This window comes from uncultured Maricaulis sp. (assembly GCF_963976135.1).
In the GTDB taxonomy this organism is placed as follows: Bacteria; Pseudomonadota; Alphaproteobacteria; order Caulobacterales; family Maricaulaceae; genus Maricaulis.
This window is the reverse complement of sequence record NZ_CAXBKN010000004.1, coordinates 1-49,415: the sequence shown is the minus strand read 5'-3', so window position 1 is coordinate 49,415 and position 49,415 is coordinate 1. Positions and strand designations below refer to the sequence as shown.

Annotated in this window: 49 protein-coding genes and 1 tRNA gene; 28 read left to right on the top strand and 22 right to left on the bottom strand. The window is 62.8% G+C overall.

All coding sequences use genetic code 11. The annotated features are described in order from the left end of the window. Both trmD and rplS read left to right on the top strand, forming a co-directional pair. Nucleotides 1–660 (top strand): tRNA (guanosine(37)-N1)-methyltransferase TrmD (trmD, locus tag AAC023_RS01165; protein ID WP_339737254.1); only part of this gene is annotated, 660 nt, incomplete at its 5' end. Beyond that, nucleotides 657–1,055 carry a 50S ribosomal protein L19 gene (gene rplS / locus AAC023_RS01160; protein ID WP_339737252.1) on the top strand — a complete coding sequence of 133 codons (399 nt, stop codon included), beginning with the start codon at nucleotides 657–659 and terminating at the stop codon, nucleotides 1,053–1,055. The genes trmD and rplS, both read left to right, overlap by 4 nt. 164 nt (nucleotides 1,056–1,219) lie before the next feature. Here the strand turns inward: rplS and AAC023_RS01155 are convergent, their stop codons facing one another. Further along, the gene (locus tag AAC023_RS01155) at nucleotides 1,220–1,627 is read right to left on the bottom strand and encodes a metallopeptidase family protein (protein WP_339737250.1); all 408 of its coding nucleotides are present in this window, start codon (nucleotides 1,625–1,627) and stop codon (nucleotides 1,220–1,222) included. 124 nt (nucleotides 1,628–1,751) lie between these two features. Between AAC023_RS01155 and AAC023_RS01150 the strand changes: the two genes are divergently transcribed. Further along, nucleotides 1,752–2,234: an MmcB family DNA repair protein gene (locus tag AAC023_RS01150; RefSeq protein WP_339737248.1), complete on the top strand. Its 483-nt coding sequence runs from the start codon at nucleotides 1,752–1,754 to the stop codon at nucleotides 2,232–2,234. A 12-nt stretch (nucleotides 2,235–2,246) separates the two neighbouring features. Here the strand turns inward: AAC023_RS01150 and AAC023_RS01145 are convergent, their stop codons facing one another. Genes AAC023_RS01145 through AAC023_RS01125 form a run of 5 tightly spaced genes read right to left on the bottom strand, consistent with a single transcriptional unit; the run spans nucleotide 2,247 to nucleotide 6,978 of the window. Next, nucleotides 2,247–2,627, bottom strand: a complete 381-nt coding sequence (locus tag AAC023_RS01145; RefSeq protein ID WP_339737246.1) for a VOC family protein — start codon at nucleotides 2,625–2,627, stop codon at nucleotides 2,247–2,249. Next, a complete protein-coding gene (locus tag AAC023_RS01140; protein ID WP_339737244.1) occupies nucleotides 2,593–3,663 on the bottom strand; it encodes a hypothetical protein in 1,071 nt (356 codons plus the stop codon). The genes AAC023_RS01145 and AAC023_RS01140 overlap by 35 nt, the downstream gene beginning before the upstream one ends. Further along, a complete protein-coding gene (locus tag AAC023_RS01135) occupies nucleotides 3,660–5,504 on the bottom strand; it encodes a GldG family protein (protein WP_339737242.1) in 1,845 nt (614 codons plus the stop codon). Before AAC023_RS01135 ends, AAC023_RS01140 begins: the two co-directional genes overlap by 4 nt. Beyond that, entirely contained in the window at nucleotides 5,501–6,241 is a 741-nt protein-coding gene (locus tag AAC023_RS01130; RefSeq protein ID WP_339737258.1) for an ABC transporter permease, read from the bottom strand. Before AAC023_RS01130 ends, AAC023_RS01135 begins: the two co-directional genes overlap by 4 nt. Next, the gene (locus AAC023_RS01125) at nucleotides 6,241–6,978 is read right to left on the bottom strand and encodes an ABC transporter ATP-binding protein (RefSeq protein WP_339737240.1); all 738 of its coding nucleotides are present in this window, start codon (nucleotides 6,976–6,978) and stop codon (nucleotides 6,241–6,243) included. The genes AAC023_RS01130 and AAC023_RS01125 overlap by 1 nt, the downstream gene beginning before the upstream one ends. Nucleotides 6,979–7,290: 312 nt before the next feature. On the opposite strand from AAC023_RS01125, the gene AAC023_RS01120 reads away from it, so the two are divergent. Next, nucleotides 7,291–7,623 carry a DUF2794 domain-containing protein gene (locus tag AAC023_RS01120; protein ID WP_339737238.1) on the top strand — a complete coding sequence of 111 codons (333 nt, stop codon included), beginning with the start codon at nucleotides 7,291–7,293 and terminating at the stop codon, nucleotides 7,621–7,623. Between the two features lie 82 nt (nucleotides 7,624–7,705). Here the strand turns inward: AAC023_RS01120 and AAC023_RS01115 are convergent, their stop codons facing one another. The 3 genes from AAC023_RS01115 to AAC023_RS01105 form a co-directional block, all read right to left on the bottom strand. Next, a complete protein-coding gene (locus tag AAC023_RS01115; RefSeq protein ID WP_339737236.1) occupies nucleotides 7,706–8,455 on the bottom strand; it encodes a Bax inhibitor-1/YccA family protein in 750 nt (249 codons plus the stop codon). 117 nt (nucleotides 8,456–8,572) lie between these two features. Further along, entirely contained in the window at nucleotides 8,573–11,104 is a 2,532-nt protein-coding gene (locus AAC023_RS01110; RefSeq protein WP_339737235.1) for an FtsX-like permease family protein, read from the bottom strand. Further along, nucleotides 11,101–11,784 (bottom strand): ABC transporter ATP-binding protein, encoded by a 684-nt coding sequence (locus AAC023_RS01105; RefSeq protein WP_339737233.1) that lies wholly within the window; start codon nucleotides 11,782–11,784, stop codon nucleotides 11,101–11,103. Before AAC023_RS01105 ends, AAC023_RS01110 begins: the two co-directional genes overlap by 4 nt. 86 nt (nucleotides 11,785–11,870) lie before the next feature. Between AAC023_RS01105 and AAC023_RS01100 the strand changes: the two genes are divergently transcribed. After that, nucleotides 11,871–12,515, top strand: coding sequence for an arylesterase (locus AAC023_RS01100; protein ID WP_339737231.1), 645 nt, complete (start codon nucleotides 11,871–11,873; stop codon nucleotides 12,513–12,515). Further along, nucleotides 12,512–13,051 carry an RNA 2',3'-cyclic phosphodiesterase gene (thpR, locus tag AAC023_RS01095; RefSeq protein WP_339737229.1) on the top strand — a complete coding sequence of 180 codons (540 nt, stop codon included), beginning with the start codon at nucleotides 12,512–12,514 and terminating at the stop codon, nucleotides 13,049–13,051. Before AAC023_RS01100 ends, thpR begins: the two co-directional genes overlap by 4 nt. 6 nt (nucleotides 13,052–13,057) lie before the next feature. On the opposite strand, the gene AAC023_RS01090 is transcribed toward thpR, so the two are convergent. From AAC023_RS01090 to AAC023_RS01080, 3 genes are all read right to left on the bottom strand, one after another. Then, nucleotides 13,058–13,705: a histidine phosphatase family protein gene (locus AAC023_RS01090; RefSeq protein WP_339737227.1), complete on the bottom strand. Its 648-nt coding sequence runs from the start codon at nucleotides 13,703–13,705 to the stop codon at nucleotides 13,058–13,060. Between the two features lie 77 nt (nucleotides 13,706–13,782). Then, entirely contained in the window at nucleotides 13,783–14,907 is a 1,125-nt protein-coding gene (locus AAC023_RS01085) for a histidine kinase dimerization/phospho-acceptor domain-containing protein (protein ID WP_339737225.1), read from the bottom strand. Between the two features lie 187 nt (nucleotides 14,908–15,094). Continuing rightward, the gene (locus AAC023_RS01080) at nucleotides 15,095–16,327 is read right to left on the bottom strand and encodes an argininosuccinate synthase (RefSeq protein ID WP_339737223.1); all 1,233 of its coding nucleotides are present in this window, start codon (nucleotides 16,325–16,327) and stop codon (nucleotides 15,095–15,097) included. 147 nt (nucleotides 16,328–16,474) lie between these two features. Between AAC023_RS01080 and glsA the strand changes: the two genes are divergently transcribed. The 4 genes from glsA to pyrF all read left to right on the top strand — a co-directional run bounded on the left by glsA (nucleotide 16,475) and on the right by pyrF (nucleotide 20,012). Further along, complete coding sequence (glsA, locus tag AAC023_RS01075) at nucleotides 16,475–17,749, top strand: glutaminase A (protein ID WP_339737221.1); 1,275 nt, start codon at nucleotides 16,475–16,477, stop codon at nucleotides 17,747–17,749. A gap of 77 nt (nucleotides 17,750–17,826) precedes the next feature. Continuing rightward, the gene (locus AAC023_RS01070) at nucleotides 17,827–18,657 is read left to right on the top strand and encodes an SDR family oxidoreductase (protein ID WP_339737219.1); all 831 of its coding nucleotides are present in this window, start codon (nucleotides 17,827–17,829) and stop codon (nucleotides 18,655–18,657) included. A 3-nt stretch (nucleotides 18,658–18,660) separates the two neighbouring features. Then, the gene (locus AAC023_RS01065; protein WP_339737217.1) at nucleotides 18,661–19,287 is read left to right on the top strand and encodes a LysE family translocator; all 627 of its coding nucleotides are present in this window, start codon (nucleotides 18,661–18,663) and stop codon (nucleotides 19,285–19,287) included. A gap of 11 nt (nucleotides 19,288–19,298) precedes the next feature. Then, on the top strand, nucleotides 19,299–20,012 hold the full coding sequence (pyrF, locus tag AAC023_RS01060) for an orotidine-5'-phosphate decarboxylase (RefSeq protein WP_339737215.1): 714 nt from the start codon (nucleotides 19,299–19,301) through the stop codon (nucleotides 20,010–20,012). Between the two features lie 21 nt (nucleotides 20,013–20,033). Here pyrF and AAC023_RS01055 read toward each other — a convergent pair whose 3' ends face one another. Both AAC023_RS01055 and AAC023_RS01050 read right to left on the bottom strand, forming a co-directional pair. Next, nucleotides 20,034–20,819, bottom strand: coding sequence for a hypothetical protein (locus AAC023_RS01055; protein WP_339737213.1), 786 nt, complete (start codon nucleotides 20,817–20,819; stop codon nucleotides 20,034–20,036). Between the two features lie 140 nt (nucleotides 20,820–20,959). Next, the gene (locus AAC023_RS01050; RefSeq protein ID WP_339737211.1) at nucleotides 20,960–21,169 is read right to left on the bottom strand and encodes a DUF1674 domain-containing protein; all 210 of its coding nucleotides are present in this window, start codon (nucleotides 21,167–21,169) and stop codon (nucleotides 20,960–20,962) included. A 108-nt stretch (nucleotides 21,170–21,277) separates the two neighbouring features. Here AAC023_RS01050 and AAC023_RS01045 point away from each other — a divergent pair, with 108 nt between their 5' ends. The 6 genes from AAC023_RS01045 (at nucleotide 21,278) to AAC023_RS01020 (ending at nucleotide 29,599) form a co-directional block, all read left to right on the top strand. Then, entirely contained in the window at nucleotides 21,278–22,573 is a 1,296-nt protein-coding gene (locus AAC023_RS01045; RefSeq protein WP_339737209.1) for a transcription antitermination factor NusB, read from the top strand. Between the two features lie 71 nt (nucleotides 22,574–22,644). Continuing rightward, nucleotides 22,645–23,304 carry a ribulose-phosphate 3-epimerase gene (rpe, locus tag AAC023_RS01040; RefSeq protein WP_339737207.1) on the top strand — a complete coding sequence of 220 codons (660 nt, stop codon included), beginning with the start codon at nucleotides 22,645–22,647 and terminating at the stop codon, nucleotides 23,302–23,304. A 5-nt stretch (nucleotides 23,305–23,309) separates the two neighbouring features. Next, nucleotides 23,310–25,085 (top strand): heparinase II/III family protein, encoded by a 1,776-nt coding sequence (locus AAC023_RS01035; RefSeq protein ID WP_339737206.1) that lies wholly within the window; start codon nucleotides 23,310–23,312, stop codon nucleotides 25,083–25,085. After that, on the top strand, nucleotides 25,082–26,980 hold the full coding sequence (locus AAC023_RS01030) for an SDR family NAD(P)-dependent oxidoreductase (RefSeq protein WP_339737204.1): 1,899 nt from the start codon (nucleotides 25,082–25,084) through the stop codon (nucleotides 26,978–26,980). Before AAC023_RS01035 ends, AAC023_RS01030 begins: the two co-directional genes overlap by 4 nt. A 70-nt stretch (nucleotides 26,981–27,050) precedes the next feature. Then, nucleotides 27,051–28,646 carry a bifunctional phosphoribosylaminoimidazolecarboxamide formyltransferase/IMP cyclohydrolase gene (purH, locus tag AAC023_RS01025; RefSeq protein ID WP_339737202.1) on the top strand — a complete coding sequence of 532 codons (1,596 nt, stop codon included), beginning with the start codon at nucleotides 27,051–27,053 and terminating at the stop codon, nucleotides 28,644–28,646. Nucleotides 28,647–28,717: 71 nt separating this feature from the next. Next, the gene (locus tag AAC023_RS01020) at nucleotides 28,718–29,599 is read left to right on the top strand and encodes a prolyl oligopeptidase family serine peptidase (RefSeq protein ID WP_339737200.1); all 882 of its coding nucleotides are present in this window, start codon (nucleotides 28,718–28,720) and stop codon (nucleotides 29,597–29,599) included. Nucleotides 29,600–29,665: 66 nt separating this feature from the next. On the opposite strand, the gene AAC023_RS01015 is transcribed toward AAC023_RS01020, so the two are convergent. The 5 genes from AAC023_RS01015 to AAC023_RS00995 all read right to left on the bottom strand — a co-directional run bounded on the left by AAC023_RS01015 (nucleotide 29,666) and on the right by AAC023_RS00995 (nucleotide 36,888). Next, complete coding sequence (locus AAC023_RS01015; protein ID WP_339737256.1) at nucleotides 29,666–34,543, bottom strand: NAD-glutamate dehydrogenase; 4,878 nt, start codon at nucleotides 34,541–34,543, stop codon at nucleotides 29,666–29,668. A 413-nt stretch (nucleotides 34,544–34,956) separates the two neighbouring features. Then, a complete protein-coding gene (locus AAC023_RS01010; RefSeq protein ID WP_339737198.1) occupies nucleotides 34,957–35,208 on the bottom strand; it encodes a hypothetical protein in 252 nt (83 codons plus the stop codon). Continuing rightward, complete coding sequence (locus tag AAC023_RS01005) at nucleotides 35,205–35,792, bottom strand: isochorismatase family protein (RefSeq protein WP_339737197.1); 588 nt, start codon at nucleotides 35,790–35,792, stop codon at nucleotides 35,205–35,207. The genes AAC023_RS01010 and AAC023_RS01005 overlap by 4 nt, the downstream gene beginning before the upstream one ends. Then, nucleotides 35,789–36,385: a GNAT family N-acetyltransferase gene (locus AAC023_RS01000; protein WP_339737195.1), complete on the bottom strand. Its 597-nt coding sequence runs from the start codon at nucleotides 36,383–36,385 to the stop codon at nucleotides 35,789–35,791. Before AAC023_RS01000 ends, AAC023_RS01005 begins: the two co-directional genes overlap by 4 nt. Next, on the bottom strand, nucleotides 36,382–36,888 hold the full coding sequence (locus AAC023_RS00995; protein ID WP_339737193.1) for a hypothetical protein: 507 nt from the start codon (nucleotides 36,886–36,888) through the stop codon (nucleotides 36,382–36,384). Before AAC023_RS00995 ends, AAC023_RS01000 begins: the two co-directional genes overlap by 4 nt. A gap of 208 nt (nucleotides 36,889–37,096) precedes the next feature. On the opposite strand from AAC023_RS00995, the gene AAC023_RS00990 reads away from it, so the two are divergent. Then, nucleotides 37,097–38,077 (top strand): LysR family transcriptional regulator, encoded by a 981-nt coding sequence (locus tag AAC023_RS00990; protein WP_339737191.1) that lies wholly within the window; start codon nucleotides 37,097–37,099, stop codon nucleotides 38,075–38,077. A 7-nt stretch (nucleotides 38,078–38,084) separates the two neighbouring features. Next, on the top strand, nucleotides 38,085–38,471 hold the full coding sequence (locus AAC023_RS00985; protein ID WP_091768793.1) for a helix-turn-helix transcriptional regulator: 387 nt from the start codon (nucleotides 38,085–38,087) through the stop codon (nucleotides 38,469–38,471). Between the two features lie 459 nt (nucleotides 38,472–38,930). On the opposite strand, the gene AAC023_RS00980 is transcribed toward AAC023_RS00985, so the two are convergent. Further along, nucleotides 38,931–39,005: transfer RNA gene (locus AAC023_RS00980), tRNA-Gly, on the bottom strand. A 133-nt stretch (nucleotides 39,006–39,138) separates the two neighbouring features. On the opposite strand from AAC023_RS00980, the gene AAC023_RS00975 reads away from it, so the two are divergent. From AAC023_RS00975 to AAC023_RS00955, 5 genes are all read left to right on the top strand, one after another. Then, the gene (locus tag AAC023_RS00975; RefSeq protein WP_339737186.1) at nucleotides 39,139–39,660 is read left to right on the top strand and encodes a prolyl-tRNA synthetase associated domain-containing protein; all 522 of its coding nucleotides are present in this window, start codon (nucleotides 39,139–39,141) and stop codon (nucleotides 39,658–39,660) included. A 62-nt stretch (nucleotides 39,661–39,722) separates the two neighbouring features. Next, nucleotides 39,723–40,637 (top strand): thioredoxin, encoded by a 915-nt coding sequence (gene trxA / locus AAC023_RS00970; protein ID WP_339737184.1) that lies wholly within the window; start codon nucleotides 39,723–39,725, stop codon nucleotides 40,635–40,637. Nucleotides 40,638–40,647: 10 nt separating this feature from the next. Beyond that, on the top strand, nucleotides 40,648–40,854 hold the full coding sequence (locus AAC023_RS00965) for a Trm112 family protein (RefSeq protein WP_339737183.1): 207 nt from the start codon (nucleotides 40,648–40,650) through the stop codon (nucleotides 40,852–40,854). Continuing rightward, nucleotides 40,854–41,162 carry a DUF971 domain-containing protein gene (locus AAC023_RS00960; RefSeq protein ID WP_339737182.1) on the top strand — a complete coding sequence of 103 codons (309 nt, stop codon included), beginning with the start codon at nucleotides 40,854–40,856 and terminating at the stop codon, nucleotides 41,160–41,162. The genes AAC023_RS00965 and AAC023_RS00960 overlap by 1 nt, the downstream gene beginning before the upstream one ends. A gap of 65 nt (nucleotides 41,163–41,227) precedes the next feature. After that, nucleotides 41,228–41,767, top strand: coding sequence for a DsrE family protein (locus tag AAC023_RS00955; RefSeq protein ID WP_339737180.1), 540 nt, complete (start codon nucleotides 41,228–41,230; stop codon nucleotides 41,765–41,767). Between the two features lie 4 nt (nucleotides 41,768–41,771). Here the strand turns inward: AAC023_RS00955 and AAC023_RS00950 are convergent, their stop codons facing one another. After that, a complete protein-coding gene (locus AAC023_RS00950; protein ID WP_339737178.1) occupies nucleotides 41,772–43,049 on the bottom strand; it encodes a UbiH/UbiF/VisC/COQ6 family ubiquinone biosynthesis hydroxylase in 1,278 nt (425 codons plus the stop codon). A 106-nt stretch (nucleotides 43,050–43,155) separates the two neighbouring features. On the opposite strand from AAC023_RS00950, the gene AAC023_RS00945 reads away from it, so the two are divergent. The 4 genes from AAC023_RS00945 (at nucleotide 43,156) to xth (ending at nucleotide 48,037) form a co-directional block, all read left to right on the top strand. Beyond that, nucleotides 43,156–45,573 carry a DNA translocase FtsK 4TM domain-containing protein gene (locus tag AAC023_RS00945; protein WP_339737177.1) on the top strand — a complete coding sequence of 806 codons (2,418 nt, stop codon included), beginning with the start codon at nucleotides 43,156–43,158 and terminating at the stop codon, nucleotides 45,571–45,573. A gap of 57 nt (nucleotides 45,574–45,630) precedes the next feature. Next, entirely contained in the window at nucleotides 45,631–46,290 is a 660-nt protein-coding gene (locus tag AAC023_RS00940; RefSeq protein WP_339737175.1) for an outer membrane lipoprotein carrier protein LolA, read from the top strand. Between the two features lie 301 nt (nucleotides 46,291–46,591). Next, nucleotides 46,592–47,200 (top strand): hypothetical protein, encoded by a 609-nt coding sequence (locus AAC023_RS00935; protein ID WP_339737173.1) that lies wholly within the window; start codon nucleotides 46,592–46,594, stop codon nucleotides 47,198–47,200. 24 nt (nucleotides 47,201–47,224) lie between these two features. Further along, a complete protein-coding gene (xth, locus tag AAC023_RS00930; protein ID WP_339737171.1) occupies nucleotides 47,225–48,037 on the top strand; it encodes an exodeoxyribonuclease III in 813 nt (270 codons plus the stop codon). A gap of 34 nt (nucleotides 48,038–48,071) precedes the next feature. On the opposite strand, the gene AAC023_RS00925 is transcribed toward xth, so the two are convergent. Continuing rightward, entirely contained in the window at nucleotides 48,072–48,758 is a 687-nt protein-coding gene (locus AAC023_RS00925) for a response regulator transcription factor (protein ID WP_339737169.1), read from the bottom strand. Nucleotides 48,759–49,017: 259 nt separating this feature from the next. Here AAC023_RS00925 and AAC023_RS00920 point away from each other — a divergent pair. Then, the coding region (locus AAC023_RS00920) for a L,D-transpeptidase family protein (RefSeq protein ID WP_339737167.1) at nucleotides 49,018–49,415 on the top strand (398 nt) is incomplete at its 3' end.

Sequence of the window (49,415 nt, the reverse complement as noted above, 5' to 3'; positions counted from 1 at the left end):
GGGGTGTCGCTGATCGGGGCCGCTGCGAATCGTGGGCTTTGGGCGCTTGAAGCTGTGGACATCCGCGAGTTTTCCCGTCATAAGCACCGCTCCGTTGACGATACTCCGTCTGGCGGGGGTGCTGGTATGGTGCTCCGGCCTGATGTGGCGGCAGCGGCGATCGATGCGGTGCAGTCTCGCTGGAGTGGTGAGAAACGGCCGTTGATCTATTTGACACCCCGGGGACGGCCTCTTTCTCAAGCGCGAGTGCGGGAATGGGCGGCTGGTCCCGGTATTGCCGTGTTTTGCGGACGCTTCGAAGGCCTCGATCAAAGGGTCATTGAAGCACGCGACATGGAAGAGGTCAGTGTCGGCGATGCCGTGCTGGCCGGGGGCGAAGTCGCCGCACAGCTTCTCATCGAAGCCTGCGTGCGATTGCTACCCGGCGTGCTGGGTGACCCGGCCTCGGCCGAAGATGAGAGTTTCGAGGGCGACCTCCTTGAATATCCTCACTATACGCGACCGCGCGTTTGGGAGGACAGGGAGATCCCCGAAGTCCTGTTGTCGGGGCATCACGGCCAGATCGAGGCCTGGCGCCGGCAGCAAGCGGAAGAGATAACGAAGAAGCGCCGACCGGACCTTTGGTCCCGGTTCCTGGGGCGCAAGGAGAATGCGCGATGAACACGATCCAGCAGATCGAACAAGAAGAAGCGACCCGCGTCCTCGGCGACAAGGTCCTGCCTGATTTCGCCGCTGGCGATACGCTGCGCGTTCACGTGCGCATCAAGGAAGGCGAACGCGAACGCGTCCAGGCCTATGAAGGCGTCTGCATCGCGCGCAATGGCGGCGGGCTCAATGAGAGCTACACCGTCCGCAAGATTTCCTTCGGTGAAGGTGTCGAACGCGTCTTCCCGATGTATTCGCCGAACGTCGAAAAGATCGAGATTGTCCGCAAGGGCAAGGTTCGCCGCGCCAAGCTGTATTATCTGCGCGATCGTCGCGGCAAGTCGGCCCGGATCACCGAGCGCACCACTGGTCGCGGCATCGTCAAGCGCGAGCCAAAGAAGAAGGGCTAAACCCTCTCTTCCTTACCGAACAGGAAACGCCCGCTGGTCAACCAGCGGGCGTTTTTTTACGTCTCGTTAACACATGCTGTCCGGATTTGCGGCCCGAGTCCGGATTTGCAGGTTCCCGGCCAAACGGTTACGGCCAAACCCACCTTTCAGGACTCGAAGGCCGCCTAGCCCTCTGAGTCCTCAATTTTATGCATGTCCTCATCGGACAATCCGAAATGATGCCCGATTTCATGCACCAGGACATGGCTGACCAATTCACCAAGGGTGACCGTCTCGCGCTCGGCCCATTCATCCAGAATCGGCCGCCGGAACAGGAAGACACGCGAGGCTTCCGGTGCCGGGTCGAGACTGGATTGCTGGGTCAGATCCACGCCCATATAGAGACCGCTCAGCTCGAAGGGGTCCTCCAGCCCGACCGCCTCGAGCATTTCTGCGTCGGCGAAATCGGCAACGAAGAGCTCGACATGACCGCACAGGGCCCGATAGGCCTCGGGCAGGCCTTCCCAGGCGCTCCGGGCAAGGATTTCAAAGTCCGACAGGGTCGGCGGCATCAGATTGGCGATTGTGGTCATGAGGCAATATCCGATTTTGCTGAGACGCCTCTAGCCGGGATTGCCCCCCAGTGCACGCTCCAATGCCGCCGCGAAGTGGGGCCGGCAACTTGTCAGGCGAACAAAAAACGAACAAACTGACAGTATGGACCTTTCCGACGTCGCCTCCGACCGCAATCCGCAGATCGATGATGCCCAGGCGCTGATGCGCGGCGCGGCACGCCTGCTGTGGCAGATGGGGTTTTCCGCGATCCCGGAATTCTCCCTGCCCGATGGCCGCCGCGCCGATCTCGCCGCCATCGGCCGCAAGGGCGAGATCACCATTATCGAGGTGAAATCAGGCATTGCCGATTTCCGCGCCGACAATAAATGGAATGATTACACCGGCTATTGCGAGCGGATCTATTTCGCCGTTTCGCAGCGCTTTCCCCACGAGGTCATCCCCGAGCATGCCGGCCTGATCATCGCCGATGGCTTTGGCGGCGCCATCATCCGCGAAAGCCCCGTGCTCGCCCTCGCCCCGGCCCGGCGCAAGGCCCTGACCCTGCGCTTTGCCCGCGCCGCCGCCGACCGGCTGATGCGCGTCGGGGAAGGCCAACAGGCGGGCTATAGCGTCGACGAAAGCTGACGCCGCGCGCGATCAGGACTCCGGCTTGACCCGCCAGGGCGGATCGATCCGGTTGACGCCGGCATGGTAGAGCTTGATCAAATGCCCGTCGGGATCGCGCAGGCTGGCCTCGCGCCACAGCCAGCTCGTGTCTACCGGCCCGGTCTCAAACTCGAAACCCTCGGCCTGCAACGCCGCGACCTCATCATCAAGCGCATCGCATTCCAGATAGACCACGGCGCCCGGCACCACCGGATCCGGCGTCACATGCAGCGAGAAGGTCGTATCGCCTTCCGGGGCGAGGAAGCGTGAATAATGCGGCGAATCGACCAGCAGCCGAAAGCCGAGCCGCTGGTAGAAATCCTTCGACCGCGGAATATCACTGACCGGTATCGTCAGCTGGTTCAGACGCATCACTCGCTCCCGTGTAATCGGCAATCTCGTCGAGCGGGCGCAGGAGCCGGTCGAGGCTGAGATCGCTAAGAAGATAGGCCCATCCCGCCGTGCGGGCATTGATCGCATCGGCTGCCGGGCGGCCGCCATCTGTCAGGGCAACCGCATTGATCACGGCCCAGCGCGTCTCGCCCAGAGCCAGGATTTCAAGGCTGACGCGCAAGCCGGAGAAGGTCTCTTCGACATGGCGGCCGACGGGTTCACCGCGCAGCCGATCGGCCCGGCGCACATCCCGAAACCGGATCCGTGACAGGGCGGCGGACGGGCCATTGCCGGCACCGGCAGTGATCGGCCGCCAGCCACCCGGTTCACGCAGCGAGAAATTGCGCGCCGAACGGCCGGCCCGCTCGAACACATAGGCGGGACCACGTTCGGGCGTGATCAGGGTTCGGGCAATATCGGCCGGGTCCAGGGCGAGGAAATCAAGATCGATCCAGCCATCGGCCAAGGCGATAGACGGGACCGCCGCGACCCCGCCGGAAAGCTCGGCCGCAAAACTTCGCGGCCGGCCGGGAAAGCGCAGATAGACCCGTCCATTGCGGGCGGCGCCGATCATGATATCGGTCAGGACCGCGCCATCATCACCGCGCACGGTCAGCCGCGTCCCGGCACCCGGCTGCCCGGCCTCGGCCAGCTCCAGCCGCGCATGCTTGGCCGGATCGGCTGTACGCGCCCCGACATAGCTCAAATCGGCAAGAAAGGCGTCCAGTTCGGCCAGGCGTTCCGAAATGACCGGATGATCATCGCGGCTCGGCATCACCCAGCCCGATGCGCTGCGCGTCAGGGTGAAGTGATCCTCCGGGCCGGCAATCTCGATCTCCCGGGCATTGGCCACACTCGCCGACCAGTCCGGCAGCACCGGGCCACTGACATCGGGGCGCCAGTCGCGCTGGATCTGTAGCGCGATGGAACCGGCGCCGGCGGCCAGCAGCAGGATGGCGGCGCCGCCGGTAATCAGCAATTGGCGCAGTCTCTGACGATCCATCGGCCGGCTCATTTGGCGCTCCTGCGGCGGCGGGTCAGCGCCCCGGCCAGGCCCAACAGGACCACCAGAGCCGGCGGTACGCCGATTGTCCAGAATTGCAGGTTGGAATTGAGGGCATCGATATCATGGCGAAACTCGCGCTCGACCTCGCGCAAATGCGCCCTTGTGCCCAGGATTTGCTGGCGCAGCGCCATCGCCTCGTCACGGCCGGCGCGGGCGCCCGGATCGGCCAGACCCGAGGCCTGGCCGGAGCCGAGCAATTCCTGCAAACGGCTCTCGGCCGCGTCAATTTCCGCCTCGAGCCGGTCCTGGATCTCGACATAGCGCGCCTCAGCCTCGGCCCGCAGGGCATCAACCCGCGTCATGGGCCGCGCCGAGGGTGCACGCGAGCGCAGTCCAATCAGGGCCGGGTCGCCGGCGGCGATATCGACCAGATTCATCGCCAGGGCGAGATTGTCGGCGACAATCATGTCGCCAGCCGCCGGGTCGCTGCGCAGGTAGAAACTGTCGTCAAGCCAGTCGATATCAGCCACCACGGTCAAGTCGAGTGCCGTCGCCGAGCGATTGAGATGGTCAGAGGGGCTGAACATGGTGTCGGCGGCAGGCGGGCCGTCGGGAAAGGCCGAACCGGTTTCGCCTCGCAGGCGCGCCCCCAGAACGACCGGCTCGCGGCCAGCCTGATAATCGCGCAGCAAATCATCCGGGCTGGGAGCGCTCGCTGCGATATCGGCATCGACGAGAGTGCCGTCCGGGCTGGTGGCCATCAGGACAGTCACGTCGAGCCCGCTATCGGGCAGGAAATTGAGAGCGCCCGGCGATCCGAAATTAATGCCGCGATCGAGCGTTGCGGTTGCCAGGTCTTCGCTGTTGATCTGAGCGCTGCCGATGGAAAACCAGAGGGGATAGGCACGGCGGCGAGCGCGGCCATCGGTATCGATAATCTCGACAGGCAGGCCGAGCGTGCGGTCCATCGCCACGCTTTCGCTGTCCCAGGCGACACCCCAATTGGCCAGCAGCATGGGCAGGTCCGAAGCCCGCTGGGCATCAACCGGCGGCAGACCATCGAGCCCGGGCCGCAGGGCCATATGGGCCATCGGGTCGATAAACAGCAGCACGCGACCCTGGCGCAGGGCGAATTGGTCAATCAGGTAGAGCTGACCCTCGTCAAGCCGACCGGGATGGATGATCATCAGCGCGGCGGCATCCGGTATGCGGTCAAAATCGCGCTCTAGCCATTGCAGATCATAGGCGTCATCGAGATCGGCGATAAAACGGTTGGGCGCGCCGCTGTTCGGGTCGAGCGGCAAGCCGGTCAGGATCGCCATACGCGGGCGTTCGGGCCGGTCGATATCGGAGATGAGCCGCGTCAGATCATATTCCAGACGCGCTTCATCGGTCTGGTCGAACAGGTCGATCACCGCCTGGTCATCCACCGAATTGCGGGCGACCAGACCAAAGAATATCTGCTCGCCGGTATCGGTCGGCAGGGCGGCAAGGCCAGCCGCAAGGGCTTCATCTTCGGCCTGGGAGAAGGGTGCCGGGTCAATCTCGATCAGGCGGATCCGGCCGCCGGACTGCTTTTCATAGGCGCGCAGCAATTCGCGCACCCGAGTCGCATAGCTGCGGATCGCGGGATATTGCGCCGCTTCGGCCCGCGAATGATAGAAACGCCATTCGACCGGTTCATTGAGACGGTCGATCACGGCCAGTGTGCCAGGCGAGAGCCGGTAGAGGCCATTCTGGGTCAGATCAACCCGCACGCCGGACAAGACCTGTCCGGAAAGGAATGTGCCGGCGAGGAAAATCGCGACAATGCTGGCCAGCATCAGCGGTAGATAGAGCGCCTTTTTCATCGCCCGCCCCCACGCTGTTCGGCAATCATCACGCCGGCCGCCGCCAGTGAAGCGAGAATCAGGCCGGCGAAATAGAGCAGATCGGTCAGATCAATCACGCCATTGCGAAACGCATCATAATGTTCGAGCGCACTCAGCCCGGCGATGAATTCCGACAGGGCGGCCGGCGCATTCTCGCCCAGCACCGACAGGACCAGCGGCAGGCCAGCCATGGTCAGCAGGAAGCAGGCTCCAGCGCCCAGCACGAAGGCGACGACCTGGTTGGCCGTTGTCGCCGACAGGGCCTGGCCGATCGCCAGATAACCACCCGCCAGGAGCAGCGCGCCGAGATAGGCGGTCGCGATCGCCATATTGTCCGGCTCACCGAGATAATTGACGGCGATCCACATTGGCGCCGTCAGGGCGATCGCCGCGGCGGCCACTGTCCAGGCGGCGAGAAACTTGCCGCTCGTGGAAGCCCAGAGCGGGATGGGCAGCGACATCAGGAATTCCAGCGTCCCGCGATCCCTCTCTTCGGCCCAGGCGCGCATCGCCAGTGCCGGCATCAGGATCACCAGCAGCCAGGGGAGATAATCGAACAGGGGCGCGAGATCGGCACGATTGGTGTCGAAAAAGCGGCCGATATGAAAGGCAAAGGCTGGCGCGGCAAAGGCGAAAACGGCCAGGAAGACATAGGCCAGCGGAGTCTGGAAATAGGCGGTCAGTTCGCGGCGATACACGGCAATCAGCGAGCCCATCACGCCGCCTCGCCGATGGCCCGCGGACCTGCGGTCAAATGCCGGAAGGCCGCTTCAATGGTATTTTCCGGGGCCAGGCGTTCCAGCGCGTGCGGCGGACCGTCAAACAGGAGCCGGCCCTGGGCGATGATGATCGCCCGGCTGCACACGGCCGGGACTTCGTCGAGAATATGGGTCGAAATGATGATGGCCTTTTCCGGCGCCATTTCACGAATCAGATCGCGCACCCCATCCTTCTGATTGGGGTCGAGGCCATCGGTCGGCTCGTCGAGGATCAGCACGGCGGGGTCGTGGGCGATCGCCGCCGCGAGGGCCGCACGACGCTTATACCCCTTGGACAACGTCCCGATCGGCTGCGAGGCGGCAGCACCCAGCCGGGCGCGATCCAGCGCCAGTTCGGTCGCCCGCTTGAGGGCATCGCCGGAGAAACCGCGCACTTGCAGGCCGAACGCGACGAAGGCGCGCGGCGTCATCGCCGGATAGGCTGGCGCACCCTCGGGGAGATAGCCGAGGCGTGATTGCGCCTCGATCCGGTCCTGGACGCAATTATGGCCGGCAATGAGGGCCGAACCGAAATCGGGCTCGAGACAGCCCGCCAGCATGCGCATGGTCGTGGTCTTTCCCGCGCCATTGGGGCCGAGAAAGCCGAGCACCTCTCCGCGCTCAAGGCTGAAGCTGACATCATCGACGGCCCGCAGGCCTCCGAATTCCTTCACCAAATGGTCGGCAACCAGCATGGGTAGCGCTCACAAATTGCAGACCCTAGCGTTAGCGCGGTGCAGGCCGCTTGGCCAGCGCGAAGGCCGGTCACAAAATTACAAATTCCTGGAAAGGTGTCGACCGGCTCGCTGCTCTTGATCCGGGGGGCTGGGGGGGCTGTTTAAAACCAAGACCCAGAGCGTTGATGCGGCCGATCGACAGGCAAACCGTGGCCGTGCGGTGCGGCGCGAACGGGCCGAAAATATGGCAACTTTGCGGCGCAGGGTGAAATGTTTGTAAGCTGGTGCCCACGACTCGCCAGCGATTCAACCGGCAGGAGAAAACAAGTGGTGGCAGGACCCCAAACCGCGAAACGCGCCCCCGCCCTGGTGATGTGGAATCGGCGCGAACTCTCCGACATCCTCAGCGTCTATGGGCGCTTTGTCGCCATGGGCGAGTGGAAGGATTATGCCATTGATGGCCTGGCGACCAATGCCGTGTTCTCGATCTTCCGCCGCGCCAGCGAAGTACCGATGTTCGCCGTCATCAAGACTCCCGCCGACGCCCAGCGCCAGGGCATGTACAAGGTCGTCGCCGTTGACGGCCAGGTCCTCAAGCGCGGCCATGAACTGCCCCAGGTTCTGCGGGTGTTCGACAAGAAACGCTTTTCGGTCGTGTCCTGAACACGCATCCCTGAGCGTCAGGCAAGGAAAAACCCCCGAAGCCAGGCTCCGGGGGTTGATATTCAGGACGGTACCTTCCCGATCAGTTGCGATTGCCCATGAAGCGCAGCAGGAAGAGGAACATGTTGATGAAGTCGAGATAGAGCGAGAGCGCTCCGTGGACCTTCATCTTGGCCGCCAGTTCCGGCGTGCCGCCATATTCGTAATAGCTGATCTTCAGGCGCTGGGTGTCATAGGCGGTCAAACCGGCAAAGATCAGCACACCGACTGCCGAGATCACAAATTCCATCGCGCTCGACGCCAGGAAAATATTGACGATCGAGGCCAGGATGAGCCCGAACAGGCCCATCATCAGGAAGGAACCCATGCCGGTCAGATTGCGCTTGGTGGTGTAGCCATAGAGGCTCAGCGCGCCGAAGGCCGCCGCCGTCACAAAGAAGGTGTTGGCGATCGAACCGGCCGTGTAGACCGCGATGATCGAGGACAGGGAAATACCCATCACACCGGCGAAGACGTAAAACAGCGTCCGCGCCATGCCCGAGCTGAGCTTGTTCAGCCGGAAGGAAATCAGCATCACCATGCCGAGCGGGGCGAGCATCACGACCCATTTCAGCGGGGTATTGAAGACAGTGGCGCCCAGCGGCGTCACACCAAAGCTTTCGGTACCGATGCCAACAAAAAAGAGCTGTGCTGACAGGATGGCCGCGCCCGCTGTCACAAGCAGGCCGATCGTCATCAGATTGTAGATGCCAAGCATATAGCTGCGCAGCCCCGCATCGACGGACATGTCCATCGAGGGCGCGCCAGCATGTGTGCGGGAAAAATCATTCATTGTTGCGGTCTCTCATTCTTCCATACGCCCGGTCAGGCGCTTTGCAGACAATATCGGCTCGCCATGGGGCGATTGCAAGCCGGGACGCGCAAGCCTCGCGTCCCCCCCACAGGGAAATCAGGCCTGAGCCGAGTTGAGCGCCCGCGCTGCAGGCACAGACAGAGCGGCCCGGGCCACCAGAGCGCCCCCGGCGGCCGCGGAAAGGATGGCGATTACGCTGACGCGGCCGACCGCAATCCAGTCTGGTGCCCACACCGCCTCCACCAGCTGCGTCATCACATACCAGGCCGGCGGAATCGCCAGAATCAGCGCCATGACGGTCGCCATCACACCGACCAGTCCGAATTCGAGCGCGAAGATCGCCAGCACACCGGCGGGTGTCACGCCGAAGGTCTTGAGCAGGGCCGCATCAGTGACCCGCCGCCTCGCCGCCGCCGCGAAAGCGCCCAGCATCACCAGCGCTCCGGCCAGCGCGACAACCCCGGCAACCGCATTGATCGCCACCGTTGTCTGCGCGAACACTTCGGCGGCGGCCTGCAGGCGCTCGCGAACACGATAGATCACGGCCTCGGGAAAGGCATCGCCGATGGCGGTCGCAATCGCGTCCTCGAATTCCGGCTGCGCCCGCAGCAGCACAGTCTGAGCCGGATTGGCGGCCTCCAGCGTTCCCGGCGCGAAAATAATGGCGACATTGACCCCGAATCCACCCCAGTCGATGGTGCGCAGATTGGCGATTTCGGCGATGATTTCACGGCCCAGTATGCGCAAGGTCACACTGTCGCCGACCCCGACACCAAGCCCGCGCGCCGCATCGCCCTCGATGGAGATCAGCGGTGGTCCGGCGTAGTCCTCCGGCCACCATTCGCCGGCTTCGAGCACAGCCTCTGGCGGCATCTCGGCCAGATAGGTCAGGCGCGTCTCGCCATCGACCAGCCAGCGCTCGGATGGCGCAACAGCCTCCAGGTCGAGCGGCGCGCCCTTGAGACCGGTGATCCGGCCCAACAGGGCCGGCGCCCGACGATAGCGCGCCGGGTCGGTGATCTCGGCGCCGGCCTCGGCCGCGATTCGGTCGAATGCTTCACCACGCTCGGACGGGATCTGGGCAATCACCAGGCTGGGCAGATTGGCCGGAGCAGTCTCGCGGATCTGCGTCACAAGATTATGCTGTACCAGGGTCACGACAGCGAGCAGCGCCAGACCGAGCCCCAATGCCGGTGCCGCAACCGGCGCGACGGAGCCGGGCCCGCCCAGTTGGGTCAGGGCCAGGCGCAAGCCGCCGCGGGCCCGGTGCGCCAGCCATCCGGACAGGCGCCGCAGGCCATATGCGGCGCCCCAGAGCAGGGCGAAGACCAGCACGGCAAAGCCAAGCATCACGCCCGCCACCATGGGTGACGGGCTGAACAGCACAGCCAGGGCTATGAAAACCAGCGCCGTCAACAAGGCCGCGATCCGCTCGCTCCAGGGCGTTTCGCCCTGTCCGCGCGCTTCGCCGCCGAGCAGGGCCGCAGGCGGTGTTGCCCGGGCCCGCCCAACCGCCGGCAAGGCAAAGGCCAGCGCCGAGAGCAGGCCGAACAGCACAGCCAGCCCCAGCGGTTCGGGATAAATCCCCGCCTCAACCGGGATCGGCAAGACATCACCCAAACCCTGGAGCAAGGCTATCGGTGCCAGTGCACCGAGCGCGGCACCGAGCAGCGAGCCGGCCAGCGCCAAAGCCAGGATTTGCAACAGATAGGCCAGCCGGATGGTGGCCCCGTCGGCACCCAGCGCCTTGAGCGCCGCGATGGACCCGGTCCGTGTCGACAGAAAGGTGGAGACAGCCTGGGCCACGCCCAGCCCGCCGGCCAGCAAGGCGGCCAGACCGGCCACGGCCAGGAAAACACTGAGATTATCGAGCAAATCGTCAAACTGGTCGCCAAGATCATCACGCGTGGTGATATCGACGCCCTGTTCGCGCAAACGCGGTGCCCATTGCGCGGCCAGGGCCGCCAGGTCGGCGTCCTCATCATCGAACAATACGCGCAAACCGGAGCGGTAGATCGAGCCTTCGCTCATCAGCCCCGCACCCTCGACAATGTCCAGCGCGACCAGAAGGCGCGGCGCGAAGTCGAAACCGAGATCGAGCCGGTCAGGCTCGCTGACCAGTTCGGCGCGCAGTTCGAACATCCGGCCGGCCAGCTCAATCCGGTCACCGATCCCGGCGTTGAAGACACGGAAAATATCCGGGTCCGCGGCGGCGCCGGCCACGCCATCATGCGGTGCCAGTAATTCAGAGAGCGGACGATCAGGCAGGGTCGCGACCGTCCCGAGCAGCGGATAGGCCGAATCAACCCCGCGCAACCGGATCAGGCGGCGGGTATCATTGAAACTCGCCATCACATTGATGTCGGCGATGTTGGAAACCCGTCCGGCCGCCTGCATCTCCGCGACCAGATCCTCGGGCAGGGCGGCGCGCTGGACCGAAAGGGACAGGTCGCCGCCAAGGATCCGGCTCAGCTCGCCGGCCACGCCCTGGCGAAACATCGCGCTTGCCGAACCGGCTGCGGCGATCGCGGCAACCCCAAGCGTCAGGCAAGCAAGGAAAACCATGAAACCGCGCGTCCCGGCACGCAATTCCCGTCCGGCAATCCGCAGGGCGAGTCCCACATTCATGACTGGATCGCCCCGTCACGCATTTCGACAATCCGGTCGGCCCGGCTGGCGAGTTCGCGGTCATGGGTGACCAAGACCAGGGCCGCACCGTGCTGACGCGAGGCCTCGAACAGGAAATCGGCAATCATGCCGCCGGCAGCGCTGTCGAGATTTCCGGTGGGCTCATCGGCGAAAATAATCTCCGGCCCGACGGCGAGCGCCCGCGCGACGGCGACGCGTTGTTTCTCGCCGCCCGAAAGCTGACCGGGATAATGAGTCAACCTGTGCTCGAGCCCGACCAGGGACAGGGCTTCGACCGCGCGCTGACGCACCCGGTCCTGGCGCGCAATCTCGAGCGGCGCCATGACATTCTCCAGCGCTGTCATCGTCGGCATCAGATGGAAAGACTGGAAGACAAAGCCGACACGGCCACGGCGCAGCCGAGCCAGCTCACCTTCATTGCGGCCCGTCACAGGATTGCCGAGCAGGATAATTTCGCCGGATGTCGCCCGCTCAAGCCCGGCGGAGACCGCCATCAGCGACGATTTGCCCGATCCGGACGGACCGACGATTGCCACGCTTTCGCCGGGACTCACATCGAGGCTGACATGGTCGAGAATGTGCACCGGTCCGGATGCGGCCATCAGCGTCAATTCGACATCGCGCAGCGACAGGACGGGGGGCAGGCTGGTATCTGTCATCACGGATCCGGGATTTGCGTTGATATCGAATTTCGATATATGTCATAGGACGTCATTCGGCAAAGGCCTTATTTAAGATGCGTCACATGCTTCACCTTGTCGTGATCGGCCTGCTGGCCTTCACTGCGCCCGCCCTCGCGGCAAGTGACGAGCCGGCCTACCGGCTCGTCATCCTCGGTGACAGTTTGAGCGCGGGTTTCGGGCTCAGTGATAGTGAAGCCCTGCCGGCAATGCTCGATCAGGCACTCGCCGCGCGCGGACTGGACCAGATCATCGTGCTCAATGCCGGCGTGTCCGGCGACACCACGGCAGGCGGTCTGGCCCGCTTCGATTTCTCGGTCGGCCCCGATGCCGACGGCGTCATCATTGCACTCGGCGCCAATGACGCCCTGCAAGGTCAGCCGCCGGAGCAGACACGGGCCAATCTGGCGGCGATGATCGACCGGGCGCAGGCCCGCAATCTCGATATTGTGCTCGCGGGCATGCTCGCCCCGGTCAATATGGGGGTGGAGTATCGCGCCCGGTTTGACGCGATCTATCCCGACCTGTCGGAAGCCGAGGATGTCGCGCTTTACCCCTTCTTGCTTGCACCGGTTGCGCTGCAACCCGGTTTCCTGCAGCGCGATGGCTTGCATCCGACCGCAGCCGGCGTCGCGCTGATGGCCGAACCTCTGGCAGACTTTGTCGCCGCATCCCTGTTCGGCCTGCCCCAGCGGGCGGCAACACCATGAGCCAGCGCCTGTTTTCCGCCATCGGTCTGCCGGATTCTGCGTGTGAACCGCTCATGGCACTACAATCGGGCCTGCCGGGCGCCAGTTGGCGGCCGCGAGAAAACCTGCATCTGACGCTACGCTTTTTCGGCGATGTCGACGAGCGCAAGGCCGAGGACCTCGAATTCGAGCTGGCGAAGATCACGGCACCGGCCTTCGAACTGACGCTCCAGGGCGCTGGCTGGTTTGGCCGGCTGGAACCGCATGCGCTGTGGATTGGCACCGAGCCCAACGCCGCCCTGCTGGCCCTTCAGGCCCAATGCGAGCGTGCCGCCCGGCGTGCCGGCCTCGCCCCCGAGACACGCAATTTCGTTCCGCACGTGACGCTGGCCTATCTCCGGAAAACGCCCGTCGAGGCGCTTGCACGCTTCACGCAAGCGCTGGGCACATTCCGGTGCGAGCCAGTGACAATCTCCTACTTCAGCCTTTATGCCAGCTGGCTGACACGCGGCGAGGCCAATATTTATGTGCCGGTGGCGCGCTATCCATTGGGCTAGACGGGTCTAGGCTTGTGCATCAACCTCGAAGGCCGACGGCAAAATCGTCAACTGCCAGGCGCCATTGAGCCGGTAGAGCCAGAAAATATCGCCATAGGCCTGATCGGGCAGACGCCCATCGCGACAGCCCACCAGTTCAGAGGCGGGCAGCCCGGCAATCTGTGCCAACCACAGGCAACTGGTGTTGGAATGCTCTCCAACCAGGGTCCAGCGCGCATCCGAGCCTTCCGCGTCGGCGAAGGCTTCAGCGCGGCTGCGGGTAATGACCTCGCCGGCCATACACCCCGTTTCCAGGCCATCGCCAGCCTGGTGCACGGTCACGGCATGACCGCCCGCTTCAGCGGTACGCAGGGTGCGGCACGCCGCACTTGAGAAGGCCTGGTCAATGGCGGGGGCGCCAATCAGCTCGGCCAGACGTGCCACCATGGCTTCGCCTTGTGGGCTGAGCGGACAATCGAGGGCATTGCAATCGGATGAGATCTTGCGGGCATGTCGGACGACCAGGATATGCCGGTCAGCGCCGCGGATATCGGCGGCCTGGCTTGCCGGCGCCAGTTCCAGCAAGGCCGGGCGGTCAAACTCAGGTACAGTTTCTGGGCCGGCACAGGCGACGAGCAGTAATGCCAGGAAGACGGTCGGGAAAAACAATCTCATAGGGGCCTCGTTTCCGGTTTTGCCGGAGCATAGTGCGCGAGCCCCGAGGCATCCAGCCCAAACCGGCCGGCTTTGCGCTAGACCTCGCAGCGGACCGGCAGGCGCACCGTCACAACGGTGCCCGCTTCGGCAGTACTGTCGAGATCCAGCGTCCCGTCCATCACCGAGGCAAGCTGCAAGCAAATCGCCAGGCCGATACCGCCATCACCGCGCAAACTGCCCATCTCGGCGCGGACCTGATTAATGGTGTCCGCAGGAAATCGCAGTTCGGTCGCTCGACATGTGAATTCTACCCAGGCGACATCGTTTACCGCCGGCTCGAGATCAACAATGATTCCGACCGTCCCGGCAGAGCTGTATTTGATGGCGATCGACGCCAGGGTCGACAGCAATTGCTTGGTCAGCCGGAAATCGCCAATGACTTGCGCCGAGGCAGCCTCGGTCGCCTGACTCGACAGGGTGATCCCTTTCTTGCTGGCCGTCGGGAGAAACAAGGCTTCAACCGACTTGACCAGTTCGGCCGGCGAAAACACTTGCTGGCGGATCTCGACCTTTTCCGTTCGCAGCCGCGACAGATCGATCACTGCGGCGACGCGAGCCAACATGGTTTGCGCCGATTCCTCTAGCGTGCCGAGCAATTTGCGTTGGGCCGGGTCGAGCTTGGTATTACCAAGCAGACTGCCCAGGCCGATAATTCCGTTCAGCGGCGTCCGCAATTCATGGCTCAAACCCAGCAGGAATTCAGACTCCTGCAGACTGGAGGTTCGCTGTGTGGTCGCAGCGGTCTTGAGTTCGCTTTCGAGCGATGTGCGCGCATTGTGCTCATTCTCATAGGCCGACCTGGACTCTTCCAGGGCCTGCATCAAGCGGCCAAATCGCCAGGTGAGCTGAACAACCCCCAACAGGAAAAGGATCGTCGCCAGCGACTCGCAAGCCCAGCGGACCCAGGTCTGCATCACGCCGCTCACCTGAAGCAGTTGCGCGTCTCCAAGCCAGAGCGGGCCCATCAAAAGAAACAGCAGATGGACGAGATGAAAACCGCCCCATATCGCCATCCCGGCTGCGATCAGACCCAGTTGACGCGAGACACCGACATAGCTGATCGCCCGCAGATTCCGCGCCATCACGACCAGCGTCAAAGCCAGCATGAGGATTACGAACACATCTTGGACAGCCGTGGACAGCATGAAGTTCTCACTCATGCGCAGCTCGTCAGGTGAGCCACGTGGCAGTCGATCACCCGTCCAAGGGCGTCACTCATGGACATCCCGGTCAAACCGGCGGCGCAAACTCACTCGTATCGTGCTGTCTGTAAAGCGTTAACTGGCCCAATGAATTAAAGATGCACGCAGTTGACTCATCTGAGAGATGTAGAATGGAAGACCATCCTCAGTCATTGCGCCCCAGCCGGCGCTTGCGCCGCGCCAGCAGCTGGAGCCGAAGCGCATTGAGGCGGATGAAGCCGGCAGCATCCTTCTGATCATAGACCTCGTCCTCTTCGAAAGTGACGTGTGCCTGCGAGTAGAGCGAGTGATCGGAGCTGCGTCCGACGACATTGACCGAGCCCTTATAGAGCTTGAGCCGGACATCACCGGTGACGTATTCCTGGCTGGAATCGATCGCCGCCTGCAGCATTTCGCGCTCCGGCGAGAACCAGAAGCCCTCATAGAGCAGCTTGGCATAGCGCGGCATCAGCTCGTCCTTGAGATGGGCCGCACCACGATCAAGCGTGATCTGCTCGATACCGCGATGGGCTGCCATCAGGATAGTCCCGCCCGGAGTCTCGTATACGCCGCGCGATTTCATGCCGACGAAACGGTTCTCGACCAGGTCGAGCCGGCCAATACCGTGCTTGCCACCAAGCTCATTGAGCCGGGTCAGCAGCGTGGCCGGGCTCAGCGCCTTGCCGTCAATGCCGCAGGCATCGCCACGCTTGAAGGAAATGGTGACATATTCCGGCGCATCGGGCGCATCTTCCGGCCGCACGGTGCGCTGATAGACCAGTTCGGAGGCTTCCTCGGCCGGATCCTCGAGCATTTTGCCTTCCGAGGAGGTGTGCCAGAGATTGGCGTCGACCGAAAAGGGCGCCTCGCCGCGCTTGTCCTTGGCGACCTCAATCCCGTGCTCTTCGGCATAGGCGATCAGCTTGGTGCGCGAATTGAGATCCCATTCGCGCCAGGGCGCAATAACCCGCAGATCCGGGTCGAGGGCGTAGACGCCGAGCTCGAAGCGGACCTGGTCATTGCCCTTGCCGGTGGCGCCATGGGCGACCGCATCGGCGCCGGTTTCATGCGCGATCTCGACCAGACGCTTGGAGATCAGCGGCCGCGCGATCGAGGTGCCCAGCAGGTATAGGCCTTCATAGACCGCATTGGCGCGCACCATCGGGAAAACGAAATCGCGGACAAATTCCTCGCGCAGATCGTCGATGAAGATTTCCGAGACGCCGGCGGCCTTGGCCTTGCGCCGCGCCGGCTCGAGCTCCTCGCCCTGGCCGAGATCGGCGGTGAAGGTGACGACTTCAGCATCATACTCATCCTGGAGCCATTTCAGGATCACGGATGTGTCGAGTCCGCCGGAATAGGCAAGAACGATCTTCTTCACTTTGGCTGGAGTCTTCATGGCCGCTTATCCCTTCGCAATGTGTGCAGCCCGCGTAGCGCCCCCGTCCTTTGGGCGCAAGTGGTCCGGCCGGATATTTCGACTTGCAGCAGCAGATGACGGGTAATCACCACTGGACAGACAGCTGACGCACAGCAATCTACCGGCATGGTTACACGCCCCATATCAGCCTTTTCCGGTTTTGCCGGCCGCCGCGCCCGTTTCGAACACGACCGGCCGGACGCTGCGACGGCACGTGAGTTGTTGGCGCGCCTGCTGCGCCGCGCCCGGGAAGAGGGCCTCGCCACCGCCACAGACCTCCGGCAGCGCCTGCGGCGCACCGGCATCGATATCGACATGCCGAGGCTGGCCGATGCCCGCCGTTTTCTTGATAGCGCAGTGGCGCTCGACGCAAGGGCGATTGAAGCCGGGCTGACCCCGGATATCAGCCGCTTCCTGTTACAGATTCTCGATGGCGATCTGGCGATCGAGAATTTTCCTGTGTTTGAAAATCGTATCGCCAATATCTACGCCCATGCCGAGGCCGCCACGGGCGGCGAGGTCGCCCACTATATTCCCGAGCTGGCGAAGCAGAATCCGGACAGTTTCGGCCTCGCCGTTTGCAGTATTGATGGCCAGCGCATGGCCCTGGGTGAGGCCGACACGCCCTTCTGCCTGCAATCCGTGGTCAAACCGCTCAATTATGCCCTGGCCCTCGCCCTGAACGGCGAACGTTTTGTCCATCATCACGTCGGCCGCGAGCCATCCGGCCTGGGCTTCAACGAGTTGACGCTCAACCACGACAATCGCCCCCACAATCCGATGATCAATTCCGGTGCCATCATGTGCAGCGCCATGATCCGCCCAGGCCGTCCGGTTGCCGAGCGTTTCGACATGCTGATGCGCTTCTGGAATTCGGCCATTGGCGGTCAGGCCTGCAGTTTTGACGAGGCCGTCTACAATTCGGAAAAGGGTACGGCGGAGCGCAATTTCGCGCTGGCGCGGTTGATGGACAGCCATGGTGTCTTCCCCGAAGGCAGCATCGTTGATCGCGCGCTTGATCTCTATTTTCGCAGCTGCGCCATCTCGCTCGACTGCCGCGCCCTCTCGGTTGCGGCCGCCACCCTGGCCAATGGCGGCGTCTGCCCCCTGACCGGCCACCGCATCGCTGAGCCGGTCACGGTACGCAATACGCTGTCCCTGATGCTGACTTGCGGCATGTATGATTTTTCAGGCGAGTTCGCCTTTGTTGTCGGCCTTCCGGCGAAGTCCGGGGTCTCGGGTGGCCTGATGCTGGTTGTGCCCGGCGTTTGCGGTATCGGCCTTTGGAGCCCGCCCCTCGACCGGCTCGGCAATACGGTGCGCGGGCTCGAATTTTCCCGCCGCCTCGTCGAGGCCTTCCCGTTTCACATTTTCGCCGGGACGACGGGCGGGCCGCAATAGCTTGCTGGACTTTCCGCGTCTCACTTCCCACCTTGTGCCCGGTCACCTGCCCCTTCCTGCCTCCCGGAGTATTGCCCATGCGACGTCACCTTGTACTGATCACCGGCGCCTCTTCGGGCATTGGCAAGGCGCTGGCGCGCGAATTTGCCGCCAATGGCTGGGATCTCGCCCTGACAGCGCGGCGCAAGGACCGGCTCGAAGCCCTGGCCGAGGAAATCAAGGCCCAGTATGGCGTCGACAGCCTGGTCATCGCGGCCGACCTGTCCAAGGCCAGCGCCCCGAAGAAGATCATTGACGCCGTTGAGGCCGAGGGCCGCCAGATTGACGGTCTGGTCAATAATGCCGGTTTCGGCCTTCCCGGCACCTATACCCAGACCAGCTGGAAGCAGCAGGCCGACTTCCTGCAGCTGATGCTGGGCAGTTATGCCGAGCTCGTGCACCGGGTGATGCCGGGCATGCAGGAACGTGGTTATGGCCGCATCCTCAATGTCGCCTCCGTCGCCGGCCTGATGCCCGGATCGAAGGGCCACACGCTTTACGCCGCCGTGAAGTCGGCGCTGATCAAATTCAGCCAGTCACTCCACTTCGAGGGCAAGGAATACGGCATCCACGCCACAGCCCTTTGCCCGGGCTTCACCTATTCCGAATTCCACGACGTCAATGAAACGCGCGACCTGGTGTCGAAAATGCCGTCCTACTGGTGGCTGACGGCCGATCAGGTCGCCGAGGCCGGCTATAATGCCGTCCAGCGCAATCAGCCGATCAGCGTGCCAGGCCTCTGGTATAAATTCCTCACCGGCCTCAACCAGATCCTGCCGACCCCGGCCTCGATGTGGATGATGGAGCGCAGCAGCGGCAGTGTCCGGCGCGGCGAGATGGACCCGGCAAGCCGGGCCACCGGGGACTGATCCGTGCTCGACCTCACCCTGTTGCCGCTGTTTCTCGCTGGCGGTCTGGCGCTCGCGCTGACGCCGGGACCGGACATGGCCTTTACCCTCGCGACCACCGCCTCCCGCGGTCTGCGCGCCGGGCTGGGTGCGGTGGCCGGCATCATCACCGGCGGCGCAATCTGGACCGTGGCGGCGGCGATCGGGCTGGCGGCCCTGCTGACAGCCTCCGAACATGCGCTCGCGGTGGTCCGCTATGGCGGCGCCATTTATCTGCTGTGGCTGGCCTGGCAAACGATCCGCACGCTTGACGCCGCACCGCATGCCCGCGCATCGGCCTCGGCTTCGCAGGCCTTCCTGCGCGGCCTGATGACCAATCTGCTCAATCCCAAGGTCGGGCTGTTCTTCCTCGCCTTCCTGCCGCAATTCACCAATGCCGAACTGGGGCCCGTCTGGATCCAGATGCTGATGCTCGGCGGGATGTTCTTCGCGATGGGAACCATGGTCCTGGTCGCGGTCGCGCTGGCGGCCGGCGCGGCGCAGGCCCGCCTGGCCCGTTCACTGACCCTGCGCCGGGTGCTGAACGGTCTGGCCGCCACAGCTTTCGGGGGGCTCGGTTTGCGCTTGATCTTCAGCAGCAATACCGACTAGACCTACAGCTTATGTTACAAGCTGATCCCCGCCTGATCGTCGCGCTCGATAAGCCGACTGTCTCCGACGCATGGGCGCTTATCGAAGCGCTCGGCGATACCGTCAATTTCTACAAGATCGGGCTTCAACTCATCCCGATCGGCGGCATGGAGCTCTCGACCCGCCTGAAACAGGCCGGCAAGCAGGTTTTCCTTGACTACAAGCTGCACGACATCCCGGCGACGGTCGAAAAAGCAACACGCAGCCTCGCCGATACCGGTGCGGACCTGCTCACCGTGCACGCCGAACCGGCCGTGATGCGCGCCGCCGTCGCCGGCCGCGGCGAGCGTCATCTGAAAATTCTCGGCGTCACTGTGATGACTTGCTATGACGACGAAATGCTGACGGAAATGGGCTATGCCTTCGGCGCGCGCGATCTGGTGATGCGCCGGGTCGAGCAGAGCCTGGAGGCCGGCGTCGATGGCATCGTCGCCAGCGCCCATGAGGCTGCAGAGATCCGTCAGAAATTTGGCGGCGATTTCCTCATTGTCACGCCGGGGATTCGGCCGGCGGGCGCCGCGGCCGATGATCAGAAACGCGTCGCCACGCCGGGATCGGCCCTGCACGATGGCTCGACCCATCTGGTGGTCGGGCGGCCAATCAATGCCGCGACCGACCCGTCCGCCGCAGCGCGCGCCATCATTGCCGAAATGGCTGCAGCATCGCCGAAGCCCGTGACGGTCTAGGAGCCGGTCAGCTCTTGAGGCTCAGGGGTGTGCACGGCGGTGGCCGACACGCGACACAGGTACCGTGCGGTGATCGAGCGCCTGTACTTGCCAGACCCTCTGCCCGGGACCGGTATGGCCGGTTCGGACCTGGCCGTCAGCCGCGATCAAAATCATGCCGCGATAGCTGTAAACCGGTGCGTAGGGCCGCTCGACACCGCCCACCAGAGAGCCACTGAAGAATTCATCACTCAGACGAATAGTGTCGCCATGGCGATCTTCAACCTCGCCGTGACGGGTTTCTGGTCGGTGTGATGGGCGGGCGGCTGCCGGGGCATCCTGTTGCGGCGGCCATTGCCGGCCCACTGTCTGCGCCCGCTCCGCCCCATGCGACCGCACGCTCAAGCCCTGCTGCGAATCGATAAAGGCATTGCCCCGGCGGCTTTGCGAAACCACCACAGGCTGGGCGGCCGGAATATGCTCTCTGTAACTGACCGGCCGAACCTGTTCGGGCCGGGCAAGAAGGGGCGGGCTGTGATACGCCGGCTGCGGCGAGATGGAGTGCGTGGCAGAACCAGCCGGCACGAGGGCCGGTCCGGCCGCAGCCTGCTGCGGAACCGGCCGTCGAGGCGCCGCGTCCAGCCCGGCGGGCATTTCCGTGAAGCGGCAGGGCGAACCGGTATAGCTTCCGGCCAGCGCCTGGCGGATCTCGTCGGCGCTACAGATACGCTCGGGCCCCCCGGCGAGGCGGGGTTCCGTTAGCGGCTGGGCGAAGGCAACCGGTCCGGCCACCGCGACTGCCAGCACCGAGGCGAGCAAACGTTTCATTCCGGCACATTAACCCGGTCAGGGCAGCGCTCAAAGCGAACGCACCCGGCAGGCGAATCTGCCGATTTGATGGCGGCTTTCTGGGGTAGATGGTTGTTTGGGAACAGAGTGTCTCCGAACAGGGCGCCTCGCAGCCTGGCTCAGAAATCGCTGGCCATGCCCTTGCGCTCCCAATCACCAAACCGGGTCGGCTCAAGGCCTTTCGGGCCACCGGTTTCGGCCGGGCCATTCGCCGCTTCATCAATCGCGGCCTGTCTTGCCTTCGCTTCAGCCAGGGCGCGCTGCGCCGCAGGTGTCAGCAGTTTGTCAGGGGCCGGGGCGGTGGCGGGATTTTCCGGGGTCTCTTGCATGCCTACTCCGTTACAGCGCCCGGGCGGCCGCGCCAAGCACGGAACTGCAAGCGAGCCGTGCCGCCGGGATTATTAGACGCAGCCCGGCCGCCGTGCTAGCTGGCGCGCATGAGTGATGGACTAGATCCCCGCCGGGTGGCTGCCCGGGCCTATTCGCTTGTGCTCAAACAGCACAAAACGATTGAATCCGCCCTGGATCGCGATCCCGGCTTTGCGGCGATGAGCGATCGTGACCGCGGTTTTGCCCGGGCTATTGTCTCGACGACCTTCCGCCGCCTCGGTCAGACCCGGCTGGTCCTGAACAAATTCCTCGCCAGGCCGATCGAGGAAAATGCCGCTCCGATCCAGGCCATATTGCTGACCGGTGCCGCGCAATTGCTGTGGATGGGCGTACCGCCGCACGCTGCCGTCTCCTCGGCCGTCTCGCTGGCCGACGAGGATGACAAATCGCGCCGCCTCAAGGGCCTCGTCAATGCCGTCCTGCGCAAGGTCGACCGCGAAGGCGCCGCGATCGCCGGCGCAAGCGCGCCGCAGGAAAACCTGCCGGAATGGCTGGTCCAGAGCTGGCGCACCGCCTACGGGCCAGGCCAGCTCAGCAAGATCGCCAATGCCCTGCTGGAAACCCCGCCGCTCGATCTGACGGTCAAGATTCCATCCGAGCGCGAACACTGGGCTGCCGAACTGGGTGCCACCATTCTGCCCAATGGCACACTGCGCCGCGCCAGCATCACCGATCTGACCACCCTGCCGGGCTTCGCGACAGGAGCCTGGTGGGCCCAGGATGCCGCCGCCTCGCTTCCCGCCCAGCTGCTGCGGGTCAAGCCGGGCGAAACCATTGTCGATCTCTGCGCCGCCCCCGGTGGCAAGACGATGCAGCTGGCCGCCATGGGTGCCAAGGTCATCGCCGTCGACGTGTCCGAGCAACGCATGAAGCGGGTCAGCGAAAACCTGCAGCGCACCGGCCTGGAAGCCGAACTCGTGGTCGATGATGGCCGCAGCTGGCGTCCCGATAATCGCGTCGATGCTGTCCTGCTCGATGCGCCCTGCACCGCGACCGGCACCCTGCGCCGCCATCCGGAAGGTGCCTGGATCAAGCGTCCCGAGGACGTGGCCAAGCTGCAATCGCTCCAGTTCGAGCTGATCAAGTCGGCGATCCGGATGATCAAGCCGGGCGGGCGCCTGATCGTCTGCACCTGTTCGCTTCAGCCCCAGGAGGGCGAGGCGCTGGCCAATACGATCTCCAATTATGAAAGCCTGGCGCCGTTCGCCATCACCCGGACCGAGCTGACCGACCTGGCCGAATCGGTCACCAAGGGCGGATTTATGCGGGTGACGCCAGCGGTCTGGCGCAGCCATGGCGGCATGGATGGTTTCTTCATCGCCCGCTTCTCGAAACGCGCCTGATCGACCACTGTTTCAGCGGGATCGGCGGGCGTGTCTTGCACGTGTGCTACAGCACTGTTATCCGATCTGTCATGGGCGCTCCGGTTTACATTTCACCATCCATCCTGTCGGCGGATTTCGCCCGGCTCGGCGACGAGGTTCGCGCGATCGACGCGGCCGGCGCCGACTGGATCCATATTGATGTGATGGACGGGCATTTCGTGCCCAATCTGACGATCGGGCCCGGCGTCATCAAGGCGCTGCGGCCGCATAGCGACAAGCCTTTTGACGTCCATTTGATGATCACGCCCGTCGACCCCTATATCGACGCCTTCATTGAAGCCGGCGCCAATATCATCACGGCACACCCAGAAGCCGGTCCGCATTTTCACCGCACCGTGCAGGCGATCAAGGCGCGCGGTGCCAGGGCCGGTGCGGCGCTCAACCCGTCTTCCTCGCCCGACATGATCGATTATGTGCTCGACGAGCTCGATCTCGTGCTGGTGATGAGCGTCAATCCGGGTTTTGGTGGCCAGAGCTTCATCGACAGCCAATTGCGCAAGATCGAAACCCTGCGCGAACTGATCGAGCAGCGAGGCCTGGCGACAATCATCGAAGTGGATGGCGGTGTGACACCGGCCAATGCCGGCGCCTGCATCAATGCCGGGGCCAGTGCCCTGGTCGCCGGCTCTGCTGTCTTCAAGGGCGGTCCGGACCTGTATCAGCACAATATCAACGCGTTGCGTGGGTAGCGGCAATGGCTGGCGCGGTCCGTCTGTCTGACTATCCGATATCCGCCGTCCAGGCGCTGAGACGCGAAGCCTCCTCGACAGTCAACGCGATCGGCCTGCTGCGCTCCATGCGTGCGCTCGGCCCGATTCCCGAGAGACTCACAAGCTTCCCCACCGATTTCTACCCGGGCGATGCCGCGCGCGGAGCAGAGATTCTCCAAGGCCGCTTCCAGCTCGCCGGGGACCAGCTCAATGCCGCATCCGGAAAGATTGGCATCTGGTCGCGCTCGACGCCATCACGGGCCTTCGCGCGCGGGCTGCACAGTTTCAGCTGGCTGCGCGATTGTGCCGCTGCCGATGCGGCCGGCGATGAAGCACGCCGGCTGGTCGATACCTGGATTCAGGGTTTTGGCCGCTGGAACAGCTTTTCCTGGTCACAGGACGTGTTGTCATCGCGGCTGATGAACTGGCTGCGCTGCGGCGAGTTGCTGTTCGCTGCCCCGGCCGATGATGACAGGGAGGCGCAGCGGCTCCACGCCGCCCGGATGCGCTGCCTGGTGCGCCAGACACGCTATCTGCAACGCGCCCTGCCACTGGCACCCGATGGCACGATCCGCTTGCGCTGCGCGGCTGCCCTGACTCTCGCCGCCCTTTGCCTGCCCGGCGAGTCGGCCATGCTCAGGGCCGCGATCTCGACCTATAATCATGAGATTGACCGCCAGATCCTGCCCGATGGCGGGCATTTGTCCCGCGCACCCCGGGCCGTGGCCGAGGCCTTGATCGACCTGGTTACCGTGCGTGATGTGGCCGCTGAACTCGAGACCGAACTCCCGTCCTCGCTGCTACGGGTTATTGACCGGCTGGCGCCAATGGCGCGCTTTTTTCAGTGTATCGATGGCGGGTTGGCAAGTTTTCACGGTGGCGGCGAAGGCGACCGGAACGCGCTGGCAGCCATACTTGAGCGCGGCGACATCAAATCACGCTCATTCGGATTTGCACCGCATTCCGGCTATCAACGCGCCCATGCCGGCGGCGCAACGGTCCTGCTTGATGTCGGCGAGCCCCCGCGCGGCGAGCTCAGCGTCGAAGCTCACGCCTCCGCGCTCGCCTTCGAACTCTGCACCGCCAGTGGCCGCCTCGTCGTCAATTGCGGCTGGGGCGATGATCAGCCCGCCAATTGGCGCGAAGCGGTCCGCGCCACCGCGGCCCATTCAACCTTGACCCTGGAAGAAACCTCCTCGGCGCGCCTGCTCGCGCCCGGCTGGCGCCGCGCCCTGCTGGGCCCCCGGCTCGCAAGTTCGCCCGGACCGGTGACGGCACGGCGCAATGAGGAAGAAATGGGCGTCTGGCTGGAAGGCGGGCATGAAGGTTATCGCGAAGAATACGGGCTTTCGCACCGGCGCCGGATTTTCCTGGCGGCCGATGGCGGCGACGTCCGCGGCGAGGACGCACTCTTCCGTCCGATTGATGATGGCGCGCCGGAGGATGTCGATGTGCGCTGGCGCTTTGCCATCCGCTTCCATCTGCATCCCGGTGTCCGGGCCTCCCTGGCCCGCGACTCGATGAGCGTACTGCTTGTGCAGCCCAGCGGTGCGGGCTGGCGTTTCCGCTGCGATGGCGAACCAATCCGGCTGGAGCGCTCCGTCTATCTCGCCGCCGGTGCTCCGCCCCAGCGCGCCACCCAGATTGTCGTCCAGGGTGAGGCTGAGCCGTTCGGGGCAGGCGACCGGCCGCCAAATCGTGTACGCTGGGCGTTTCAGCGACTGGGCCGTATTGGCGGCGCTGCGGGGGAATATCAATGAGTACACCACGCCCCGATGCGCCGGCGCCAATCTCTGCAGGCAGCAAGTCGACGATGATCTGGGTCGCCCTGTTTGATCTCGGGGCTGGCGCGGCCTCGATGTGGGCTGCCATCCATATCCGATATCTGTTCGAAGGAACGCCGCCACCCGATTCCATCATGCTGCAATCGGTGGCCGTATTCGCGCTGACCTGTGCGGTGGTTTTCCCACTCCACGGCCTGCACCGCGGACTCTGGCGCTACACCGCGCTGAATGATGCCGCCCGCATATTAATGGCAATCATCATCGCCAATCTGGTTTTCTTGCCCATCCTTTTCCTGATCAACCGGCTCGATGGTTTCCCGCGGACCAGCCAGTTGATTGAAATTCCGATCCTGATCGGCCTGATGCTCGGCTCGCGGCTGATCGTCGCCTCCTGGCGCACACGCGGCCTGCAATCGGTGCTGCAATTCGAGGATCGCAGCAAACCAGCCGCCATTCTGGTCGGCTCAGAGGAAGAACTCGACACCGCCCTGCGCGACCTGGCCCGGCGCAATGGCGCCGCTCCTTTCCGGCCAAAAGGGTTGATCGAACCCAATCTTGCCCTCGCTGGCCGTGCCATTCACGGGCTTCCGGTACTGGGCGGTCTCGATGTCCTGCCCGCAGCGCTCAAACGCCTGTCGGAAGCCGAGAAACTGCCGCCGCGCCTGGTGCTGGCCGGCACCCGGACCGACGTGGAACTGGTCAATGCGCTGGTGCGGATTGCCGCACGCTCGGGCGCCAAACTCTCCCGTGCGCGCCCCGCGGAGGGGCCTGGCGCCTTCTCACCTGTCGAAGCGGCCGATCTTCTGAACCGTCCGCCCCGGGCGCCGGATCTGGAACCGGCGCGCCCGCTGATCGAGGGCAAGCGGGTCCTGGTCACCGGCGCCGGCGGCACAATCGGATCGGAACTCGCCCGGCTGGCTGCAAAGCTCGGCCCCGAAAAACTGATCCTGTTCGATTCATCAGAGGCCAATCTCTACGAAATCGATCTGGAATTCGCGGCCCGTTCGCCCCAGGTCGAATGGCGCGCCGTGCTCGGCGATGTGCGCGATGCGGTCCGCCTGGAACAGGTTTTCTCGGAAGAAAAGCCCGATGTCGTCCTGCACGCTGCGGCGCTGAAACATGTCCCGATGAGCGAACGCAATCCTAGCGAAGCTGTGCGCACAAATGTTCTGGGAACTATCCAGACCATCCACGCTGCAGTCCTGCACGGCGCCCAGGTCGTGGCGCTGATCTCGACCGACAAGGCGGTGGAGCCGACGAATATCATGGGGGCGACCAAGCGCGCAGCCGAACTGTTTGCACAATCAGCGGCTATCCCCGGCAGCCCGACGCGGGTTTGCGTTGTCCGGTTCGGCAATGTCCTGGGGTCGACGGGCTCGGTCGTACCGCTTTTTGAGCGCCAGATCGAACTGGGCCATGCCATCACGGTCACTGATCCTGAAGCCACGCGCTATTTCATGACCGTCGAGGAGGCCTCGGGCCTGGTCTTGTCGGCCGCGGCCCAGACCGCTGCCGATGCCTCACTCAACGGTGCGCTCTATGTTTTCGATATGGGCGAGCCGGTCTCGATCCTGCGCCTGGCCCGCCAACTCCTGCGTCTGCGCGGCCGCGACCCCGACGCGCCCGGCACGCTTTCCGTCGTGGGTCTCAGGCCCGGTGAAAAACGGCATGAAAGCCTGGTCTATCCCTTTGAACACACCCAGGATACGAGCATCCCCGGGGTATGGCTGGTGGATGGCCCCAGCACTGATCCACAAGAAATCGAGGCCCGGCTCGCCACCCTGCTCGCGGCCGCCGATGGCCCGGATATCGAAGCGGTAAAACTGGCCCTGAAACAGGTGTGCGGGCTCAGCCCCGCCGCGCCGATCTGATTGACATGTCCGCCCGTCATGCTACCTCCGCGCCCAACCCAGAGAATTCTGAATGAATGGAGCCCTGCCCATGCCCGATCTGGACCTAGTTCCGCTTCGACGCGCCCTGATATCCGTTTCGGACAAGACCGGCCTGATTGAGCGGGCCCAACGCCTGGCAGCGGCGAATGTCGAGATACTCTCGACCGGGGGGACGTTGAAAGCACTGCAGGCCGCCGGCCTCACCGCGCTGGATGTTGCAGATGTCACGGCCTTTCCCGAAATGATGGATGGCCGCCTCAAGACCCTGCACCCGCGTGTGCATGGCGGATTGCTGGGCCGGCGCGACAACGACCAGGATATTGCGGACATGGCACAACACGCCATCCCGGCCATCGATCTGCTCTACGTCAATCTCTACCCGTTCGAGGACACTGTCGCGAAAGGGGCCGAATACGCCAGCTGTGTCGAGAATATCGATATTGGCGGGCCAGCCATGATCCGTGCCGCGGCCAAAAATCACGCCTGGGTAGCGGTTTGCGTCGATGGAGAGGATCTCGACGCGGTGCTCGACGCGTTGGATTCGAATGACGGCGCGACCCCGCTGGTATTGCGCAAACAGCTGGCGGCGAAATCCTATGGCCGGACGGCGGCTTATGACGCGGCCATCTCCAACTGGTTTGCTGACTCACTCGACATCCCGACGCCGAGCTACCGCGCCTTTGGCGGCCACCTGCTGCAGCCCCTTCGTTATGGGGAGAACCCACACCAGGCCGCCGCCCTCTACCGCACGTCGGAAATCAGGCCCGGAATCACAACGGCCCGTCAGATGCAGGGCAAGGCACTGAGCTTCAATAATCTCGCTGACGCCGATGCCGCATTTGAGCTGGCGGCGGAGTTTGACCCTGAGGCCACGGCCGCAGTCGTAATCGTCAAACACGCCAATCCCTGCGGTGTTGCGCTGCACGAGAAGCTCACGACCGCCTATGAGAACGCGCTGTTGGCCGACCCTGTGTCGGCTTTTGGCGGGATCGTGGCGATGAATCGCACCCTCGACGCCGAAACCGCCAATGAATTGGTGCGGATTTTCACTGAAGTCGTTGTCGCACCGGATGCCGATGAAGATGCGCTGGCGATCCTGTCTGCCAAGCCGAATTTGCGCGTACTGCTGACCGGCGCGCTGCCGAATCCCGATCAGACTGGCTGGTTGGTCAAAACGGTCGCAGGCGGTCTTCTTGTCCAGGAGCGCGATACCGGCCGTGTATTGGTGAGCGAGTTGAAGACTGTCACCCAGCGGGCACCGACCGAGCAGGAAATGACCGATCTTCTCTTCGCCTGGAAAGTGGTCAAACACGTCAAATCCAATGCCATTGTCTATGCACGCGACGGCGCCACGGCGGGCATTGGCATGGGCCAGACCAGCCGGCTCGAGGCCGCACGCCTGGCGCTCAGCAAGGCTGAGGCAACGGCGGGCGAAAACAAATGGGACACACCACACACCCAAGGCTCGGTCTGCGCCTCGGATGCCTTCTTCCCCTTTGCAGACGGGCTGAAGGCCGCAATCGAGGCCGGCGCTACCGCGATCATCCAGCCGGGCGGCTCGATCCGCGATGATGAAGTCATCGCCGCCGCCGACGAGGCTGGACTGGCCATGGTCTTCACCGGAATGCGCCATTTCCGCCATTGAGGCCGGCCCGGCAGCAGCGATGTGAATCAACTAAACATTGACGCGGCGGTCTCCGGCGGCGCATTGCATTCATGATGTTGAGTTTTCTGATCCGCGCCATTCCCGCCGCCCTCGCTGTCGCTGCCAGCGGACTGGGGGCCTATGCCAGCTCCAATGTGAGCGGTTTTAGCGTGCCCCACCGCACGCTGGAAGAACAGGTGGACTTGATCCGCCCTTTCACGGATGTGCGCATACCGGATACCGCGACCGGGCCGGTGCCGGCTATTTTAATGTTTCACGGCTGCGGCGGGCTGCGCCAGGTCCAAGAAGACTATGCGCGTGCAGCTCTGGATGCCGGATACGGCGTTCTGATCATCGGTTCGAATGCGGCGCGCGGGATCGACCGGTTCGCAGCGATGAGCCAGGTCTGTACCGGCCTGCGCCTTTGGGGCCGCGAGCGGGCTGCGGACGTGTTCGCCGGTCTGGTCCTGGCGCGCGAGGACAACCGGATCGACGCCTCTCGCCTCGCCCTGATCGGCTGGAGCCATGGCGGCTGGACCGTGCTTGAAGCGCTTGATGATGCCGGGCGCAATTCAGCCCCGGAAGCGCTCAGCATCGGCGATGGCCAGACACCGGATCTCGGCGGCGTCCGCTCTGCGATGACGCTTTACCCCTATTGCGGCTTTCCCATGCGCAGTGATGGACGCGGATATGCCCGCGAAATCCCGCTGCACGCGATTCTGGCGGAAAATGACATGATCGCGCCACCCGGCGATTGCGAACGGCTGTTCGAACGCTCCGACGTCGCGGGGCATCGCGTTGATTTCCAGGTCTGGCCCGGCCTGACGCACGCGTTCGACGAACCGAATCCGCCTGCCGACCCCCGCATCAATTTCGATATTGATGCGGCAGATCAGGCGCGTCGCGACTGGCTGGATATTCTCAGCCTCGAACTCGCACCCCAGGGCGCTTGATCCAGTCCGAATACAGGGTCCGGCGATGCCGAGCCCCGTACCCGACCGGGCTTTGGCAAGACGGTGCTAGGGCTGGGCCACTGAAGCCATTTCGCCAAGTTGGGTGGATGCAATCGAGAGCTTGGACAGGGTCCAGGACCCCGATTCATCGAGCTGGCGCTGAACCAGATCGACCCGATCAGCCTCATCGCCATTGACGGTATTCCATGCCTCAACGAGCGAATCCGCCCAGTCCCGTGATGGGGCCTCGACTCCGCTGGCGAGAGATCCGCCCGCCTGGGCAGCAAACCGCATCGCCGATGCCGCCAGCGTCTGCTGGCTGGCATAGAGATCTTCCATCAGGCGGCGCACGGCCAAGCGGTCCCAGTGCAGTTCGGAGGAAACCTCCTGGCCCAGACCGCGCAAGCGGTCGAAGCGGAACCGGGCGCCGATTGCATGATAGATATAGGCGGTCGACGCGAGCGGCCAATCGCTGGCCACGGCCATATCGATCACATCGGACGATGAGGTCAGCGGCCGCAATTCGGCAACAGCCTTTGCCAGAGCGGCCGGTGCCCCGGCGGCAACAAATTTCTGCTTGCGGGCCCGGACACCCTTGCGCTCATGATCGGAAATGATCTCATGCGCCATCGAACGCAATTCCTGCACGCCGGCCTGATAACTGCCGATTACCGTACCGATATTTTCCAGCGTAGACGCGGCGCGTCCGCGATTGCGCCGAACCAGCCAATAGGCCTGTCGCCGCAACAAACGGATGATTTCTCCGTGTAATTCGATCTGCACCGAGGCAGGAGCCTTGTTGTCGAGCTGATTGATCTCGGTGGAAAGCTCGCTGAATCGGAAGATCTGGCGGCCAACCTCGAAAGCGTGGGCGATGGCCGGCACAGCGGCGGCCGTTGAATCGATCGCGCGGTGAATAAAGGTCGGTCCACCCAGATTGATCATTTCATTGGCAAGAACGGTGGAGACGATTTCCCGCTTCAGACGGTGCCCCTCCATGGCCTCGGTATAGCTGTGAAGGCCTTTGGGGAAGTAATTCACCAGCATGGAGTGGAAGTGCGGATCATCGGGCACATCCGAGGCAACAAGCTGATCAAACAGTGTGATTTTCGCATAGGAAATCAACACCGCGAGCTCGGGCCGGGTGAGACCCAGACCGCGTTCCTTCAGGCTGCGCATCGCTTCAAGATTGGGCAGGCCTTCAACCTCACGATTGAGCTGACCGGCGCTTTCCAGCCGGGCCATGAAACGCTCATGCGCATCGAGGTCCGCAACACTGGAATGCTCGGCCATGGAGAGGGCCAGAGTCTGATCGTAATTGTGTTTGAGGACATGGTCGGCGACGTCATCCGTCATCGATTCCAGCAACACATCGCGGTCCGCCAGGCTCATCGCGCCACTGCGCACCATGGGCCGGACCAGGATCTTGATATTCACTTCATGGTCGGAACTGTCGACCCCGGCGGAATTATCGACGAAGTCGGCATTGGCCCGGCCACCGAGACGGCTGTATTCAATCCGTGCCGCCTGGGTCGTGCCCAGATTGGCACCCTCGCCGATGACCTTGACCTTGAGGTCGGCGGCATTCACCCGCACGCCTTCATTCGTCTTGTCGCCGACCTCGCCATGCTGTTGATGGCTGGCTTTGACATAGGTGCCGATTCCACCAAACCAAAGCAATTCGGCCTCGGCCTTCAGCAGGGCATGAATCAGTTCAGCCGGGCTGGCGGTCGGCGTGGTCAGCCCGGTCAGCGCGCGGATCTCGTCGGACAGGGGCAGGGATTTTTCGGCCCGCGAGAAGATACCGCCGCCGCTGGAAATCAGAGATTTGTCATAATCCTGCCAGGAGCTGCGGGGCAGGTCGTACAAGCGCTTGCGCTCATTCCACGTCTGATCGCAATCACCCGGATTCGGATCGATGAAAATATCGCGATGATCAAAGGCGGCGAGCAGGCGGATCTGTTTCGACAACAGCATGCCATTGCCGAACACATCGCCGGACATGTCGCCAACACCGATGACGGTGAAAGGCTCGCTCTGGATATCCTTGTTCAGTTCCCGGAAATGGCGTTTGACCGATTCCCAGGCACCGCGCGCGGTAATCCCCATCTTCTTGTGATCATAGCCGGCCGATCCACCCGAGGCGAAGGCATCGCCGAGCCAGAAATCGAACTCGTCGGTTGCCATGCCATTGGCGGTGTCGGAGAAGGTCGCCGTGCCCTTGTCGGCAGCGACAACCAGATACGGGTCATCATCATCCCAGCACACGGTCGATTGAGGGTGAACCACAACATCATCGACAATATTGTCGGTGACATCGAGCAGGCCACGAATGAAGGTTTTGTAGGCTTCACGGCCGGCTTCGAAAATCTCGTCGCGCGAACCGTCGCGCGGCAGGGTTTTTGGATAGAATCCACCCTTGGAGCCAACCGGCACAATGACGGCATTCTTGACCTGTTGCGCCTTGACCAGTCCGAGCACTTCGGTACGGAAATCATCGCGCCGGTCGGACCAGCGCAAGCCGCCACGGGCGACTGGCCCAAAGCGCAAGTGAATGCCCTCGACATCCGGCGACCAGACGAAGATTTCACGATAGGGCTTGGGCAGAGGCAGATCGACCAGCGAGGCGCTGTCGATCTTGATCGAGATCCGCGGCTTCACCTCGCCTGTAGCATCTGTCTGATAGAAATTGGTTCTCAGCGTCGCCTGGATGAGGGCAAACATGCGGCGCAGGGCGCGGTCATGGTCGAGACTGCGAACGGCATCAAGCTGGGTCAAGATATGCTGACCGACCTCATTGGCCGCTTCGATCCGCGCCTTGTGCTCACCGTCAAAGCCGGGGTCAAACTTGACCCGCGCCAGTTCGAGCAGGCCGCGTGCAATGTCGGGATAAGCGGCGAGCGCCTCTTCCTGGATCGCCTGCGATGGATCGAGACCGGTCTGCTGGCGGTAGCGCGCACAGGTACGCAGGAAGGCCGCTTCGCGCCAGGTCACGCCGATTTCGACGATCAGGCGGTTGAAGCCATCATCCTCGGCACGGCCCTCGGCCATGGCGAGCAGGGCATCCTCGAGCTTGGGGCCCAGTTCTTCCAGGGATTGATGCTTGAGCGCGTCCGAGCGGATCTCGAAATCATGGACATAAGCCCGATCGACCAGCTCGCCATTGCGGCCGCGGCGGTCAACGGGGAAACCGGTTTCCTGCACGACATAGACGCCGAGATTCTCCAGCACGGGCATCACCCGGGACAGCGAGACCGGCTTGCCGACACGATAGATCTTGAGGCGCAATTCGGTTTGCGCATCATCGGCTTCGCGATACACGCGCACTGCAACCTTGTCGCTGGAATCAAGCGATTCCAGTTTCAGTACGTCGGCCAGCGCTTCGCTGGAATCATAAAGCTCGCGATAACCGGCCTTGAAGGCATCCTGATAGGCGGGCATGCGCAGGCGGATCGCTTCCGACGCAGTGCGCCGGACATGGGATTCCAGGTCGTCTTCCCAGGTGCGTGACAGGCGCGTCACGCGCCGCTCGAGCTCTGCGATATCCGGCTCGGGATGGTCGAATGGGTTAAGGCCGATAATGAAATGGACCCGCGCCAGCGAGCTGTCGCCGAATTGCGGATAATAGGCTGAAAGCCGCCCGCCAAAGGCTTCGCGGATCAACTCCCCCGCCTGCTCACGGACCTGCGAGTTATATCGGTCACGCGGCACAAAGAGCAGCGCCGAGACAAAGCGATCGAACTGGTCGCGGCGAATGAAGAGCTTGGTGCGCGGCCTGTCGTGCAGGTGCAGGATGCCGAGGCAGATTTCCAGCAGGTCATTCTCGTCGGTCTGGAAGAGCTCGTCGCGCGGAAAATTCTCGACAGTATTGCGCAATTTCTTGGCATTGTGGGTGCCCGGCGCCTTGCCGGCACGCTCAAGCACGCGGCGCACCTTGCGGCGGATCAGCGGCACCAGTGATGCGCTCTGGTCATAGGCTTCGGCCGTAAACAGGCCGACGAAACGTGACTCGCCGATCACGGCACCGTCTTCGCGATACCGTTTGACGCCGATATAATCCATGTAGACGCGGCGATGGACACGCGATTTCATATTGCCCTTGGCGACAATAATCGGGGTTGGCTCGCGCAAGAAAGTCTCGATTGCCGGGGTCAGAACGGCCGGTTCGGAACCCTTGCGCAACACATGGCGTTCCGGATCGCGCAGCACGCCACGACCGGAATCAAGCCGTACGCGCGGATGACGATCAGCCATCGAGCCGTCTTCGCTGACGTCGAAATCATAGATGCGGCAGCCCAGAAAAGCGAAATGGTCATCGCGCAACCAGCGCAGGAATTCCAGAGATTCGGCGATTTCCTCAGGCGAGGCCAGGGTTGTTGCCTGCTGTAGATGGGCGATCGACTCGTCCATCTGGGCGCGCATGTCGGACCAGTCCTCGACGGTGACACGAACATCATCGAGCGTTGCCGTAACGCCCTCGATCAGCGTGCGCCGCGACAGCTCGTCCAGTTCAGGCAAATGCACCTGGATCATGGATTCAGCGGTGCAACGGCCACCTTCGGCCGTGCGATTGCCATCGGCATCGCGGCGGACCTGGACGATCGGGTGGAACATGGCGACCACATCATGCCCTTGGGCACCGATCTCGCCCATCACCGAATCGACGATGAAGGGGCGGTCATTTCCGATTATTTCGAGAACATCACGGCCGAGCTCGACACCGTCAGCGCGGGTGCCCGTCCGGATCCGGACCAGGATATCATCGCCGGTACGCCGGTCTCCGAATGCCCAGAACTCAACGCTGAGGGCCGCGAGATCATCCGCAGAAACCCTCTCCAGATCCTCCGACAGGGCGTCATCGTAGATTTGGGCAAAGAAAGCGTTGCCGGTCTCGCCGCACTCACTCCCGCATTGATCTTGCCAGCGGCGTCGAGCCGCTTCCATGAATTCCGCACGCGTGTAGGCATGCGCGATTCCGACGACCGCCCCCATGATACGGCGCTCCTCAGCTCAGATTGATCCAAACCTGAGCCTAGACCTGTTTGCCCCCGGCGCAACCCGGCTATACCGCTGAAAACGCAATCGCGTTATTCCAATTGGGATGGGTTGGAAAATGCGGCACCGCCGGGAAGGGACAGGGGAACCCGGCGGTGCCTGACAGACCTCATTCGGCAGGCTGGGGGGACGCACGTTAGAGGCCTGGTCAATCGCTGAACCGGCTTGGGGGAAACCGGTCCAGGGCATTCAAGGGCGGGGCCATAACGCCGCCGCCAGAACAGATATGGGAAGGGGTGGCGGTGAATCCAACCCCCCGCATACGACCTTGCTTTGGGCGCGCCCGCCCGACAGCACCCAAACTAGTGGGGACGACCGCAGGCATCGGTAGCGAGCAGGTGCTGTACGGCCGTGGATTCATCATCGACCAGGGCCCGTTGAACGCCGCAACGCAGCACTTCAATGAGATAGGTCAGATCATCATCATGGCCTTCCAGCGCCCTCAACTCTTGCTCGACCAGCGCCAGGACCAGGTCAGCGACCTGCAAACGGTCGCGGTCATTGTCTGCCCGCTGCATGTCTGGAAAATATTGGGCCAGGGATTTCTGGGTCATCTGCCAATTCCAATCGTTTTCAGGGTTGGGGTTGTCGGAGAGCGCAGCCAGGTCTCCACAACATCATCCAGCGGCATGGTGCTGCTGAGACGGTCGATCAGGTCGAAGGAAATATCGCGAACGCTCGACGCTGAGCGCGGCCCTACCGCACGGCCGCCTACCGCTTCGGGGATGACCGTCAGCTGCTGCCCGCGCGCCACGGCGTCGAACATCGTCGCCATCAGCGAGAATGGGGCGGAAAATCCGACCAGAAAACAGGGCGGGCCTGCATGGTGCCGCACCATGCGACCGAAGTCGGGGTCTGAGTAGGCTGAGAGGCCGGTGCGGACGAAAACAGCCTCCCGGGAAAGAGGCCGCAGGCCATCAATCGGAGCGCCGGGAACAGTGACGCCGCAATTGATCGCCGGCCGATTGCTCTGATAGTGGCAATGAAGAATGGGCCAGCCGGACAGGCGTGCCGAGGTCAACAGGCGCCGAATGCGGTCCGAGACCACAAGATTGCTGCCATCATCCTCGCCCTCGCCCGGATCGAGCGATTCCCGCTGGCAATCGAGCAGGACAAGCGTTGGCAGATATCGGCTCATGCGAGCTCCTCCGGACGGCGCTGCTTGCGCGGCGCCCGGCGCAGTGAACGATCAAACGGTCCGGGACGGTCCCAGTCGCCATCCGGTCGAATAATCGCCAGAGGGTCGGAATCCATGGTGATGGCATTGGCCGGGCGTTCGAGCGGGTGCTCGATCTCGACATATTCGTAATCCGAGAACATGAAGCTGGCACGCCCGGGCCGAACCCGGAAACCGTGTGACCGCCAATAGGCAACCCGGTTCAGCTGGGCATGGCCAAGCACCTGGCGGTAACCACGACGGGCGCTATAGCGCAAAGCCTCCTGCATCAGCGCCCGCATCACGCCGTGGCGGCGGAAAGTTGGCAGAACCGCCGCCCGCTCCACCTTGGCGAAATCGGCAAACCAGCGCAATCGCAACACACCAACCGGTTCGCTGCCGCGCCAGGCGATCAGGTGCGATGCCGCAACAAGATCATTTCCGTCATATTCTTCATTATAAGGCGCGCGCTGCTCACCCAGATAGGTCACACCCCGCAAGGTCATCGCCATGACAACATGGTCGAAACTGCGCGCCACTGTGACACGCAGCCGGTCTCGGCTCTCCGCATTCATGCGTAGTGCTCCTCTGTGGTCGGGTTACTGCGAACCGACAGTTTCTCAGCGATTCGGTGAGGAAAGCCCGTGCTGCCGAACAGCAGCGTCGCGCCATCGGGGCGGCCGAGCGGAACGAAGCCCAGCCGGGACATGAGTTTTTCGCCCTGCGCCGAGCGGGCGCGGGCATAGACGCGAATGTCGCAATACACGCCGAACCAGACCGCCAGCAGCCCGCGCAGGGATGCGGCCTGATCCATGGGAGACCGGCCCGCCATACCCCATGACAACAGGGCGTGAGCATTTTCGCTCGGCCCGCACACCCATTCGCGCTTTGCATTGGCAAAACCGAACTGGCCGGCCAGCAAGGCGTCGACACCCTGCTCGGTCAACGGGATGGAGGCGAGCAGGGCATTGGCCTTGCCATTCCTGCGGCGCAGCTGCAGCGCCCGCCCGGTCCAGGACTGAACTTGCCACAGCGCTTCCGGCCCAGCCACCTCGCCCTCGATCAGCTCATCGGCCAACTGGTGGAACTCGTCGATCTGGTGTTCGTAAACCTGCGTGAAACCATATGGCCCGACAGCTGCATGGAGTTGCTGGTCCTGAAATTGAACGCCGGACCGGGATGAGCTAGGTTGATCGACTGAACTACGCATCGGGCATTCCTGTTTCGGTCTGACCCAATTGGCTTAACACCGCTGCCATGCACGCGGCCTCTTCGAAGTTGGAATAGTGGATAGTCAGGAAACAGCCATCAGCCTGCGTCGCAATGTGTTTGACTGGGACGACCTTCAGATCTTCCACGCCGTTGCCACGACAGGATCAATGAGCGGAGCAGCTGCGGCCCTCGGTTGCCAGCAGCCCACCGTCAGCAAGCGCATGCGGCAATTGGAGAGCCGCCTCGGCGCCCAGCTGATCGACCGGCGTGCCGACGGTATCGTGCTGACCCAGGCCGGGGAGGCTGCGCTGGACTATGTGCGGACCATGCAGCGTTCGGCGCAACAACTGGAATCCCGCATCTCCGGCACCGATACAGCCAGTACCGGCGATGTGACGCTACACGCCTCCGACGGCCTGTCGACCTATTGGCTGGCGCGCCATATGCCCCGTTTCATGCGGGTCAATCCGGGGATCAATCTTCACCTGCTCCGCGCCGATGCCGGGGTTGGCCCAGCCCCCGATCTGTCGATCACTTTCACGCCTGACAAGGATATGGATGCGCCGACCGCGGCGCTGGGCACCATGCATTACATGCCCTTCGCCTCGCGCGAATTCATCAATACCTATGGTGTGCCAAAATCGACCCATGACTTGCTCAATCTGCGCTTCCTGAAACTGGAGCAGTATGATCGGGGCCTCGCTCTGTGGGAAAACCGCAATGAAGTCGTCGATGCATACATAAATTATGCGTTCCGGACTGATGTGAGCTCCATCTTGTTGGAAACAATCAGACATGGCGGCGGGATTGCCATGGCGCCCACCTATCTGGCTGCGCTATATCCGGACGAATTGGTGGTGCTCGACTATGATGTTAAGCAGGACGTGCGCTTCTGGTTGAAATATCTGCCGGGGAGCCAGCGCGTCGGACGTACAAAATGTGTTGGCGACTGGATTGCCGAGATTTTTGACCCTACAGGTAACCCTTGGTTTCGTGAGGAATTTTGCCATCCAGGTGAGTTCTGCGAGATCGAAGTTATAAAACCACAATTATGAGGTTGTTATGAGTGCTAGAGGCCCAACGAGTATTGACCAGCACGTCGGTGCTCGCCTTCGCCTGCGGCGCAGCCTGTTGGAAATGAGTCAATCCGAGCTTGGAGAAAAGCTTGGCGTGACGTTTCAGCAGGTTCAGAAGTATGAGCGCGGCACAAACCGCATTGGCGCCAGCCGCCTGTTTCATGTCGCCCGCGTCATGGAAGTCCCTGTGTCCTACTTCTTTGAAGGTCTGGATACGGAAGGGGCCTCCGAGTTGAAGGGTCCCGACTCCGAAACGCTCTATGACTTCATCGCCAGCCCGGACGGCCTCGCTCTGGCTTCGGCATTCTCCGGAATCCGCGATCAGACTGTCCGCCGCCGGGTTATCGACCTGTTGCGTTCACTGTCCGTCTGATTTTCGGCTGATATCTGTCGGCCGCATGAACGGATTTGCCCCGCCATTGCCCGGGTCCGGTCCTGCTCGCGCCATATCAACCCCTCAGCTTGAGACACTCAATGCTGAGGGGAAATTCTTGTGCGACCTAATTCATCCATAAATCCAACTGGCTCAATGACCGTGTCCAGCGAGCGGGCCACGCCGCGCATAGACCATGACGCGCGTGCCATGGCGCACCCCTGGTTCCATCTCAACCGGTCAGGCAGAGCATCAAGCTCTACGCTCGATATGGCCGTGGCCGCGCGATTCCCGAAACATCGCTGAAGCAAGCGACCGAACGCTGGTCGCTGGTTAGCAGCCTGGCCCGCGCACTCGCAGGCAGGGCAGCGCGCAAGGTTCCGCGCAGACGCCGGAGCCAGAGGCTCGCCGCGTCGCGGCGGCTGGTCACACCATGCTCATCACAAATCTGGAAGAGAATGGAGCGGGCGATGAGATTCGAACTCACGACATTCACCTTGGCAAGGTGACGCTCTACCCCTGAGCTACGCCCGCTCATGTCTATGCGGGGTCTAGCCCCGCCAGGGAGCGGGGTATATCGCGCAAACCCGGACGGATTGCAAGAGGGAGATTCCGTCGCGGTGCACAAGGGCTTGATCCGGCCCGCCAGTCAGGCTTCAACACAAGTATGAGCGCTTCACGCACCGAATTATTCGCCCACCTCGACGGGCTTGGAATCCGGCACGAGACCGTCAGCCATCGCCCGGTCTTCACGGTTGAGGAGGGTCGCGACATCAAGGCCGCCCTGCCCGGAGGCCACACCAAGAATCTCTTTCTCAAAGACCGCAAGGGGCAGGTTTTCCTGGTCACCGCCCTGGCTGAAACCGAAATACGCCTCAACCGTCTGCATCGGCCGCTCGGCAGTGCCCGCCTCTCCTTCGGGCCTGAGGCGCTGCTGCTCGACACCCTGGGTGTGCAGCCCGGCTCGGTGACGGCACTTGCGCTACTGAACGATACCGGGGGACGTGTGCGCTTCGTGCTCGATGCCGCACTGCTGGAATGGCCAGTGGTCTATTCACACCCCTTGCTGAATGATGCCACGACCGGCATCGCTCCGGCCGACCTGGTCCGCTTCGCTGAATCGACCGGCCACCCACCACGGCTGATTGACTTCACGCTCTTGCTTGATGATGAAGACGCCACGCAGTAACGGCTTGCACCAACGGCCCGGCAGGGCCACTTACTGAGCAAGACGCAGCTAGGAAACGCATCATGACCCTGTTCAATACCGGAGCCCCCGACGCCGACACCGACGATCTGGTCAAGGACTCCTCAGACAGCAATTTCATGGCGGATGTTGTCGAACCTTCGAAGTCCGTCCCGGTCCTGGTCGATTTCTGGGCCCCTTGGTGCGGCCCATGCCGCCAGCTTGGCCCGATGATCGAACACGTCGTGCGCCAGTCCGAGGGCGCTGTCCGTCTGGTCAAGATCAATATCGATGAGAATCCGGGCATCGCCCAGCAATTGCGTGTGCAGTCGATCCCGGCCGTCTTTGCCTTCAAGGACGGGCAGCCCGTCGATGGCTTCATGGGGGCGCTGCCGGAGAGCCAGATCAAGGATTTCATCCAGCGGATTTCCGGCAAAGGTCCGAGCGAGGCTGAATTGAAAGCGATCGTCGAGCGCGGCATGACCGGTCTGGAATCCGGCGATCTGGGCGGTGCGGCACAGGATTTTGCCAGCGTGCTTCAACTTGACCCCGGCCATCCGTCAGCCCTGGCTGGCCTGGCCCGCGTCTGGCTCAAATCCGGTGATATCGAGAAGGCCACACAGATATTGGGGCAGGTCCCCGATGATCGCGCCGGCGATCCGGCTGTCGAGGCGGCGCGGACGGCGCTCGAACTGGCAACCACGGCTCCAGCCGATGATGCGGTCACCGCAGCCCTCCGGCAGGCGGTCAAGACGACACCGACCGATCTGCAGGCGCGCTTTGATCTGGCGGAAGCCCTGCTGGCGAGCGGCGACCATGCCGGTGCTGCCGATCAATTGCTCGCCATCACCGCGCTTGATCGGGAATGGAATGAACAGGCTGCGCGCACCCTGTTGCTTAAAATCTTCGAAGCGGCCGGGCCGATGAGCGAGGTCGCTCGCGACGGTCGCCGGCGCCTGTCCTCAATCCTGTTCGCCTGAGGAGGTCATGATGAGTGACGCACCCGCCACATCGACTGATCGATCCGTCGATCCGAAACTGCTCGAAATACTGGTTTGCCCCGTGACCCGTGGCCCGCTGGTCTATGATCGGGAAGCCCAGGAACTGATTTCCGAAGGCGCGGGCCTTGCCTATCCGATCCGCGACGGGATCCCGATCATGCTGGCCGAAGAAGCCCGGCAGCTGGAGCAGGACTGATGACTCGCCCTTGGCCAGAAAAATTACGCTTTTCCAAGGCTGAGAAGGCGCTGCATATCCGCTTCGATGACGGCGCTTCGTTTTCGATACCCTTCCAGACGCTCCGGACCGAGAGCCCCAGCGCCGAAGTCCAGGGACACGGTCCGGATCAGAAAGTGACCGTAACCGGCAAGGAGAATATCCAGATCACAGCCGCCGAACCCGTCGGTCGGTATGCGGTGCGGCTGGTGTTCGATGACGGCCATGATAGCGGCTTGTTTACCTGGGACTATCTCTATGCCCTCGGCGAGGCCGAAACACACATGTAGGCAGTGCTGGCGCGGCGACCACTGACGCTTTGGCATGCCCACAACAGATATCGATCGGATGAAATATGAAACGCTTCACGATTCTCACTGCCCTTGCTGCGGGAGGGTTGTTTACCGCCGCCAGCCTGGCGGCTCCGGAAGACTTTGTTACCGGCCCGTTGATCGAAAACTTTGGCGCGGTCGCACCCATCGAAAACCAGATGCCGATCCCCGAGGATACTGTCTTCAGGATTGCGTTTGACGTCTCGACACCAGCAGAGGTCGGCGAAATCAACCGCAAATTCAATAGCGCTGCCCGCTTCCTCAATATGCACACGGCTGCTGGAATCGCCGCTGACGATATTCAGATCGCGATCGTGATCCACGGGGGCGCAGTCCAGGACGTCTCGACAGGGAGTCATTTCACGCCCGGCGTCCAGCCTGCCAATGCAGAACTTATCGCGACTCTGCTCGCTCACGGCGTCAAAATCTATGTCTGCGGCCAGAGCGCCGCCTATCATGATATCGGGGTCGAGAATCTGTTGCCGGGCGTAACCATGGCCCTGTCAGCGATGACCGCGCACGCCTTGCTGCAACAGGATGGCTATACGCTGAACCCGTTCTGACGCACTACCAGGCAGCGTCCAGCCGATGGCCGCGCAGGAGTTTGGGCGGCTCACCGGTATCGCCGCCAGCCTGACGCATGAAGAAGCGCCGTGCCGGACCGATCTGGTTCACGATTGACAGACCCAATCCGCGCAATTGCCGCAGGGGCTCGATATCATTCGAAAACAGGCGATTGAAAATATCCGTCCCGGCCGCCAGCGTGGCGCTGTCGAATTTGCGCCAGGCCTCATAGCGCCGAAGTGTGGTCAGAGCGCCGATATCAAGTCCAACCCGTTTCGCCTCACCAGAAACTTCAGCCAGAGCCGCTGCATCGCGAATGCCCAGATTGAAACCCTGGCCGGCGAGCGGATGAATGCCGCGCGCGGCATCGCCGACAAAGGCGATCCGTTCGGCACAGAAGCTCTCGGAGAATTTTAGCCCCAGCGGATAGGTCCAGCGTGGCCCTTCCGGGCTTATTCCGCCAAGGAAATCGCCGAAACGGTTTTCAAGTTCCTGCTGGAAAACCTCGGCATTTGCCGCCTGGAGCGCATCGGCCACATCCGTCGGCTCGGTCCAGACAAGTGATGAACGATTGTCAGGAAGTGGCAGGATGGCGAAGGGGCCTGACGGCAGAAAATACTCATAGGCGACCCCGTTATGGGGTTCGGCATGGCGCACGGTCGCGACCAGGCCCTTCTGGCCGTAATTCCAGCCGACACTGCGTATTTTGGCCTGTTCGCGAATGCGCGAGAATTTGCCATCGCATGCGACCAGCAATTTGCCCGAAAGGCGCCGGCCATCGGCGAGCAGGACATCGACGCCATCGGGCCGTGCCTCATAACGCTCGGCCATCGCCGGGGCGATGGAAACGATATTCGGCCGCTCCAGCACGGCACTGGCCAGAACCATGCGGGTATGCCGGTTCTCGGCCATCCAGCCGAGCGGCTCGCCTTCGGGGCCTTCGCTGATCTCGCGGCGATCGAAATGCAGGCTGTGCGGCCCGGGCCCGCCCGGCCGTGTGCCGCCATAGGGGCGGCCATCACAGACCATGATGTGTTCGATGCGAGTCGTGTAGGGCCGCAATTCATCGGCGATTCCCAGGGCCTCGAACAAGCGCCAGGAGGTATAGGCAAGGGCCGAGGCGCGCCCGTCGAATTCCGGGGCCAGCTGGGTATCAATCGGCAGCGTATCGACCACTGCCACGCGCAGCCCGGCCTGATCCATCGCCAGGGCTAAAGTCAGGCCGGCCAAGCCGCCACCAATAATGACCGCGTCACCGTCAAAAAAATTTTGTTCGCTCATGGGGCGGAGAATAGGCGATTTTCCCGGTCGTGAAAGCGGACATCGCGCCGCAGACGCATTAACCTCTGTTTACCACCCGGATACCCTTGCCGCGCTAAACCGGGGCATGACCAATCGCGCCGCACCCAAATCCGAAACCGATGCCCCGCCGCCGGGCCGAATCTGGCTGACCCGGACGACCGATCTCCTGCTCGGCGGGCTGATGTTGGGCAGCGGTGCATTTCTGATGGCGGCACTGCTCAGTCACAATGCCCTCGATCCAAGCTGGAACGTCTCGGCCGAGGGCGAAGTGCGCAATCTGATGGGCGAGCCAGGTGCCGGTATCAGTGATCTGATGCTGCAATCCTTCGGCTGGTCTGCCGCCGGACCGGCGATCGCGCTGATCGTCTGGGGTGGCGTGCTCATACTCCGGCGGCCCCGGCGGCGGCCGGCCTCTATCGCTGGCTGGCGTTGGCTCGCTGCCGTGATCGGAACGGCCGGATTTGCCGCTGCAGCCAGCGCACTCCCCCTGCCCAATGCCTGGCCCTTTGCCAGCGGTCTCGGCGGCGCTGTTGGCGACATGGCGCTGGCTGGCCTGCGTATGCTGCCCGCCTCGCTCGATCTGCCCGCCGCTACCGGTATTGGTGCCGCCTTTGGTCTGGTCCTGGCGGTTGCCGGGATATTCTTCACCTTTGGCCTGCGCTCTCGCGACCTTTCGGCGGCTTATGACGCCGCCGGCCTGACCTGGGCGACCCTGCGAGTCTGGTTCGATTCCCTGCGCGGCCATGGCATTTCGCTTGGCCGATTATTGACGGATGCCGGCGCGCGCTCCGATGACCGACGCGAACCGGCCCGCGAAGAGCCGGTGCTGCGCCGCGCCATGCGAGCCGCCGACGGTGACCCTGACGATGAGACAGGGTTCGACGACATCCCTGAGCCCACCTTCAATTCCAGCGTCAAGGTCGCACCGACCCGCCGCTCCGCCGCCTCCGAACGTGACAACCGTGAGGCCCAGGGAGCGCTGCCCTTCGTCAAGTCGAAAGGGTTCAAATTGCCGCGCCTCGACCTGCTGTCGAAACCACAGCAGCGAAATGGCGCCGTTGACGAACTCGCGCTGCGCCAGAATGCCGTGCTGCTGCAGGGTGTGCTGACGGATTTCGGGGTCAAGGGCGAGATCGTCCAGGTTCGACCGGGCCCGGTCGTCACCCTGTATGAGTTCGAGCCGGCGCCCGGGGTGAAGTCCTCGCGGGTCATCAACCTGGCCGATGATATTGCCCGCTCCATGAGCACGACCGCAGCCCGCGTGGCCGTCGTGCCGGGACGCAATGCGATCGGGATTGAATTGCCCAATCCCAAGCGCGAAACCGTTTTCCTCCGTGCCCTGCTGAATTCCAAAGTGTTCGAGGAAAGCAAGGCGGAATTGCCAATGGCGCTGGGCGAGACAATCGGCGGCGAACCCTTTGTCGCCGATCTGGCGCGCATGCCCCATTTGTTGATCGCTGGCACCACCGGTTCGGGTAAATCGGTCGGCATCAATGCGATGATCCTGTCTTTGCTCTACCGGCTGGCACCGGAAGATTGCCGCATGATCATGATTGATCCGAAAATGCTGGAATTGTCCGTCTATGACGGGATTCCCCACCTGCTGACCCCGGTCGTGACCGATCCGAAAAAGGCCATCGTGGCGCTGAAATGGGCCGTTCGGGAGATGGAAAGCCGTTATCTGCGGATGTCCAAGATCGGCGTGCGCAATCTGGCCGGCTTCAATGAGCGCGTCGCCGCTGCCGAGGCCGCCGGCGAGCCCCTCTCGCGCACCGTCCAGACCGGCTATGATCGCGAAAGTGGCGAACCGATCTTCGAGACCGAAATCATCCAGGCCGAGAAAATGCCCTATATCGTCGTGGTGATCGACGAAATGGCCGACCTTATGATGGTCGCGGGCAAGGAAATCGAAGCCGCTGTCCAGCGCCTCGCCCAAATGGCGCGGGCAGCCGGCATTCACGTCGTCATGGCGACCCAGCGCCCCTCGGTCGATGTCATCACCGGAACGATCAAGGCGAATTTCCCGACCCGTGTCTCCTATTCGGTGACCTCGAAGATCGACAGCCGCACCATTCTGGGCGAGCAGGGCGCCGAACAGCTGCTCGGCATGGGGGATCTGCTCTACATGGCCGGTGGCGGGCGTCTGAGGCGCCTGCATGGCCCCTTTGTCTCTGACACCGAGGTCGAGGACGTCGCCGCCTATCTCAAGAAACAGGGCGCGCCTGAATATCTCGATGCGGTGACCGCCGACAGCGATGATGGTGAGGGCGGTGCGCTGGGGCTGGACGGCGAGGCCAGCAGTGGTGATGCGCTGTTCGACCAGGCCATTGCCCTGGTGGCGCGCGATCGCAAATGCTCCACCAGCTATATCCAGCGCCGGCTGCAGATCGGGTATAACCGCGCAGCGACCCTGGTCGAGCGCATGGAAGAAGAGGGCATGATCGGCCCGTCCGACCATGCCGGGCGCCGCGAAATCTACCTGCCTGAACACAATGTGGCGTGACGCACAAATGAACGGCGAGGCCTTGCTCGCGCCGCAATCACTCGGCAGTTTGGCGCCATGATTACGCACCTGATTTCCGCCCTGCTCCTGCAGGCATCGCCTGCCACAGCGGAAGCTCGGCCGGAGCCCGCCACCCTGCAAGCGGACGCACCGCAGCCAGCCTTCGACCGCGCCGCCGCGATTGCCGACATCAATAGCTATCTCAACGCGATCACCACGTTGCGGGCGAATTTTATCCAGGTCTCGCCCGACGGAAGTGCCGTACGTGGCATCCTGTCGATTGCGCGGCCGGGGCGCTTGCTGTTTGAGTATGAAGATCCTTCGCCCATCCGGGTGATTGCCGACGGCACGACTGTCGCGCTGGAGGACCGCGCCCTGGAAACAGTGGATCGCGTGCCTTTGCGCTCGACGCCGCTCTGGTGGTTGCTGAAATCCGATATCGACATCGCGAACGATGCTGAAGTGGTCGATATTCGTAGCGAGTACGGCTTCCTGTCCGTGAATGTGCGCGACCCCAATGGCGAAATGGATGGTGATATCGAATTTGTCTTTGCCGGACCGGATCTTGAGTTACGCGAATGGTTCGTGACCGACGCACTGGGCGAGGTCACTCGGGTCAGCCTGGTGGAAACCGAGACAGGTATGGCGTTGAACCCGCGCCTGTTTTCAATTCCTGACCCTGATGAGCAACGCGATTCGAGACGTGGGCGACGGTGATGGCTGCGGCATTTTGACCACAGGCAATACCTTTCTAATATTTTATTTGTATATTTTTTTCTGACGTGGCGTTATTACTACGCTGACTGAGAAGAGATGGATCGGCTTCGTCCCCCCGCTTGCGGATCCTAAACTCAGTCGCGCCGGATCGATCCCCTCCCGGCGCTGCGACGATGAAAATTCGCGCACAGCATAGCGCCCGGTCTCTCCCCCCCTTGAGACCGGGCGCATTTCGTTTCGGTCCAGCTTTACACCGGCATTTCCGCTGTGCAGCCCGACGAATGGGGGTTAAACAATTTCCATGCAATTTCATGACGATTCCGACGACGTTGATTTCACACGTCTGCTCGAGGAAATTCCCCTGCTCTACAAGGCTCGCGCCTTTGCCGAGAGCCTTAATGCCAATACCTGGTTCTCCAGGCTTGGCGAGCCGCTCGACCCGCGCGATCGCACCCTGGCCCGGGCCTATCTCGACGGGCTGGGATTCCCCGAAGCCGAGCCTGCCCTGCTCTCCGACTGGAGCGAGGCGGCCACCGCGGCAGAAAGCCTCGACCGCGACCCGGTCGGCTGGGAAGCCGAGGAAATGTTGCGCGCCGGCCTGATTACACGGGTGCTGGAACGCCTCGACGAAGAGGCGGTCAATGTCGCCCTCTCCCAGATCGGCAGCAAAACCCATGATTCCTCTCGTGACGCGGTCGAAGAGGCCGCGGCAATCGATGATATCGACGATATGGAACTGATTCATGCTGCCGCTGGCGCACTGGCACAGGCGGCCAATGGCGCCGCGCTCGTGATCATGGCCGAGGCGGAAGACGATGAACCGCCACACCCCTTCCTCGCCCGCTGGCGCCTGTTCGCCCGCGGTCGCTGGCCCGTCGGCCTCGCGGGCGCCAGCTATAATATCCTCTGATCATCACGACGAAAGAACCCAGCCATGAGCGGTATCTCGATTGCGACCTGGAATATCAATTCCGTGCGCCTGCGCGCGCCCAGCGTTGCCGCCTGGGTCGCCGAGGCTGATCCGGATGTGCTGTGCCTGCAGGAAATCAAATGCCTGAGCGAGCAATTCCCCGAGGAAGCCTTCCGGGAGATGGGGTTCAGGCATTTTCACATTCGCGGCCAGAAGGGCATGCATGGCGTGGCCATCGCATCAAAACTGCCGCTCGAGGATTTGCCGGACGAAGATTTATGCCCGCGCTCGGAAGCCCGGCATCAGCGCGTCGGCGTCGCCGGCTTTGAATTGCACAATTTCTATATCCCGGCCGGCGGCGACGAGCCGGATCCGGCGATCAATCCGCGGTTCGCACACAAGCTGGAATTTCTCGACAAGCTGGAAAGGTATTTCGCCGGCCGCGCGGCCGCGAAGACACCGCTCGTCCTGGTCGGTGATTTCAACATCGCGCCCTATGAGCACGATGTCTGGTCGCACAAGCAATTGCTCAAGGTGATCAGCCATACCCCGGTCGAGGTCGATGCGCTGGAACGGATCCGGCTAGCCGGCCAGTTCAGCGATATCGCCCGCGAACTCATCCCGATGGACGAGAAGATCTATACTTGGTGGAGTTACCGCGCCAAGGATTGGAAGGCCGCCAACCGGGGTCGTCGCCTCGACCATATCTGGGTGTCGCCCGAGCTGCATGACCAGGCCATCGCCGGTGGCCGCGATGCGCTAAAGGTCTGGGACAATGTTCGTAGCTGGGAAAAACCCTCCGACCACGCGCCCGTTGTCCTGAAAATCGATCTATAATGCCGGGAATTCCCAAGGCCGGCCTCGACGAGCCTCAATGAACCAATCGATAGCCGCCGCTCTCGGTGACGAGGAGACGGGCATGAGAGGGGTCGGGTTCGATCTTCTGGCGCAAGCGGTAGATATGGGTTTCCAGCGTGTGGGTCGTGACAGCCGGGTTATAACCCCAGACCTCATGCAGCAATTCCTCGCGCGGCACGGCCTTGGCACCGGCGCGGTAGAGATATTTGAGAATATTGGTCTCTTTTTCCGTCAGCCGGACTTTTTTCTGGTCCGCCGTCAACAAGAGCTTCATTGACGGACGGAATTCATAAGGCCCAACCTGGAAGACCGCATCCTCGCTCTGCTCATGGCTGCGTAGATGCGCCCGGACGCGGGCGAGCAGGACGGAGAATTTGAATGGCTTGGTCACATAGTCATTCGCACCCGATTCCAGGCCGAGTATCTGGTCGGAATCGGTATTCTGGCCCGTCAGCATAACGATTGGCGCCGTGATGCCATTCTTGCGCATCAGGCGGCAGGCATCGCGGCCGTCCATATCGGGCAAATCAACGTCCAGCAGAATCAGATCAGCGCGCTGTTCACGCGCCGCCGACATACCGTCGCCGGCCGAACTGGCCGCCAGGGTCTGAAACTCTTCATGTAAATCGAATTGTTCGACCAGGGCTTCGCGGAGGTCATCATCGTCATCAACGATCAGGATGGTTTTTCTTGAGCTCATCTGCCCGATCATGCCGATTTCGAGGCACAAGGCAAATGCTACCCACCGGCAAGGCTGACCCGGCAATTTTTGCCGGGTAGGGAGGTCAATCCCTTGTGACAAGCGACTGATTTATGGCCTGATTATTGCTTCTTTCGACCTGAGTCCGCACTGCGGACACCCTGCCGTGGTGGGGAAGGCGAAGGGGACGCCAGGCGTGACCTGTGGTCATGATTAGGCGTCCCTCGCCGACCACCTGGTGCCGCTCGGGATTCACCCCATGGACTGGATCGTCTCAGGATCGGGCTCGATGAATCTCGCAGGACGGCGGGTTCGCGCCGCACACGGCCGCGCCGGCCTTTGTCCGGAAAGCTCAAAGCAGGAAGGCGATGGCGCCACGCCAACCGGCCGCTACGCCCTGCGCAGAATACTCTATCGCGCGGACCGGGTGGCGGCACCGAAGACGGCCCTGCCGTCACGTCGGATCCGCGCCGATGATGGCTGGTGTGATGATGCGGCCGACCCCGCCTATAACCGACCGGTTCGACTGCCTTATCCCGCCTCGCATGAGACACTTTTCCGTGAGGATGGCCTCTACGACCTCATTCTCGTGGTCGGCCATAATGACGACCCGCCGGTGCCCGGCGCCGGCTCGGCGATCTTCCTGCATTGCAGGCG

What these genes read in the sequence shown, in the direction of transcription:
- AAC023_RS00945 (WP_339737177.1), top strand. Translation starts at nt 43,156, where the DNA reads ATGACCAATCGCGCCGCACCCAAATCCGAAACCGATGCCCCGCCGCCG.
- AAC023_RS01035 (WP_339737206.1), top strand. Translation starts at nt 23,310, where the DNA reads ATGGCTGGCGCGGTCCGTCTGTCTGACTATCCGATATCCGCCGTCCAG.
- AAC023_RS01125 (WP_339737240.1), bottom strand. Translation starts at nt 6,978, where the DNA reads ATGCTGGTTGCCGACCATTTGGTGAAGGAATTCGGAGGCCTGCGGGCC.
- AAC023_RS01055 (WP_339737213.1), bottom strand. Translation starts at nt 20,819, where the DNA reads ATGAAACGTTTGCTCGCCTCGGTGCTGGCAGTCGCGGTGGCCGGACCG.
- AAC023_RS00935 (WP_339737173.1), top strand. Translation starts at nt 46,592, where the DNA reads ATGCAATTTCATGACGATTCCGACGACGTTGATTTCACACGTCTGCTC.
- AAC023_RS00940 (WP_339737175.1), top strand. Translation starts at nt 45,631, where the DNA reads ATGATTACGCACCTGATTTCCGCCCTGCTCCTGCAGGCATCGCCTGCC.
- glsA (WP_339737221.1), top strand. Translation starts at nt 16,475, where the DNA reads ATGGTTACACGCCCCATATCAGCCTTTTCCGGTTTTGCCGGCCGCCGC.
- AAC023_RS01115 (WP_339737236.1), bottom strand. Translation starts at nt 8,455, where the DNA reads ATGAATGATTTTTCCCGCACACATGCTGGCGCGCCCTCGATGGACATG.
- AAC023_RS01110 (WP_339737235.1), bottom strand. Translation starts at nt 11,104, where the DNA reads ATGAATGTGGGACTCGCCCTGCGGATTGCCGGACGGGAATTGCGTGCC.
- AAC023_RS00985 (WP_091768793.1), top strand. Translation starts at nt 38,085, where the DNA reads ATGAGTGCTAGAGGCCCAACGAGTATTGACCAGCACGTCGGTGCTCGC.
- AAC023_RS01150 (WP_339737248.1), top strand. Translation starts at nt 1,752, where the DNA reads ATGGACCTTTCCGACGTCGCCTCCGACCGCAATCCGCAGATCGATGAT.
- purH (WP_339737202.1), top strand. Translation starts at nt 27,051, where the DNA reads ATGCCCGATCTGGACCTAGTTCCGCTTCGACGCGCCCTGATATCCGTT.
- AAC023_RS01000 (WP_339737195.1), bottom strand. Translation starts at nt 36,385, where the DNA reads ATGAATGCGGAGAGCCGAGACCGGCTGCGTGTCACAGTGGCGCGCAGT.
- AAC023_RS01030 (WP_339737204.1), top strand. Translation starts at nt 25,082, where the DNA reads ATGAGTACACCACGCCCCGATGCGCCGGCGCCAATCTCTGCAGGCAGC.
- AAC023_RS01050 (WP_339737211.1), bottom strand. Translation starts at nt 21,169, where the DNA reads ATGCAAGAGACCCCGGAAAATCCCGCCACCGCCCCGGCCCCTGACAAA.
- rpe (WP_339737207.1), top strand. Translation starts at nt 22,645, where the DNA reads ATGGGCGCTCCGGTTTACATTTCACCATCCATCCTGTCGGCGGATTTC.
- AAC023_RS01090 (WP_339737227.1), bottom strand. Translation starts at nt 13,705, where the DNA reads ATGAGATTGTTTTTCCCGACCGTCTTCCTGGCATTACTGCTCGTCGCC.
- xth (WP_339737171.1), top strand. Translation starts at nt 47,225, where the DNA reads ATGAGCGGTATCTCGATTGCGACCTGGAATATCAATTCCGTGCGCCTG.
- AAC023_RS01155 (WP_339737250.1), bottom strand. Translation starts at nt 1,627, where the DNA reads ATGACCACAATCGCCAATCTGATGCCGCCGACCCTGTCGGACTTTGAA.
- AAC023_RS01135 (WP_339737242.1), bottom strand. Translation starts at nt 5,504, where the DNA reads ATGAAAAAGGCGCTCTATCTACCGCTGATGCTGGCCAGCATTGTCGCG.
- AAC023_RS01020 (WP_339737200.1), top strand. Translation starts at nt 28,718, where the DNA reads ATGATGTTGAGTTTTCTGATCCGCGCCATTCCCGCCGCCCTCGCTGTC.
- AAC023_RS00975 (WP_339737186.1), top strand. Translation starts at nt 39,139, where the DNA reads ATGAGCGCTTCACGCACCGAATTATTCGCCCACCTCGACGGGCTTGGA.
- AAC023_RS01005 (WP_339737197.1), bottom strand. Translation starts at nt 35,792, where the DNA reads ATGAGCCGATATCTGCCAACGCTTGTCCTGCTCGATTGCCAGCGGGAA.
- pyrF (WP_339737215.1), top strand. Translation starts at nt 19,299, where the DNA reads ATGTTACAAGCTGATCCCCGCCTGATCGTCGCGCTCGATAAGCCGACT.
- rplS (WP_339737252.1), top strand. Translation starts at nt 657, where the DNA reads ATGAACACGATCCAGCAGATCGAACAAGAAGAAGCGACCCGCGTCCTC.
- AAC023_RS01070 (WP_339737219.1), top strand. Translation starts at nt 17,827, where the DNA reads ATGCGACGTCACCTTGTACTGATCACCGGCGCCTCTTCGGGCATTGGC.
- AAC023_RS00955 (WP_339737180.1), top strand. Translation starts at nt 41,228, where the DNA reads ATGAAACGCTTCACGATTCTCACTGCCCTTGCTGCGGGAGGGTTGTTT.
- AAC023_RS00950 (WP_339737178.1), bottom strand. Translation starts at nt 43,049, where the DNA reads ATGAGCGAACAAAATTTTTTTGACGGTGACGCGGTCATTATTGGTGGC.
- AAC023_RS01010 (WP_339737198.1), bottom strand. Translation starts at nt 35,208, where the DNA reads ATGACCCAGAAATCCCTGGCCCAATATTTTCCAGACATGCAGCGGGCA.
- AAC023_RS00925 (WP_339737169.1), bottom strand. Translation starts at nt 48,758, where the DNA reads ATGAGCTCAAGAAAAACCATCCTGATCGTTGATGACGATGATGACCTC.
- AAC023_RS01045 (WP_339737209.1), top strand. Translation starts at nt 21,278, where the DNA reads ATGAGTGATGGACTAGATCCCCGCCGGGTGGCTGCCCGGGCCTATTCG.
- trxA (WP_339737184.1), top strand. Translation starts at nt 39,723, where the DNA reads ATGACCCTGTTCAATACCGGAGCCCCCGACGCCGACACCGACGATCTG.
- AAC023_RS01080 (WP_339737223.1), bottom strand. Translation starts at nt 16,327, where the DNA reads ATGAAGACTCCAGCCAAAGTGAAGAAGATCGTTCTTGCCTATTCCGGC.
- AAC023_RS00965 (WP_339737183.1), top strand. Translation starts at nt 40,648, where the DNA reads ATGAGTGACGCACCCGCCACATCGACTGATCGATCCGTCGATCCGAAA.
- AAC023_RS01100 (WP_339737231.1), top strand. Translation starts at nt 11,871, where the DNA reads ATGCTTCACCTTGTCGTGATCGGCCTGCTGGCCTTCACTGCGCCCGCC.
- AAC023_RS01085 (WP_339737225.1), bottom strand. Translation starts at nt 14,907, where the DNA reads ATGAGTGAGAACTTCATGCTGTCCACGGCTGTCCAAGATGTGTTCGTA.
- AAC023_RS01015 (WP_339737256.1), bottom strand. Translation starts at nt 34,543, where the DNA reads ATGGAAGCGGCTCGACGCCGCTGGCAAGATCAATGCGGGAGTGAGTGC.
- AAC023_RS00960 (WP_339737182.1), top strand. Translation starts at nt 40,854, where the DNA reads ATGACTCGCCCTTGGCCAGAAAAATTACGCTTTTCCAAGGCTGAGAAG.
- AAC023_RS01145 (WP_339737246.1), bottom strand. Translation starts at nt 2,627, where the DNA reads ATGCGTCTGAACCAGCTGACGATACCGGTCAGTGATATTCCGCGGTCG.
- thpR (WP_339737229.1), top strand. Translation starts at nt 12,512, where the DNA reads ATGAGCCAGCGCCTGTTTTCCGCCATCGGTCTGCCGGATTCTGCGTGT.
- AAC023_RS01105 (WP_339737233.1), bottom strand. Translation starts at nt 11,784, where the DNA reads ATGACAGATACCAGCCTGCCCCCCGTCCTGTCGCTGCGCGATGTCGAA.
- AAC023_RS01130 (WP_339737258.1), bottom strand. Translation starts at nt 6,241, where the DNA reads ATGGGCTCGCTGATTGCCGTGTATCGCCGCGAACTGACCGCCTATTTC.
- AAC023_RS01140 (WP_339737244.1), bottom strand. Translation starts at nt 3,663, where the DNA reads ATGAGCCGGCCGATGGATCGTCAGAGACTGCGCCAATTGCTGATTACC.